The 57037-nt window shown below is 72.3% G+C and carries 49 protein-coding genes and 3 pseudogenes (1 of these 52 cut by a window edge); 22 read left to right on the forward strand and 30 right to left on the reverse strand.

Annotation, left to right across the window (positions count from 1 at the left end; translation table 11 throughout):
• Positions 1-111: pseudogene (locus tag AB0B50_RS26610) on the forward strand (PucR family transcriptional regulator); the annotation flags it as partial.
• A 120-nt stretch (positions 112-231) separates the two neighbouring features.
• Positions 232-414, forward strand: a complete 183-nt coding sequence (locus tag AB0B50_RS26615; protein ID WP_362336890.1) for a hypothetical protein — start codon at positions 232-234, stop codon at positions 412-414.
• Here the strand turns inward: AB0B50_RS26615 and AB0B50_RS26620 are convergent.
• Together AB0B50_RS26620 and AB0B50_RS26625 are read right to left on the reverse strand one after the other, a co-directional pair.
• Positions 411-818 carry a CoA-binding protein gene (locus tag AB0B50_RS26620; RefSeq protein ID WP_362336892.1) on the reverse strand — a complete coding sequence of 136 codons (408 nt, stop codon included), beginning with the start codon at positions 816-818 and terminating at the stop codon, positions 411-413. The two genes, AB0B50_RS26615 and AB0B50_RS26620, sit on opposite strands and share 4 nt — an antisense overlap.
• Before the next feature lie 51 nt (positions 819-869).
• A complete protein-coding gene (locus AB0B50_RS26625) occupies positions 870-1445 on the reverse strand; it encodes a TerD family protein (protein ID WP_362336895.1) in 576 nt (191 codons plus the stop codon).
• A 156-nt stretch (positions 1446-1601) separates the two neighbouring features.
• On the opposite strand from AB0B50_RS26625, the gene AB0B50_RS26630 reads away from it, so the two are divergent.
• Both AB0B50_RS26630 and AB0B50_RS26635 read left to right on the forward strand, forming a co-directional pair.
• Positions 1602-2009, forward strand: a complete 408-nt coding sequence (locus AB0B50_RS26630; RefSeq protein ID WP_362336898.1) for a BlaI/MecI/CopY family transcriptional regulator — start codon at positions 1602-1604, stop codon at positions 2007-2009.
• A 22-nt stretch (positions 2010-2031) separates the two neighbouring features.
• Positions 2032-2964, forward strand: coding sequence for a M56 family metallopeptidase (locus tag AB0B50_RS26635; RefSeq protein ID WP_362336901.1), 933 nt, complete (start codon positions 2032-2034; stop codon positions 2962-2964).
• Positions 2965-3051: 87 nt separating this feature from the next.
• Here AB0B50_RS26635 and AB0B50_RS26640 read toward each other — a convergent pair whose 3' ends face one another.
• Entirely contained in the window at positions 3052-3507 is a 456-nt protein-coding gene (locus tag AB0B50_RS26640) for a TerB family tellurite resistance protein (RefSeq protein WP_362336904.1), read from the reverse strand.
• A gap of 150 nt (positions 3508-3657) precedes the next feature.
• On the opposite strand from AB0B50_RS26640, the gene AB0B50_RS26645 reads away from it, so the two are divergent.
• Positions 3658-4353: a transcriptional regulator gene (locus AB0B50_RS26645; protein ID WP_362336907.1), complete on the forward strand. Its 696-nt coding sequence runs from the start codon at positions 3658-3660 to the stop codon at positions 4351-4353.
• Positions 4354-4449: 96 nt separating this feature from the next.
• On the opposite strand, the gene AB0B50_RS26650 is transcribed toward AB0B50_RS26645, so the two are convergent.
• Positions 4450-5100, reverse strand: a complete 651-nt coding sequence (locus tag AB0B50_RS26650) for a TetR/AcrR family transcriptional regulator C-terminal domain-containing protein (RefSeq protein ID WP_362336910.1) — start codon at positions 5098-5100, stop codon at positions 4450-4452.
• A 125-nt stretch (positions 5101-5225) separates the two neighbouring features.
• On the opposite strand from AB0B50_RS26650, the gene AB0B50_RS26655 reads away from it, so the two are divergent.
• Together AB0B50_RS26655 and AB0B50_RS26660 are read left to right on the forward strand one after the other, a co-directional pair.
• A complete protein-coding gene (locus AB0B50_RS26655; protein ID WP_362336913.1) occupies positions 5226-6692 on the forward strand; it encodes an APC family permease in 1467 nt (488 codons plus the stop codon).
• A 150-nt stretch (positions 6693-6842) separates the two neighbouring features.
• The gene (locus tag AB0B50_RS26660) at positions 6843-8561 is read left to right on the forward strand and encodes an amidohydrolase (RefSeq protein WP_362336916.1); all 1719 of its coding nucleotides are present in this window, start codon (positions 6843-6845) and stop codon (positions 8559-8561) included.
• On the opposite strand, the gene AB0B50_RS26665 is transcribed toward AB0B50_RS26660, so the two are convergent.
• The gene (locus AB0B50_RS26665) at positions 8545-9264 is read right to left on the reverse strand and encodes a 4'-phosphopantetheinyl transferase superfamily protein (RefSeq protein ID WP_362336919.1); all 720 of its coding nucleotides are present in this window, start codon (positions 9262-9264) and stop codon (positions 8545-8547) included. The two genes, AB0B50_RS26660 and AB0B50_RS26665, sit on opposite strands and share 17 nt — an antisense overlap.
• A gap of 110 nt (positions 9265-9374) precedes the next feature.
• Between AB0B50_RS26665 and AB0B50_RS26670 the strand changes: the two genes are divergently transcribed.
• The 4 genes from AB0B50_RS26670 to AB0B50_RS26685 all read left to right on the forward strand — a co-directional run bounded on the left by AB0B50_RS26670 (position 9375) and on the right by AB0B50_RS26685 (position 15330).
• A complete protein-coding gene (locus AB0B50_RS26670; RefSeq protein WP_362336922.1) occupies positions 9375-10001 on the forward strand; it encodes a YigZ family protein in 627 nt (208 codons plus the stop codon).
• A 112-nt stretch (positions 10002-10113) separates the two neighbouring features.
• On the forward strand, positions 10114-11277 hold the full coding sequence (locus AB0B50_RS26675; RefSeq protein ID WP_362336925.1) for an exonuclease SbcCD subunit D: 1164 nt from the start codon (positions 10114-10116) through the stop codon (positions 11275-11277).
• Entirely contained in the window at positions 11274-14414 is a 3141-nt protein-coding gene (locus tag AB0B50_RS26680) for an SMC family ATPase (protein ID WP_362336928.1), read from the forward strand. The genes AB0B50_RS26675 and AB0B50_RS26680 overlap by 4 nt, the downstream gene beginning before the upstream one ends.
• A gap of 115 nt (positions 14415-14529) precedes the next feature.
• On the forward strand, positions 14530-15330 hold the full coding sequence (locus AB0B50_RS26685) for an SAM-dependent methyltransferase (RefSeq protein ID WP_362336931.1): 801 nt from the start codon (positions 14530-14532) through the stop codon (positions 15328-15330).
• A 9-nt stretch (positions 15331-15339) separates the two neighbouring features.
• Here AB0B50_RS26685 and AB0B50_RS26690 read toward each other — a convergent pair whose 3' ends face one another.
• Positions 15340-15786 carry an Lrp/AsnC family transcriptional regulator gene (locus AB0B50_RS26690; protein WP_362336934.1) on the reverse strand — a complete coding sequence of 149 codons (447 nt, stop codon included), beginning with the start codon at positions 15784-15786 and terminating at the stop codon, positions 15340-15342.
• Between the two features lie 166 nt (positions 15787-15952).
• On the reverse strand, positions 15953-16690 hold the full coding sequence (locus AB0B50_RS26695) for a trypsin-like serine protease (protein WP_362336937.1): 738 nt from the start codon (positions 16688-16690) through the stop codon (positions 15953-15955).
• A 537-nt stretch (positions 16691-17227) separates the two neighbouring features.
• Here AB0B50_RS26695 and AB0B50_RS26700 point away from each other — a divergent pair.
• Complete coding sequence (locus tag AB0B50_RS26700; protein ID WP_362337753.1) at positions 17228-17740, forward strand: rhodanese-like domain-containing protein; 513 nt, start codon at positions 17228-17230, stop codon at positions 17738-17740.
• A gap of 199 nt (positions 17741-17939) precedes the next feature.
• Positions 17940-18785, forward strand: coding sequence for an SDR family oxidoreductase (locus AB0B50_RS26705; RefSeq protein WP_362336940.1), 846 nt, complete (start codon positions 17940-17942; stop codon positions 18783-18785).
• Here the strand turns inward: AB0B50_RS26705 and AB0B50_RS26710 are convergent.
• The 4 genes from AB0B50_RS26710 to AB0B50_RS26725 all read right to left on the reverse strand — a co-directional run bounded on the left by AB0B50_RS26710 (position 18754) and on the right by AB0B50_RS26725 (position 24876).
• Positions 18754-19797, reverse strand: coding sequence for an ATP-grasp domain-containing protein (locus tag AB0B50_RS26710; protein WP_362336943.1), 1044 nt, complete (start codon positions 19795-19797; stop codon positions 18754-18756). The two genes, AB0B50_RS26705 and AB0B50_RS26710, sit on opposite strands and share 32 nt — an antisense overlap.
• 32 nt (positions 19798-19829) lie before the next feature.
• Complete coding sequence (locus tag AB0B50_RS26715) at positions 19830-21548, reverse strand: DUF885 domain-containing protein (protein WP_362336946.1); 1719 nt, start codon at positions 21546-21548, stop codon at positions 19830-19832.
• Between the two features lie 42 nt (positions 21549-21590).
• Complete coding sequence (locus AB0B50_RS26720) at positions 21591-23141, reverse strand: GNAT family N-acetyltransferase (RefSeq protein WP_362336949.1); 1551 nt, start codon at positions 23139-23141, stop codon at positions 21591-21593.
• A gap of 154 nt (positions 23142-23295) precedes the next feature.
• Positions 23296-24876 carry an alkaline phosphatase D family protein gene (locus tag AB0B50_RS26725; RefSeq protein ID WP_362336952.1) on the reverse strand — a complete coding sequence of 527 codons (1581 nt, stop codon included), beginning with the start codon at positions 24874-24876 and terminating at the stop codon, positions 23296-23298.
• A 293-nt stretch (positions 24877-25169) separates the two neighbouring features.
• Between AB0B50_RS26725 and AB0B50_RS26730 the strand changes: the two genes are divergently transcribed.
• Together AB0B50_RS26730 and AB0B50_RS26735 are read left to right on the forward strand one after the other, a co-directional pair.
• On the forward strand, positions 25170-25580 hold the full coding sequence (locus tag AB0B50_RS26730; protein WP_362336955.1) for a VOC family protein: 411 nt from the start codon (positions 25170-25172) through the stop codon (positions 25578-25580).
• A gap of 30 nt (positions 25581-25610) precedes the next feature.
• Positions 25611-25856 (forward strand): annotated as a pseudogene (locus AB0B50_RS26735) (VOC family protein); the annotation flags it as partial.
• Here AB0B50_RS26735 and AB0B50_RS26740 read toward each other — a convergent pair.
• Positions 25814-27328, reverse strand: a complete 1515-nt coding sequence (locus tag AB0B50_RS26740) for a PLP-dependent aminotransferase family protein (RefSeq protein ID WP_362337756.1) — start codon at positions 27326-27328, stop codon at positions 25814-25816. The pseudogene AB0B50_RS26735 and the gene AB0B50_RS26740 overlap by 43 nt on opposite strands.
• A 163-nt stretch (positions 27329-27491) precedes the next feature.
• Here AB0B50_RS26740 and AB0B50_RS26745 point away from each other — a divergent pair.
• Positions 27492-28295: pseudogene (locus tag AB0B50_RS26745) on the forward strand (EamA family transporter); the annotation flags it as partial.
• A gap of 87 nt (positions 28296-28382) precedes the next feature.
• Here the strand turns inward: AB0B50_RS26745 and AB0B50_RS26750 are convergent.
• Entirely contained in the window at positions 28383-29213 is an 831-nt protein-coding gene (locus AB0B50_RS26750) for an alpha/beta fold hydrolase (protein ID WP_362336958.1), read from the reverse strand.
• A 203-nt stretch (positions 29214-29416) separates the two neighbouring features.
• Here AB0B50_RS26750 and AB0B50_RS26755 point away from each other — a divergent pair, with 203 nt between their 5' ends.
• Both AB0B50_RS26755 and AB0B50_RS26760 read left to right on the forward strand, forming a co-directional pair.
• Complete coding sequence (locus AB0B50_RS26755; protein ID WP_362336961.1) at positions 29417-30307, forward strand: RNA polymerase sigma-70 factor; 891 nt, start codon at positions 29417-29419, stop codon at positions 30305-30307.
• Between the two features lie 307 nt (positions 30308-30614).
• A complete protein-coding gene (locus tag AB0B50_RS26760) occupies positions 30615-31376 on the forward strand; it encodes a GntR family transcriptional regulator (RefSeq protein ID WP_362336964.1) in 762 nt (253 codons plus the stop codon).
• 177 nt (positions 31377-31553) lie between these two features.
• On the opposite strand, the gene AB0B50_RS26765 is transcribed toward AB0B50_RS26760, so the two are convergent.
• Complete coding sequence (locus AB0B50_RS26765; protein ID WP_362336967.1) at positions 31554-32711, reverse strand: ROK family transcriptional regulator; 1158 nt, start codon at positions 32709-32711, stop codon at positions 31554-31556.
• Positions 32712-32811: 100 nt separating this feature from the next.
• Entirely contained in the window at positions 32812-33999 is a 1188-nt protein-coding gene (locus AB0B50_RS26770; RefSeq protein WP_362336969.1) for a histidine kinase, read from the reverse strand.
• Positions 34000-34081: 82 nt separating this feature from the next.
• Here AB0B50_RS26770 and AB0B50_RS26775 point away from each other — a divergent pair, with 82 nt between their 5' ends.
• A complete protein-coding gene (locus tag AB0B50_RS26775) occupies positions 34082-34564 on the forward strand; it encodes a hypothetical protein (RefSeq protein ID WP_362336972.1) in 483 nt (160 codons plus the stop codon).
• A 37-nt stretch (positions 34565-34601) separates the two neighbouring features.
• Here the strand turns inward: AB0B50_RS26775 and AB0B50_RS26780 are convergent, their stop codons facing one another.
• The 5 genes from AB0B50_RS26780 to AB0B50_RS26800 form a co-directional block, all read right to left on the reverse strand.
• Positions 34602-35657, reverse strand: a complete 1056-nt coding sequence (locus AB0B50_RS26780) for an enoyl-CoA hydratase/isomerase family protein (RefSeq protein WP_362336975.1) — start codon at positions 35655-35657, stop codon at positions 34602-34604.
• Between the two features lie 34 nt (positions 35658-35691).
• Complete coding sequence (meaB, locus tag AB0B50_RS26785; protein ID WP_362337759.1) at positions 35692-36684, reverse strand: methylmalonyl Co-A mutase-associated GTPase MeaB; 993 nt, start codon at positions 36682-36684, stop codon at positions 35692-35694.
• A gap of 19 nt (positions 36685-36703) precedes the next feature.
• Entirely contained in the window at positions 36704-38905 is a 2202-nt protein-coding gene (gene scpA, locus AB0B50_RS26790) for a methylmalonyl-CoA mutase (RefSeq protein ID WP_362336978.1), read from the reverse strand.
• Positions 38905-40752: a methylmalonyl-CoA mutase small subunit gene (gene mutA / locus AB0B50_RS26795; RefSeq protein WP_362336981.1), complete on the reverse strand. Its 1848-nt coding sequence runs from the start codon at positions 40750-40752 to the stop codon at positions 38905-38907. Before mutA ends, scpA begins: the two co-directional genes overlap by 1 nt.
• A gap of 96 nt (positions 40753-40848) precedes the next feature.
• Positions 40849-41691: a GNAT family N-acetyltransferase gene (locus AB0B50_RS26800; protein WP_362336984.1), complete on the reverse strand. Its 843-nt coding sequence runs from the start codon at positions 41689-41691 to the stop codon at positions 40849-40851.
• 443 nt (positions 41692-42134) lie between these two features.
• Between AB0B50_RS26800 and AB0B50_RS26805 the strand changes: the two genes are divergently transcribed.
• Both AB0B50_RS26805 and lysA read left to right on the forward strand, forming a co-directional pair.
• Complete coding sequence (locus tag AB0B50_RS26805) at positions 42135-42554, forward strand: SAV_915 family protein (RefSeq protein WP_362336986.1); 420 nt, start codon at positions 42135-42137, stop codon at positions 42552-42554.
• 25 nt (positions 42555-42579) lie between these two features.
• Positions 42580-44079, forward strand: a complete 1500-nt coding sequence (gene lysA, locus AB0B50_RS26810) for a diaminopimelate decarboxylase (RefSeq protein ID WP_362336989.1) — start codon at positions 42580-42582, stop codon at positions 44077-44079.
• A gap of 126 nt (positions 44080-44205) precedes the next feature.
• On the opposite strand, the gene purB is transcribed toward lysA, so the two are convergent.
• The 4 genes from purB to AB0B50_RS26830 form a co-directional block, all read right to left on the reverse strand.
• Complete coding sequence (gene purB, locus AB0B50_RS26815) at positions 44206-45648, reverse strand: adenylosuccinate lyase (RefSeq protein WP_362336992.1); 1443 nt, start codon at positions 45646-45648, stop codon at positions 44206-44208.
• Positions 45649-45799: 151 nt separating this feature from the next.
• Positions 45800-46864, reverse strand: a complete 1065-nt coding sequence (locus tag AB0B50_RS26820; RefSeq protein ID WP_362336994.1) for a hypothetical protein — start codon at positions 46862-46864, stop codon at positions 45800-45802.
• 300 nt (positions 46865-47164) lie between these two features.
• Positions 47165-47485, reverse strand: a complete 321-nt coding sequence (locus tag AB0B50_RS26825) for a DUF6191 domain-containing protein (protein WP_362336997.1) — start codon at positions 47483-47485, stop codon at positions 47165-47167.
• A gap of 55 nt (positions 47486-47540) precedes the next feature.
• Entirely contained in the window at positions 47541-48452 is a 912-nt protein-coding gene (locus AB0B50_RS26830) for an SGNH/GDSL hydrolase family protein (RefSeq protein WP_362336999.1), read from the reverse strand.
• A 300-nt stretch (positions 48453-48752) separates the two neighbouring features.
• On the opposite strand from AB0B50_RS26830, the gene AB0B50_RS26835 reads away from it, so the two are divergent.
• Entirely contained in the window at positions 48753-49007 is a 255-nt protein-coding gene (locus tag AB0B50_RS26835; protein WP_362337002.1) for a holin, read from the forward strand.
• A 53-nt stretch (positions 49008-49060) separates the two neighbouring features.
• On the opposite strand, the gene abc-f is transcribed toward AB0B50_RS26835, so the two are convergent.
• From abc-f to AB0B50_RS26865, 6 genes are all read right to left on the reverse strand, one after another.
• Positions 49061-50668, reverse strand: coding sequence for a ribosomal protection-like ABC-F family protein (gene abc-f / locus AB0B50_RS26840; RefSeq protein ID WP_362337005.1), 1608 nt, complete (start codon positions 50666-50668; stop codon positions 49061-49063).
• A gap of 112 nt (positions 50669-50780) precedes the next feature.
• Complete coding sequence (locus AB0B50_RS26845) at positions 50781-51794, reverse strand: hemolysin family protein (protein WP_362337008.1); 1014 nt, start codon at positions 51792-51794, stop codon at positions 50781-50783.
• On the reverse strand, positions 51791-53125 hold the full coding sequence (locus tag AB0B50_RS26850; RefSeq protein WP_362337011.1) for a hemolysin family protein: 1335 nt from the start codon (positions 53123-53125) through the stop codon (positions 51791-51793). The genes AB0B50_RS26845 and AB0B50_RS26850 overlap by 4 nt, the downstream gene beginning before the upstream one ends.
• A gap of 328 nt (positions 53126-53453) precedes the next feature.
• Entirely contained in the window at positions 53454-54335 is an 882-nt protein-coding gene (locus AB0B50_RS26855) for an LLM class F420-dependent oxidoreductase (protein WP_362337014.1), read from the reverse strand.
• A 100-nt stretch (positions 54336-54435) separates the two neighbouring features.
• The gene (locus tag AB0B50_RS26860; RefSeq protein WP_362337017.1) at positions 54436-57000 is read right to left on the reverse strand and encodes an FtsX-like permease family protein; all 2565 of its coding nucleotides are present in this window, start codon (positions 56998-57000) and stop codon (positions 54436-54438) included.
• A gap of 14 nt (positions 57001-57014) precedes the next feature.
• Positions 57015-57037, reverse strand: partial view of an ABC transporter ATP-binding protein gene (locus AB0B50_RS26865; RefSeq protein WP_362337019.1) — the 3' portion only. Its footprint extends 841 nt past the window's final position; 23 of the gene's 864 nt are visible here — the last part of the coding sequence; its start codon lies beyond the right edge, outside the window; its stop codon occupies positions 57015-57017.

Consider the following 57037-nt stretch of genomic DNA (forward strand, 5'->3'; position numbering starts at 1 on the left):
CGCATCCACAAGCTCACGGGCGCCAACCCGGCCGATCCCGTGCACCGTTACACGCTCCAGACCGCGGTGATCGGCGCCCGCCTGCTGGACTGGCCCGCCAAGCCTCTCTGAGCACCGGCATCGGGTCTCCGAGCACCGGGATCGGGCGCGGGGTTCACTTCGTGGCGTCGCTCAGCGGGACCCTCCGCGTGAGGGCCGTGCGGTGGCTGATGCGCCACGGTCGCGGACGTCATGGACGAGGTCGCTCACGAACAGCTCGTCGAGACGGTCCCGTTGGCCGTCGTCGAACAAGTGGCCGCGCAGAGCGATGAGTTCGGTGACGGCGACGAGGTCATCGGCGGTGAAGGCCGTGTCGGCGGCCCAAGGCCGCGTCCGCGTGGGACGGGGGTGGGATCCGGACCGGCCGGGACCTAGTCCAGCTGCGGGATCTCGATGGCGGGGCAGCGGTTCATGACCATCTCGATGCCCGCCGCTCGGGTCCTGTCGTACGCCGCCTCGTCGACAACGCCGAGCTGGAACCACACCGCCTGCGCGCCGGCGGCGGCCGCCTCGTCGGCGACCTGGCCCGCCAGCGCGCTGTTGACGAACACGTCCACCACGTCGATCTGGAACGGTACGGCGGACAGGGACGGGTATCCCTGCTCGCCGTGGACCGTCTCGGCCTTGGGGTGGATGGGCACGACCCGCTTGCCGAAGCGCTGCAGGACGGCCGCGACGCCGTACGCCGCACGGTCGCGGTTGTTGGACAGGCCCACGACGGCCCAGGTGTCGCCGAGCTCCGTCAGGATCTTGCGCACCGTCTCCTGGTCGCCGTACATGGCCTGCCTCCTCGAATGTCGCGGCCGGATGCCGTCAGGGCCCGCGTCGGTTCAGACGTTCACGCCGAAGTCCGAAGCGATGCCCCGCAGCCCACTGGCATAACCCTGGCCGACCGCGCGGAATTTCCACTCCGCGCCGTGGCGGTAGAGCTCGCCGAAGACCATGGCGGTCTCCGTCGAGGCGTCCTCCGACAGGTCGTAGCGGGCGATCTCGTTGTTGTCGGCCTGGTTCACCACGCGGATGAAGGCGTTGCGGACCTGGCCGAAGCTCTGGCCGCGGTTCTCGGCGTCGTGGATCGACACCGGGAAGACGATCTTCGAGATCTGGGCGGGCACCTGCGCGAGGTTGACCTTCACGGCCTCGTCGTCGCCCTCGCCCTCACCGGTGAGGTTGTCGCCGGTGTGCTCGACCGAGCCGTCCGGGCTCGTGAGGTTGTTGTAGAAGACGAAGTGCTGGTCGGAGACGACCTTGCCCGAGTCGTCGCAGAGCAGCGCGCTGGCGTCCAGGTCGTAGTCCGTGCCCGTGGTGGTGCGCACATCCCAGCCCAGGCCGACCAGTACGGCGGTGAGGCCCGGGGCCTCCTTGCTGAGGGAGACGTTGCCGCCCTTGGCCAGGGAAACTCCCACGATGTCCTCCTGAGGTCCGAGTTCTGGATGAGTGGTTTCAGTGAAATCTACAGGACTGTAGAAATGGGGCGAGATGAGGGCGTCCCGTTACGATAGGGCGCTCCCCGTCCGCCGTGGGGCACGAAAAGGCCGGAAGCAGCTGGAGGGATGCCGGGCATGACGCGTCATGACGAGGGCGATGGGCGGCAGCCGCGGCTGCGCCGTCGCGCGCAGGGCGAGCTGGAGTCGCAGGTGCTCGCCGCGCTGCACACCGCGCGCGGTCCCGTCAGTGCCGCCTGGGTGCAGGAACGGATCGGCGGAGACCTCGCCTACACGACCGTGATGACGATCCTGACCCGCCTCCTCGCCAAGGACGTGGTGACCCGCGAGCGCGCGGGCCGGTCCTTTACCTGGATGCCCGCGAAGGACGAGGCGGGACTCGCCGCCTTCCGCATGCGCAAGGTGCTCGACGGCGAGAGCGACCGCGAGGCGGTCCTCGCCAGCTTCGTCACCACCCTCACGCCCGACGACGAACAGCTCCTGCGCGAGCTGCTCGGGCAGGCGGGCGCAGAGGGCGACGACTGACGCCCGAGGGGGTTCTTCTCTGATGGGCGTGTTCGTCTTCCTGCCCCTCGTGCTGCCGCTGACCGCGTGGCCGATCGCGCGCCTGGCCGAGCAGCGCCTCCATCCGCGCGTCGCGACGCGGCTGCTCACCGCGGTCGCCGGCGTGATGGCCCTGTGCAGCACCCTCTGCCTGGCGCTCCTCATGGTCGTCGGCACCGCCCAACTGCCGGGAAATCCCCTGCCGGACGGCTGGTCCGACCCCGAGGTGCGCGCGGCCGTGCCCTTCGACGAGGTCGCGGGCAAAGTCGCGATCCCGGCGCTGCTCGCCGTGTGCGTGGCGTGCGCGCGCACGCTCGGGCGGCACGCGCGCGTACGTCGCCGGGGGCGCCGCGCGCTTCAGGGGCTGCCCGGCACCTCCGTCGCCGTCCTGGCCGACGAGGCCTCGTACGCGTACGCGCTCCCGTCGCGCGCGGGCGGCCGTGTCGTGGTCACCACCGGCATGCTCTCGCGCCTCGCGTCCCGGGAGCGGCGTGCGCTGTTCGCCCACGAGAGGGCGCATCTGTCCGCGCGGCACCACCGGCATCTGCTCGTCACGCAGTTGGCGGCCCGGGCCAATCCCTTCCTGCGGCCGCTGCGCACCTCCGTCGCCTACACCACCGAGCGGTGGGCCGACGAGGCGGCCGCGCGCGAGGTGCGGGACCGGCGGGTCGTCGCCCGCGCGATCGGCAAGGCGGCGCTCGTCTCGCGGGGTGTGCCCGCGCCGACCCTCGCGGGCCTCGCCGCGGCGGGGCCCGTGCCGCGCCGCGTCGCCGCGCTGCTCGCCCCGGCACCCTCCGTGCGCGTCCGGCCCTCCGTGTTCACGGGGGTGGGACTCGCCCTGTGGTCCGCGGCGTTCGGCACCGCCGTCTCCGCGATGTCCTCGGCGAACTCCGCGGTCACGATGGTCCTGATCCTGCGGGCGGCCACACCGCTCTGAGCGGGCGCGCAGCCGCGATCGGACCGGCCCGAAGGCCGGTCCGACGGGCGATCCGGTGGGCGATCCGATGGGCGCCGCCAGAAGCTGCTAGAGGTCGAACTCGTGCGGCGGCAGGTCGAGCGCGAAGCACGCCTCGCGCACCACGGCCTGCTCGTCCTTGTCGAAGTCGCCGTCGGCGCCGCCGATGACGATGCCGATCTGGATGACCGCGCGGGCCTCCGCCGGCTTCTTCTTCGCCTTGGCGACCTCCTGGAGGACGCTCACCTTGCCGAATGCGAAGTCCGCCGTGAGCTTGTCCACGTACTCGTCGAAACGGCGGCGCAGGTCGTCCGCGGGGAAGTTCTGCAACACCTCGTTCGTGCCGATGAGCTGGGCCACGCGCTGGCGCTCGGACGGGTCGACGGTGCCGTCGGCGGCCGCCACGAGGGCGCACATCGCCATGCTGGCATCGCGGAACGCGCCGCTCTTGAGATCGTTCTTCTTCGCCATCAGCTGGTTCTGCATCGTCGATGCGGATTCCTTGACGCGGTCCCACAGAGCCATGGGGAACTCCATTAACGTATCGATGTATCAGGGGTGTTGGACGAGGGCCTCGCACGCTGCGGGCAGGTCCGGGGGCCTCGCCAAGTTCTACAACAGAGTAGAAACTAGCAGCCGGAGCGAGAAGTTCCCGCCCGGCGGAGGGTGCGCGTGATGACACCGACGGCACATGAGCTCCTGCGGACCACGGCCGACCGCCTCGCCTGCGACCCGGATGCGAACCCGCTAGTCCCGCGCGTCACGCGGGGCCGGGCGCGGTTGCGTACGATCGCGGTCCTCGCGCTGGAGCAGCGGCACGTCATTCCCGCCGACCGGCGCTCGTTCCTGCACCTGGCCCTGCGGGCGGCCGAGGCCAAGGACCCGGAGTCCGCCGCCTTCTTCGAAGCCCTCGCCGACGGCGAGAACCTCGCCGAGGAACGGCTCGCGCCGCTGCTCCAGGCCTGCGGGGTGAGCGAGGCGGAGGCGGCGGCATACGAACCGCGGGCGGGCTGCCAGGCCTACGCGGCGTACGTCGCCTGGCTCGCCCTGAACGCCGAACCGGTCGACGCCGTCCTCGCGATCACCGCCAACTTCGCGTCCTGGGGCCGCTGTTGCGGGGACATCGCCGAGGCGCTGCGCGAGCGCCACGGCTTCACCGACGAGGCCTGCGGCTTCTTCGACCTGTTCGCCGGGCCCGCGCCGGACCTCGACCGGCAGGCGCTCGCCGCGGTGCAGGCCGGGCTCGACCGGGGGCGTGTCACGGCGGCGCATCTGCGGCACGGGCGGCTGGTGCAGCGGTACGAGGAGATGTTCTGGGAGACGCTCGCCGGGGTCGACGACGCGGAGGGAGCCGCTGAGGGGAGCGGTTGAGGCAAGGCGGGGGCGCTGAAGGGAGGCTGAGGCGAGGAGGGGGGCGCTGAGGGGGGCGGCTGGGGGAAAGCGGGGCCGCTGAGGGGAGTGGCCGACTCACTCCTGGTCCTGTACTGCCGCGAGCTGCGCCACCAGGCCGCGGATCAGCGCGTCGAGGCCCGCCTCGAAGGCCTGGTCCGCACGCGCCGCCTTGTCCCCGGCGTGCGCGGCGCGCAGAGCCGCGGCGAGGATCGGCACATGCGGCGCGTGAGCCGAGGGGTCGATCATCAGCGGGGGCGCGGCGAGGTCGAGCGCGGAGCCGAGCAGGAAGGACTCCACGCTCGTCAGGACCGCCACCAGGCGCTCCCGCGGCCACCCGCCGCGCGCCAGCGCCTCCACCACCGCCTCGTACATGGCGAGCGTCGCCGGGGAACTGATCGTCGTGGTGGCGAGCAGATCGATGGCGTGGGGGTGGCGCGCGAACGCGTCGCGGTACGAACGTGCCCACGCCGCAAGGGCATCGGGCCAGGGCAGCTCGGCGAACGCGGAGACGTCCATCTCCTCGACGACCAGGCGCCGCACGCGCTCGATGACGGCGGCGCGGCCGTCCAAGTGGTTGTACAGGGACGCGGTCCGCACGCCGAGGCGGCGGGCGAGCCGCGGCAGGCTGAACGCGTTCGCGCCCTCGGCGTCGATCATCGCCAGCGCCTCGCGTGCTATCAGGTCCGCGCTCAGCACGGGTCTGCGCGGTCTGCCTCTGCCGGTCATGCCCTGGCCTCGCAACTCCCGTTCCGGAAGGGGGTCTTCCCTGACGCCCCACCCGAAGAGTACGGTCCTGCCAGCTCGGACTAAAGGGTTTAGTTTTCGGCGATGGCGACCTCGGGAGTACGCGCGTGACCGCACCCACCTCCTCCGCACCGTCCCCCGAGGCCGCGTCGCGCGGCCTGAGTGACGGAGCCGTCGGGACCGGGGACCTGGTCTTCTTCGTCGTGGCCGCCGCCGCGCCGCTGACCGTCATGGCGGGCGTGGCGCCGCTGGCCATCGGCATGGCGGGGAAGGCGGCACCGCTCGGCTATCTGATGTCCGGGCTGCTGCTCATCGTCTTCGCCGCGGGGTTCACGGCGATGAGCCGGTTCGTGCGCAACGCGGGAGCCTTCTACGCCTACATCGGCCGGGGCCTGGGACGTCCGACGGGAGCCGGCTCCGCGTACGTCGCGCTGTTCTCGTACAACGCGATCCAGGTCGGCATGCTCGCGGCCTTCGGCTGGTTCGCCGAGACAGGGGTCCAGGATCTCACCGGGGCCCATGTGCCCTGGTACGTCTGGGCGTTGGGCGGGCTCGTCGCGATCGGGGTGCTCGGCTATCTCAAGGTGACGCTCAGCGCCAAGGTCCTCGGTGTCGCCCTCGTCCTCGAGGTCCTGGTCCTGCTCGTCTTCGAGGCGGGCGTCCTCGCGCACGGAGGCGGTCCGCGGGGCCTCGACCTCGGCACGCTCTCGCCCGTGCATCTCGGCGCCTCGGGGGTGGGCGGCATGTTCGTCCTCGCCATCGGCGCCTTCATCGGCTTCGAGGCGACCGCGATCTACGCAGAGGAGGCACGGCGGCCCGAGCGGACCGTGCCGCGCGCCACGTACATCGCCGTGGCGTTCCTCGCGCTCTTCTACACCTTCACCGTTTGGATGATCATCAACGCGTACGGATCCGACCGCGCCCAGGCGGTCGCGAGCGGGGAGGGCGGCGCGGACATGGTGTTCGCCGCGACCGAGCGCCTCACCGGGGCCTGGGTCGCCGACTGCATGCACGTACTGATCATCACCAGCGCCTTCGCCGCCGCCCTCGCCTTCCACAACGGCGCGGCCCGCTACTTCTACGCGCTCGGCAGGGAAGGCCTGCTGCACGCCCGCCTCGGCACGGTCTCCGCGAGGACACGGGCACCTGTCGTCGCGGTCGTCGCGCAGTCCGGCATCGCACTCGCCGTGCTCGTCGTGACGATGATCAGCGGGGCCGATCCTTACACGGTCACGTTCCTGTGGAGCAGCGGCTCCGGCATCCTCGGCGTGATGCTCATGCAGGCCCTGGCCGCGCTCGCGGTGTACGGCTTCTTCCGCCGCGACCGGCGCGGTGTGCCCGCCTGGCGGGTGGTCGCGGCGCCACTGCTGGCCTGCGCGGGCCTCGCGGTCATGATCGTCCTGGTCTGCGCCAACCTCGACCTGCTCACCGGCGCGTCGGCGGGCGTCAACGCGGCCCTGATCGCGCCGCTGCCGCTGCTGTTCCTGGTGGGGGTCGGGGTGGCGCTGCGGATCCGGCGGCGCGATGCGGCGGCGTACGAGCGGCTGACGACGGTGGATGCCGAGCGGGTCTGAGCGGGGTGGTGTCCGACGACATCTCCCAGCGGGGCCACCTCTGCAGCGAGGTGACTTTCCCCAGCGGGGCCACCTCTCCAGCGAGGCGACTTTCCTGGAGAGGTGACTTCCCCACCAGAGCGACTTCCCCAGCAAGGAGGCAGAGACAGCATGACGGCGACCACCCTCGTCTTCCTCGGCGCGGTCCGCACCGGGAGCGATTCCCGCGCTTCCGGCGACACCACGGCGCTCGCCGTGCGCGACGGCCGGATCCTCGCGCTCGGCGACGAGGCCCGCGCCCTCGCCGGAAGCGCCGACGAGGTCGTCGACATCGGCGAGGGACTGCTGATGGCCGCCTTCGGAGACGGCCACGCGCACCCGCTCTTCGGCGGCCTGGAGAGCTTCGGACCGCAGGTCAAGGAGTTGGACTCGATCGACGCGATCGTCGCCGAGGTCGGGCGGTGGGCGAGCGAGCACCCGGAGGCCGAGTGGATCGTCGGCGCGTCCTACGACCCCGCGCTCGCGCCGGAAGGGGAGTTCGACGCGCGCTGGCTGGACGCCGCCGTGCCCGACCGCCCGGTCGTGCTGCGCGCCCACGACTACCACACGGTGTGGTGCAACACCGAGGCGCTGCGCAGGGCCGGGGTGACGAAGACGACTCCGGAGCCGCGCCTCGGCTGGATCGTGCGCCGTGAGGACGGCGCGCCCCTGGGGACGCTCCGTGAGTGGCACGCCTGCGACCTCGTCCTCGACCAGGTGCCCTCGCGCGAGGTGGACGAACTCGTCGAGGCCGTGCGTCGGGCCGGGCACGCGTACGCGCGCGCGGGCATCACCTGGGTCCAGGACGCCTGGGTCGAACCGGAGATGGCAGACGCCTACCTCGCCGCCGCCCGGCGCGATGCCCTGACCGTCCGCGTGGACCTGGCCCAGCGCGCCGACCCGGACCGCTGGCGCGAACAGCTCGGTCCTTTCGCCGCGACACGCGCGCGCGTGGCGGCCGACGGCGGGGAGCTGCTGACCGCGCGGACGGTGAAGTTCTTCAGCGACGGCGTCATCGAGGGCGGCACGGCCGCCATGCTCGCGCCCTACCTGGACGCGCCGCACAGCTGTGGCATGCCGGTGTGGGAGCCGAGCGCGCTCGCCGAGGCCGTGCGCGCCTTCGACGCCGAGGGATTCCGGACGCACATCCACGCCATCGGCGACGCCGGGGTGCGCGCGGCGCTCGACGCCATCGAGGCCGCGGCCGAGGCCAACCCGGCCTGGGACCGGCGCCCGGTGATCACCCACGTCCAGGTGGTGGACCCCGCCGACCTGCCCCGCTTCGCCGCACTCGGCGTGATCGCCAACTTCGAGCCCCTGTGGGCGCAGCCTGACCCGCTCCAGACCGAGCTGTCCATCCCACGGATCGGCCAGGAGCGCGCCGCGCTGCAGTACCCCATGGGTGAACTGGCACGTGACGGAGTGCGCCTGTCCTTCGGCAGCGACTGGCCCGTCAGCTCGCACATCCCGCTGGAGGGCATCCAAGTCGCCGTCACCAGGCGTACGTTCACGGGGGAGCCGGCGGGCGGGTGGCTCCCGCACCAGCGGCTCACCGTCGACCAGGCGCTGACCGCCGCCACGACCGGCGTCGCCCACCAGGCGGGCGCGGACGACCGCCTGGTCCTCGCGCCGGGCGCCCCCGCCGACCTGGTGCTGCTCTCCGCCGATCCGCGCGCGGTGGAGCCGATGGAGATCAGGCGCACGCGCGTGCTGGGAACGTGGCTGGGGGGCAGGCCCACCTACCGGGCGAGGACGAGCCCGACGTCTACGGCTACGTCTGCCCCTGCCCCAGCCCCTGACTCTGCCTCTGCTGGGGGCGCCACTACGCCTGCGCCTACGAAGGGGACGTGATGGGCAGGACGATGGCCGTGGCTGCGATGCCGTTCCGCACGGCCCACTGACCGGAGAACACCTTCAGCTCGACGCCCTCCACCATGGGCCCCTCGACCAGCAGCCGCGCCGTGAACGTCCCGGCAGGGTCGAGCTCCACCCGGGCCTCCTCGAAGCCGAGCCAGCGCCCGGTGAGCGGGAACCACGTCTTGTAGACGGACTCCTTGGCGCTGAACAGCAGCCGGTCCCAAGGAGTGCCCGGGTGGCGGGCGGCGAGGGAGGCCAGGTCGGCGCGCTCCGAGTCGTCGGCCACCAGCTTCAGGACGTCCGGGTCGCGCAGCGCCTCCGCGGGCTCCGCGTCGATGCCGAGCGAGGTCACCTCCCCGGCGCGGGCCACGACCGCCGCGCGGTACCCGGCGCAGTGCGTCATGCTGCCGACGACACCGGCGGGCCAGCCGGGCGCGCCCCGGTGCCCCGGCAGGATGGGCGCGGGCGGCACACCGATCCGGGCCAGCGCCGTGCGCGCGCAGTGGCGCACGGTCGTGAATTCGTTGCGCCGCTTGTCCACCGCGTTCGCGACGACCGCCTCCTCCTCGGGGAAGAGGACGGCGTCCGCCGGGTCTTCGTGGGTCTCGACGACGGTGACGGGCACGTCGGCGAGCAGGGAAGCCAAGGGGCCCGCGGAATCGGGGACTTGGCGCACAGGTATCGAAGGTGACGTCACGAGAGATCACCGTACCCGTGCGGTCGCCGCGCACGCGTGGGCTGTGGCCTACGCCACCTCGTGGACCTCCCGGGTGGGGACGGCCTCCGGCGAGCGCCTACGCTGGCGTGATGCAGGACGAGTACCGCACAGTGGCCCGCGAGGGCGTGCACGAGATCGAGATCAACCGCTCGCGCTTCCTGTGCGCCCTGGCACCCGCGGCCACCGAGCGGGAGGCCCAGGACTTCGTCGCGCGCATCCGCAAGGAGCACCCGACCGCCACGCACAACTGCTTCGCGTACGTCATCGGGGCCGACGCGGGCGTGCAGAAGGCCAGCGACGACGGGGAGCCGGGAGGCACCGCGGGCGTCCCGATGCTGCAGATGCTGATGCGCCGCGACATGCGGTACGTCGCCGCGGTCGTGACCCGCTACTACGGAGGCGTCAAGCTCGGTGCCGGCGGACTCATCCGTGCCTACGGAGGCGCGGTCGGCGAGGCCCTCGACGCTCTCGGCACCGTCACCCGCCGCCGCTTCCGCCTCGCCACCGTCACCGTCGACCACCAGCGCGCGGGCAAGGTCCAGAACGACCTGCGGTCGGCCGGCCGCGAGGTGCGCGACGTCCGCTACGGCGACGCGGTCACCATCGAGATCGGTCTGCCCGACGCCGACGTGGACGCCTTCCGCCGCTGGCTCGCCGACGCCACGGCGGGCAGCGCCGTCCTCGAAATCGGCGGAGAGGCGTACGGGGACGCCTGACGCGCGGGAAGCGGACGACGCACGGGAGCCCGGCAGAGGACGGGAGCCCGGAGGGAACGGTTACGGGAGTAGCCGCCCGTGATGTCCGACCCGCCCGTTAGTCTCGGGGATCATGAGGCTGCTGCACACGTCCGACTGGCACCTGGGGCGATCGTTCCACCGCGTGAACATGCTCGACGCCCAGGCCGCGTTCATCGGTCACCTCGTCGCGACCGCGCGCGAGCGTGAGGTGGACGCCGTCGTGGTCGCCGGGGACGTGTACGACAGGGCGGTGCCACCGCTGGCGGCCGTCGAGCTCTTCGACGACGCCCTGCACCGGCTCGCGGACCTCGGCGTGCCGACGGTCATGATCTCCGGGAACCACGACTCGGCGCGCCGCCTCGGCGTCGGAGCGGGCCTGATCGACCGCGCCGGCATCCACCTGCGCACCGACCCCACCGCCTGCGCGGAGCCCGTGATCCTCGCCGACGCCCACGGGGACGTGGCGTTCTACGGCCTGCCCTACCTCGAACCGGCCCTGGTCAAGGACGAGTTCGGCGTGGACAAGGCCGGGCACGAGGCGGTCGTCGGAGCCGCCATGGACCGGGTGCGCGCCGACCTCGCCACCCGCGCGCGGGGCACCCGCTCCGTCGTCCTCGCCCACGCCTTCGTGACCGGCGGCCGGGCCAGCGACAGCGAGCGGGACATCACGGTCGGCGGGGTCGCTGCCGTGCCGTCCGGTGTCTTCGACGGTGTCGACTATGCGGCGCTCGGTCATCTACACGGCAGCCAGACCATCGCCCCGCGCGTGCGCTACTCCGGCTCGCCCCTGCCGTACTCCTTCTCCGAGGCCGACCACCGCAAGAGCATGTGGCTCGTCGACCTCGGCGCCGACGGCGAGATCGAGGCCGAGCGCGTCGACTGCCCGGTGCCGCGCGCGCTCGCCCGCATCAGGGGCACCCTCGACGACCTGCTCGACGCCCCGGACCTCGCCCGTCACGAGGACGCCTGGGTCGAGGCCACCCTCACCGACGCGGTGCGCCCGGACGACCCGATGGCCCGGCTCTGCGAGCGCTTCCCGCACACGCTCAGCCTCGTCTTCGACCCCGACCGGGCACCCGACGACCCCGACGTCTCGTACGCACGGCGCCTTCAGGGCCGCGGCGACCAGCAGATCGCCGAGGACTTCGTGACGCACGTGCGCGGTGCGGGACCCGACGAACAGGAACAGGAAGTGCTGCGCTCGGCCTTCGACGCGGTCCGTGCCGACGACACTCTGCGCGAGGTCGCCCGATGAGACTCCACCGGCTCCGCATCACCGCCTTCGGGCCCTTCGGCACCACGCAGGACATCGACTTCGACGAGCTCTCCGCCGCCGGACTCTTCCTGCTGCACGGCCCGACGGGCGCGGGCAAGACCTCCGTCCTGGACGCCGTCTGCTTCGCCCTCTACGGTTCGGTTCCTGGCGCCCGGCAGGGCAGCGGACAGGGCATGACGCTGCGCAGCGACCACGCACAGCCGGGCGCGCGCACGGAGGTGTGCCTCGAACTCACCGTCGGCGGACGCCGCTTGGAGATCACCCGCCAGCCCCCGTGGCAGCGCCCCAAGAAGCGCGGCACGGGCACCACCACGGAGAAGGCGCAGAGCTGGCTCCGTGAGTACGAGGCGGGGGCGGGGCCGGGCGCGACGCCGGGCGGCGGCTGGAAGGACCTCAGCCGTTCCCACCAGGAGATCGGCGAGGAGGTCACCCAGCTGCTCGGCATGAGCAAGGAGCAGTTCTGCCAGGTCGTGCTCCTGCCCCAGGGCGACTTCGCCCGCTTCCTGCGCGCCGACGCGGAAGCGCGCGGCAAGCTGCTCGGTCGGCTCTTCGACACGCACCGGTTCGCCGCCGTCGAACAGCGACTCGCCGAGCAGCGGCGCACCACCGAGGCCGAGGTCAAGGAGGGCGACGCGGCGCTCCTCACCGACGTGCACCGCATGCAGCAGGCCGCGACCGACGGAGGCCAGGACACCGAACTGCCCCTGCCGGACGTGGCCCCCGGCGACCCTGGCCTCGCCGACGCCGTCCTGACCTGGGCCGCCGTCGCCCGCACCGGCGCCCGTGAACGCCTCACCGTCGCGCACTGCGCGCTCTCGGCCGCCGAGTCCGCCCAGGTGGCCGCGGAGCGCCGACTGGGTGACGTACGCGAACTCGACCGGCTGCAGCGCCGGTTCGCCGAGGCTCAGGAGCGCGCGGCACGGCTCCACGCGCGCGCGGAGGAACAGCGCGAGCGCGAAGAGCGCCTGGAACGGGCCCGCAAGGCCGAGACGGTCGCGCCCGCGCTCTCCCTGCGTGACACCGCCGACGCGGAGCACCGCGGCGCCGCACAGGCGGAGGCACGCGCGCGTGGCCGCCTGCCCGAGACGTTCGCCGCCGCCGGCGCGTCGGGCCTCGCCGCCGCCGCGCGCAAGGCCGCCGAGGAGCTGGGCGGTCTGGCCTCGGCCCGGCGTGCCGAGCGTCGGCTGGCCGACATCACCGCAGAGCGCGCGGCGCTGGACCGTCAGGAGCGCGCCGACGACGACCTGCTCCAGGACGCTTCGGGCTGGCTCGACGGCTGGGAGGCGACCCGCGCCGCCCTCCAGGAGCGCATCGAGTCCGCCCAGGAAGCCGCCACGCACGCCGAGCGCCTCGCGGGGCGCCTGGAACCGGCCCAGGCCCGCCTGGACGCGGCCCGCCGCCGCGACCGGCTCGCCCAGGAAGCGACAGCGGCACAGGAGCGCGCGCTTGCCGCCCGCGAGAGCGCGACCGCCGCCCACGAGCACTGGCTCGACCTCAAGGAACAGCGCCTGACGGGCATCGCCGCCGAACTGGCCGCGCACTTGAGCGACGGCGAGCCGTGCGCCGTGTGCGGGGCGACGGAACACCCCGCTCCCGCGCGGAAGATCGCGGGACACGTGGACCGCGGAGCCGAGGAGGCCGCGCTCGCCGCCCACCGCCGCGCCGACGAGTCCCGCACGGCCGCCGAGCGCGCACTCGGCGACGTACGGGAACTGCTCGCGGCGGCGACGGCCGCGGCGAGCGACACGCGCGCGGACCTGGGCGCGGGCGACGGGGAGACCCGGTCGGCGACGTCGGACTCCCAGCAGGCGGAGTCGGCCACCCTGTTCGACGTGAGCGCGGTCGAGCCCACGGTCGACGAACTCGCCGCGGCCGTCGAGGAGTTGCGGCAGGCCTGCGCCGAAGCGCGCGACCGTGCCTCCGGCCTGCATGCCGCCCGTGAGGCGCTCGCACAGGCCGAGCGCGAGTACGACCGCAGGCTCGCCGGGCAGCAGGAGGCCGCGCGCCGCGCCGCGTCCCGGGCTGCCATGCGCGACGCATGGGAGCGTGAACAGGCCACTCTGGACGAGGAGTTGTCCCGCGCGCGGGGCGGCACCGGCAGCGTGGCGGACCGCGCCGTCCAGCTGGAGCGGCAGGCCGCGCTGCTCACCGAGGCCGCGGACGCCGCCCGTGCCGCCGACGACACTGCCGAGCACCTCAAGGACGCTGACGCGCGACTCGCCGACGCGGCCTTCCGTGCCGGGTTCGACACGCCGACGGCCGCGGCTGCCGCCCTCCTCGACGACGACCGGTACCGCGAACTCCAGCACCGCATCGACGCCTGGCGGAACGAAGAGGTCGCGGTGCGCTCCGTCCTCGCCGAACCGGACACGGCCGCCGCCGCGCAGCAGCCGCACGCCGATGTCACCGTCGCGCAGTCCGCCGCCGAGGCCGCGTCCACACGCTTGCGGGCCGCGTCCTCCGCGCGCGACGCCGCCGCCCGGCGCTGCGCCGAACTCGACCGGCTCTCCGCCCGGTCGGAGGCAGGCATGCGCAGGCTGGCGCCGCTGCGCGCCGCGTACGACCGCGTGGCGCGGCTCGCCGGACTCGCCGCGGGCACGTCGGCGGACAACGAACGCAGGATGCGCCTGGAGTCGTACGTGCTGGCCGCGCGCCTGGAACAGGTGGCGGCCGCCGCGACCGCCCGACTGAGGCGCATGTCGTCGGGCCGCTACACCCTGGTGCACTCCGACGACCGTACGGGGCGCGGGCGTTCGGGCCTCGGCCTGCACGTCGTCGACGCCTGGACGGGCCGCGAACGCGACACCGCGACGCTGTCGGGCGGCGAGACGTTCTTCGCCTCGCTCGCGCTCGCGCTGGGCCTCGCGGACGTCGTCACGGACGAGGCGGGCGGCGTCCGGCTCGACACACTCTTCATCGACGAGGGCTTCGGCAGCCTCGACGACCAGACCCTCGACGAGGTCCTGGACGTCCTCGACTCCCTGCGCGAGCGGGATCGCAGCGTCGGCATCGTCAGCCACGTCGCGGACCTGCGGCGGCGCGTGCACGCGCAGTTGGAGGTCGTGAAGGGGCGGGACGGGTCGACGGTGCGGCTGCGGGGCACGGACGGTCTCTGAGCTCTCACCGGCCACCGTCCGGCCAACGGTGCTGTGATGGCGTGAAGTTGTTCGATGAGTGGTTCACCGATGTAGCGTCTGGGGCCATATCCAGCAGGGAAGAGCGGAGCGGCCCATGCACGGTGCAGGCGATCGGATCGACACCTCGACTGCGCATTCGGCGCGGGTGTACGACTACATCCTGGGAGGCAAGGACCACTACCCCGTCGATGCCGAGGCGGGCGACAAGATGTGCGAGCACTGGCCGGCGTTGCCCGTGCACATGCTGGAGAACCGGCGGTTCATGCACCGTGCCGGGCACTATCTGGCCAAGGAGCAGGGCGTCCGGCAGTTCCTCGACATCGGCACCGGCCTGCCCACGGCCCCCAATCTGCACGAGGTGGTGCAGCGGGTCGCGCCGGAGTCGCACGTGGTCTATGTCGACAACGACCCCATCGTCCTGGCCCACGCCCGCGCCCTCCTGCAGGGTTCCCCCGAGGGGGAAACCGCTTACGTCGACGCCGACATGCACGATCCTGACGCCATTCTCGACAGTCCTGAGTTCCGTGCGCTGATCGATCTGAAGGAACCGGTCGGCCTGATGGTCATCGGGATACTCCACTTCATCCTGCCGCCGGACGATCGCCGCTTGGTGCAGCGGCTGCTGGAACCGCTGCCGTCGGGCAGCTTCCTGGCGATGACCATCGGCACCGCGGACTTCGCACCCGGCGAGGTGGGCCGGGTGGCCGACGAGTACGCCGCGCAGGGCATGCCCATGGCCCTGCGCGACCTGCCGTCCGCCACGTCGTTCTTCGACGGATTGGACCTGGTGGACCCCGGTGTCACCCAGGTCCACGCATGGCGCCCGGGTCCCGAGCAGAACGGCATCGACGACCGGGCCATCGCGATGTACGGAGCGGTGGCGCGCAAGCCTTGACGGGGCCGGTCAGCGGCCCAGGGGGCGGCGGGGGAGGGGAGAGGAGTAGACGACGCTCGTCGTCACGGAACCCAGTGCGCCGATCTTTCCCGAGACCTCTTCGAGGTGGTGCATCGAGCGCGCGGCGACCTTGATGACGAAGCAGTCGTCGCCCGTGACGTGGTGCGCCTCGAGTATCTCGGGCGTCGCTTCGACCAGGTCGTGGAACGGCTTGTAATTCCCGTTCGGATAGCGCAGGCGCACGAACGCCAGGATGGGCATGCCGAGCCGCTCCGGGTCGACCACGGCCGCGTACCCCTGGATCACGCCAGCCTCCTCCAGGCGCCGCACGCGTTCGGTGACGGCGCTCGCGGACATCGAGACGGCGCGCGCCAGTTCGGCGTAGCTGGCGCGGCCCTCGCGCTGGAGGACGTCGAGGATGCGCCAGTCGGTGGCGTCCGTGGAATAACCGGTCATGTCCGAGAGGTAACAGGGAAATCCCCGGCCGATCAAGAGTGGGCCGGGGATTGGTGCAGGTCGGCTCCCGTGGCGGGAGGTGCGGGTCGCCTCCACGCGGTGGGCGGGTGCGCGGAGGCGACGCGTCTGCCGGGCGCCGGGGGACGGGCCCCGGCCGAGCGGTCTGTCAGACGCCGGCGATGCTCTGGATCCAGGAGCGGTACGCCGTCACGTTCGTGTAGGCCGTGGTGGTCTGGCGGTCACTGGTGGAGGCCACGCCGACCTGCACGCCGCCCGCCATCATCGGGCCGCCCGAGTCGCCGCCCGCGGTGATGCCGTTGCCGCGCCGGGCGCAGATGGCCTGGCCCTGGTAGGCGTCGCGGCAGCCGCCGGTCACGACGACGTTGGCGACCTTGAGGAGCCGGGACTGGCAGTTGATCTCCTGGCCGCACTGGGACGTGGCTCCCCAGCCGTAGACCTGCACGGTCTGCCCCGTCGACACGGAGCCCGGGGTGCCGAGGCGTGAGTAGGTGGCCTGCACGGAGCGGTCCAGCTTGACCAGGGACAGGTCCGACGCCGAGTGGCTGTGGACGCTGATGCCGTTGGCCGTGGTGCCGCCGGTCGTCTGGTCGAGGCTGCCGATGCGGAACGAGAGCCCGCCGCCGCTGACACAGTGCTTCGCGGTGAGGATCCACGTCGGGGCGATGATCGTGGCGCTGCAGGTCTGCCGGCCGTTGGAGAAGAGCCTGGCCGCCCAGGGTGCGTCGCTGGCGTAGCCGCCGCCGATGATCGGCTGGGGCGCGTTGGTGGTCGCCACGGCGGGCGCTTCCGCGCTCTTCGTGGTCTGGGCCGCTGCCGTGGGGGCGAGCCCGAGGACGGCGAGGGCGGTGGCCGCGAGCGCGGGGACGAGTCTGGATATTCGCACGTTCGTCTCCATTGTGTGGGGATGGAACGTCCTTGATGAGGACGCGGCCGCATAGGTATGCGGCCGGAGCGCACGGTCGGAAGGCGGGTATCTTCTGTCGCGTGCATGCCATGTCTGACTGGGGCGAATGTGGCAGAGGAGCTGCCGGGGGCGCAAGAGGTCGGCCGTAACTCCCTTGAGAGGGAGGTTGTTTGGGTGTGTGCGTGTCGCGTCGGCGTGCGAGTGCTTCACCGCGAAAGGGCATGCGGAAGTCGCCCGCGGCGGGGTGTGGTGCCGTGGGTGGGCTTGCGGTGCTCTGCATGATCAAACGAACTCTGGTACGGACCATTCTCGACGGCAGAGTCATGCTCCTGGCAACGCCCTTTCACGACAACCCTGTTGGCCGTCGGCGTGCGGGCTGAGCGGCCTGCCGGTGAATCCCTACGAGGCAGGGTTGATTCGCCGGGGAATCGACGGCACGCACATGGAGATGCCGGGGATCGCCGCTTCAGACTTCAGACCGCCGCCCGTAGATTTTTGGCCATGAACAACACGAACCTGCAGGTCAGTGCCCCCTCTTCCGCTTCGGCTCACGCCACTGCCGTCGTCGACAATCCCGTCCTGCGCGTCCCGCCGGCGTCACCGGCCGCTGCCGCCGCGTACTTCGGCGCGAGCCTCGCCTTCCACGCCGATGTGTCCGACGTGGCCTCGGCGCTCGCCGCCGAGGGCGACCCGGGCTTCGTCGTGATCGACACCCGCTCCACCGCCTCCTGGGATCAGGGCCACGTCCCCGGCGCCCTTCACCTGCCCACCGCGCTCATCCCCGAGCAGGCCGAGGCGCTGCTCGACAAGTCGGTGCCGGTGGTCACCTACTGCTGGGGTCCCGGCTGCAACGGCGCCACCCGCGCGGCCCTCGCCCTCGCCCAACTCGGCTTCCAGGTCAAGGAGATGCTGGGCGGATTCGAGTACTGGGCGCGTGAGGGCTTCGAGTTCGAGACCTGGGAGGGCAGCGAGCGGCGCGACGCGGACCCGTTGACGGCGCCGGTCGACGCCGAGGACTGCGGCTGCTGAAGGCGGGGTGCGGCAGTTGGAGCGTGAGGCGCGTCGCCGCGCCTCGCCTCGGTGGGGCCCGCAGCGCTCCGCGGGGCCCGCAGCATTCCGCGGGCATGCAGTGCTCCGCGGCCCGCAGTGCTCCGCGGCCCGCAGTGCTTAGCGTGCTCCGTAACAATCGCCGTGCGCACCTGCCCCGCGGCGCGCATCATCAACTGCCATGCCTCATCTTCCGCATCCCACAGCCGACCAACTCCGCCGTGAACCGCTTCCGTTGCGCGGCCGTACCGCCCTGGTCACAGGGGCAAGCCGACGAGGCGGCATCGGGTACGCCGTCGCGCGCCGCCTCGCCGCGTACGGCGCCGGGGTCTACCTCCACCACCACGTCCCGCACGACGCCGAGATGCCCTGGGGCGCCGACCGCCCCGAGGACGTCGTCCAGGGAGTGCGCGAGGCGCTCGGCGACCCCGAGGCGCCGGTCCGTGCGGGGCCGGGCGACCTGGCCGAGAGCGGAGCCCCGGAGCGCCTGATCGAAACGGCCGCCGACGCGCTCGGCGGGCGGATCGACATCCTCGTCGCCAACCACGCGCGCAGCGGCCGTGACGGCACGCTCGACGAGATCGACGCCGCCATGCTCGACGAGCACTGGGCGGTGGACACCCGCTCTGTGATCCTGCTCGTGCAGGCGTACGCCCGGCTGCGCGCGAAGCTGCCGGACCGGACTCCCGGCGGACGGATCGTGATGATGACCTCGGGGCAGGACATCGCGGGGGGCATGCCGGGCGAGCTGGCCTATGGTCTGCAGAAGGGCGCCCTGGCCTCGGCCACCCGCTCGCTCGCCACCGCGCTGGCCGACCTCGCCGTCACGGTGAACTGCGTCAACCCCGGCCCCGTGGACACGGATTACCTCACGGGCGAGGCGTACACCCAGGTCGAGGCGCGGTTCCCGGCGGGGCGCTGGGGGATGCCCGACGACCCGGCAAGGCTCATCTCCTGGCTCGCCACCGACGAGGCCGCCTGGATCACCGGCCAGGTCATCGACTCGGAGGGCGGCTTCCGGCGCTGACACTGCCGGCGCCGCTTCCGTCACCGACACCGCCTCCGTCACCGCTGCCGCCGCCGATGTCGCTCTCGCCGCCGGTGTACGTCGTGCCACCGGCGGCCAGCGCGGCGTACAAAGCCATGGCGTCCGCGGCGGAAGCCGTGCCCGCGGTGTCCCGTGGCAGTCCGCTGACCTGGCCGTCGCCCACCTCCACCACCCGCCACCGCCCGTCCTCGTGCAGCGCGAGGTCCGTCGTCACGAACCGGCAGCCCAGCGTCGCCACCGCGGCGCGCACGTCGGCGAGTGCGGGCGCCGGGGTCCGTTCCGGCGTGTCCGGATGCGCGGTGACCAGCAGCGCCTCGCCGTCCAGCCACCACACCCGCGCCTCGCCGCCCGCGACGAACGACTCGTACGCGCGCACCACGAGACCGCCGGCCAACGTCTTCTCCTGCAGGGCGAAGAACCGCTCCACCACCGTGGACAGCCGCGCCCCGTCGGTCAGTTCGGGCACGAAGCACGCCTCGTGCCACTCGTGCTTGCGGGATTTGACGTAGTCCTTGACGATCCCGGAGCCCGGTCCGAGCGGCGCGACGAGCCGCGCGAGCCGCTCGGCCGGGGGCGGCTCGCCGGGCGCCGCCGCACACCAGACGCTGCGCGGCGTCAGTGAGGCCTCCTCCAACGCGGCGTACCAACCCGGCAGTTCGTGGGCGCGCGCGTACGGGGCGGCAGCCGTGAGCAGGACGCAGCCGCGCGCCGCGAGAGCCTGTTCCAGCTGCTCGTAGCGCGCGACCGGCATCATCCAGCCCCGGTACCAGTACGGCCCCGACCCTCGCGGCACGCGCCCGACGGCACGCGCCGCGTCGCCCGCCAGGAGTGCGTCGTGGTCGACGAGGGCGACCGCGGCGCCGGTCCCGCGCGCGGCCGCGACCTCGGGAGCGAACTCCGGGTCGGGCCGCGCCGTGCGCAGGGGATCGGACGGGAAGAGGAAGGCGGCGCTCACGAAGGTGTCCGCAGAGGCGCCCACGAAATTGTCCATGGAGGCGCCCACCGCGGTGTCCGGAGAAGTACTCACAGCTTGGACAGCTCGTCCACCAGGTCGTCGAGGCCCAGCGAACCCTGGGACAGCGCGGCCATGTGCCAGGACTTGGCGTCGAACGCGTCGCCGTGCCGTCGCCGCGCGTTCTCACGGCCGAGCAGCCAGGCACGCTCGCCCAGCTTGTAGCCGATGGCCTGGCCGGGAATGGTCAGGTAGCGGGTCATCTCGCTCGTCACGTAGTCCGTGGGACGGCTGCAGTGCGCGTCGTAGAACTCCTGGGCGAGGTCCGGCGTCCAGCGCTCTCCGGGGTGGAAGGGGGAGTCCGCGGGGATCTCCAGTTCCAGGTGCATGCCGATGTCGACGATGACCCGCAGCGCGCGCATCATCTGGGCGTCCAGATAGCCGAGCCTGCGCTCGGGGTCGGTCAGGAAGCCGAGTTCGTCCATGAGGCGCTCCGCGTACAGCGCCCAGCCCTCGGCGTTGGCGCTGACGATGCCGACCGTCGCCTGGTAGCGGGAGAGGTCCGACGCGACGTGCGCCCACTGGGCCAGCTGGAGGTGATGGCCGGGCACGCCCTCGTGGTACCAGGTGGAGACCAGGTCGTAGACCGGGAAGCGGGTGTCGCCCATCGTCGGCAGCCAGGTGCGGCCGGGGCGCGAGAAGTCCTCGGACGGGCCCGTGTAGTAGGGGGCCGCTGCGCCGCCGGGCGGGGCGATGTGGGACTCCACCTTCCGTACCCGCTCGGCGAGTTCGAAGTGGGTGCCGTCCAGCGCGTCGATGGCCTCGTCCATCAGTTCCTGCAGCCAGACCCGGACCTCCTCGACGCCTTCGATGTGCGTGCCGTGCTCGTCCAGGTGCGCCAGCGCCACCCACGGAGTGGCCGCGCCGGGCAGGATCTTCTCGGCCTCGGCCTTCATCTCGGCGAGCAGCCGGTGGAACTCCGACCAGCCGTACGCGTACGCCTCGTCGAGGTCCAGGTCGGTGCCGTTGCACTCACGGGAGAGCAGGGCGTAGCGCTCGCGGCCCACGGTGTCGGGGGCGCCCTCGATCGCGGGCGCGTACACGTCCCGCATCCAGTCGCGCAGCGCCACGACCGCGGCGGTGGCGGCGCGCGCCGCGGTGTCGAGGTCGCCGCGGAGCGCGTCGGGGCCCGCGGACGCGAAGTCCTCGAACCAGTCGTGCCCGTCCGCGTCACCGTCGGCCTCGCCCGCCCACTCGGTCAGCTGCCCGATGAAGGTGGCGGTGGGGCGCGGCGGGCCGAACAGCTTGCGCTCCAGGCCGAGTTCGAGGGAGGCGCGATAGCCCTCCAGCGCCGTCGGCACGGCACGCAGCCGCTCGGCGATCGCCGCCCAGTCCTCCTCCGTGTCCATCGGAGTGACGGTGAAGATCTCGCGTACCTGATGCGGCATCGTGTGCAGATTGCCGACCGCGCGCAGCCCCTCGTGAGCGTCGTGGACGGCCAGCTGCGCGGTGAGGCGCTCCCGCAGCAGCCTGGCGCAGCGGCGCTCGATCTCGCTGTCCGCGCCGGGCCTGCGCTCCGCCTCCTCCAGCTGGGCGAGGGTCGTGCGCGCCAGCCGTGCGACGGCCTCCTGGCCCTCGGGGGAGGTGTCGGGGAGCTTGCTGTTGCTCTCCTTCACGCCGAGGTAGGTGCCCGTGATGGGGTCGAGAGCGATGAGCTCGTCGACGAAGGCGTCGGCGACGGCGCGGGGCAGGGGACCGGTGTTCGGATGCGGGTTCTTCGTGGCTGACATGCGGACATCCTCGTACGAGTGACGGGTGCGCGTCACCATGATTCACTCGCCGGATCCCGGGCGTCCTTGTGCGGTGGACGCGGCGCACCCCCGCTCGGCTTGAACGGCCGCTGTTCCGCGGTCAGTCAGCGCTCCGCCTGCCGTATGCCGCTCGGCGGGCTCCTCGCGTCCCTGCGGGACGTCGTACGGCAGCCGCGAGCCGACCGGCGTCGCGTCGAGGCGGGCGGTGATCACGAGCGTGCCCTCCTCGATCTGGTAGTCGAGCGGCAGGCCGAGCCCGCGCATCGCGGCGACCATCCCCGTATTGGACGCCTGCGTGACCGCGTACACGCTCTCGCAGCCCGCCTCGACCGCCATCGTCACGAGCCGGCCGAGCAGTTGGCTGCCGATGCCGCGGTGCTGCCAGTCGTCCTCGACGAGCAGCGCGACCTCGGTCTCGTCGCCGTCCCACAGGAGATGGCCGATGCCGACGATCCGGCCGGACGCGGTCTCTACCGCGAGGGTGCGGCCGAACCGCGGGCTGAGCAGGTGGTTGAGATAGCGGCCGGCGTCGCGCACGGGGCCGTGGTAGCGCATGCCGAGCGTGCGCTGGGAGCAGCGTTCGTGCATGGCCTTCGCGGCCTCGACGTCGCTGGTGTCGGCCCGGCGCACGGTGATGGAGTTGCCCTCCGGGAGCGTGAGGACGTCCTGGCTGCGCGGGATGCGCGGCCCGAGCCGCGTGTCGAGCTCCACCAGGGCCCGCGCGCGGGCGAACTCCGTGGGCGTGAAGGGCAGGTACGGCCGCTCGACGGTGATCACTTCACCCTCGGCGCCCTTGAGGCGCAGCACGGTCCCCTCGAGTACGCCGTCCACGGGAGCCCCCTCGGCGGGCGCGGTCTCGCCCTGGCGCACGCCTGCCTGCGGGGCGGCGGGCAGCGAACGGATGGTGCAGCGGCCCAGGAGATGCCGCAGCGCAAGCGGCAGTTCGGCCGCGTCGAGCGCGGTGCGGGTGGCCAGGCCCAGGATGCGGGTGGGGGCGTCGACCAGGTCGTGGGCGTCGGCGCGCTCGATCCAGGTGCCTGTGCCGCCCGCCCCGGCGATCGACCGCGTGATCTCGGCGGCGGTCAGCTCCGCAGGGGCGCGCAGCAGGAACTCGTCGACGGTGCCTTCGGCCAGCGGGTGCGCCTGCAGGCTCAGGATGTCCACCCGGCGCTCGGCGAGCGTCACGCACAGGGCGGCCAGGGAGCCCGGCTCGTCCTGCACCGTGGTGCGCATCCGCCACAGGGTGGTCGTGCCCGGCTCGCGCGCGTCGGGCGTCTCGTCGGTGGTCGTGGGCCCGGCCTGCTCCGCGACGGCGGGCGGCCGGGCGCCGGTATCGTGCGCCGTCGGCGGGGCGTGGTTGTGGCGCCGTGCCCACCAGGTGTGGAAGCCGACCGTGGCGAGGAGCACCACGGCCGAGACCACGAGGAGGACGGGCCCGTCGGGGCCGTGACCCACCATGTTCGCCACGGCGTCGGCCACCGCGACGGCGGTGAACAGGGCCGCCAGTTCCACCACGTCGCGCCGCCAGTGGTGAACGGGGCGACCGTGCTTGGTCCGTGTCACGTCAGACATCTCAGCTCGCATACGGTCACTGTGCTGGACCGGTGTTGCGTGATCACGAACGATTTGTGACCGATGGGTTAAGAGCTCATCTGTCCCTTTGCTGACATTTTGCGCCGGCGAGCCATGGGCCCGCCCCGCCCGGTCGCCGCGCCCCTGCCGCTGCCTATTGCCCCACCCGGCCCGGCTGCAGGACCTGCGTGAACAGTACCCCGCCGCCCTCCTGCCGCAGCCGCACGGTCAGTTCGCCGCTGCCCCCGTCGATGTCGACCTCGCCGAAGTACTGCGGGGTCTCGGCCGGAGAGGTGTTGGCGCGGCTCGGGGCCTTGATGAACTTCTGCTCCGGACCGAACGTCCCGTCGAGCTTCGTCGCGGGGAACCCGCCCGCGGCCAGCGGCCCCGACACGAACTCCCAGAACGGCGCGAAGTCCTTGAACGCCGCGCGGGAGGGGCCGTAGTGCTGCGCCGAGGTGTAGTGCACGTCGGCGGTCAGCCACAGAGTGCCCGTGATCCTGCGGTGCTTGATGTGCCGGAGCAGCTCGGCGATCTGCAGCTCGCGGCCGAGCGGGGCGCCGGGGTCGCCCTGTGCCACGGCCTCGAAGTTCTCCCTGCCGTCGGCCACGACGAGACCGAGCGGCATGTCGGAGGCGATCACCTTCCACACGGCACGCGAGCGTGAGAGCTCCCGCTTCAGCCAGGCCAGCTGCCGGGCGCCGAGGATGCCGGTGACGTCGTCGGGCTGCCGGCCCGGCGAGTTGGCGTTGCGGTACGAGCGCATGTCCAGGACGAACACGTCCAGGAGAGGGCCGTGCCGCAGCACGCGGTAGACACGGCCGTCCTCGTCGCCCGGCGACAGCGTGGAGATCGGGAAGTACTCGCTGAACGCCCGCAGCGAACGCCCCGCGAGGACGTTCACGTCCTTCTCCGTGTACCGCGGGTCGTCCAGGATCTGGCCCGGGTACCAGTTGTTGCGCACCTCGTGGTCGTCCCACTGCACGATGGACGGCACCTGGGCGTTGAACCGCTTGAGGTTCTCGTCGAGCAGGTTGTAGCGGAACGCGCCCCGGAACTCCGCGAGGGACTCGGCGACCTTGGACTTCTCCTCCGTGGTGACGTTCCGCCACACGGAGCCGTCGGGCAGCGTGACGCTGGGCAGGATCGGCCCGTCGGCGTAGATGTTGTCTCCGCTGCACAGGAAGAAGTCCGGGTCCCGCAGGCGCATCTCCTCGAAGATGCGGTATCCGCCGCGGTCCGGGTTGATGCCCCAGCCCTGGCCCGCGATGTCGCCCGACCACAGGAAGCGCACGCCCTCCTTGCGGCCCTTCGGCGTCGTACGGAACGTGCCGAGGACGGGCTCGCCGGTGCGCCGCGGATCGTCGGGGTCCGCGAGCCGTACGCGATAGTGGATCTGCTCGCCCGCCGGCAGGCCGCGCAGCCGCGTCGTCCCGGTGAAGTCCGTGTCGGGGCCGAGCAGGGGGCCGTGCCAACGCCGGGGGTTGCGGAACGACTCGGTGGCCGACGTCTCCACGATCATCCGGGCCGGTCTGTCGGACCGGACCCACACGAGCCCCGAATGCGCCCCCACGTCTCCGGACTGCACGCCCCACCCGGCCTTCGGGCGTCCCGAGAGGGCGAGCGACGGAGCCGCCCCGGCCAGTGCGGGCACGGCGAGAGCCGCCGGCACGGCGAGCGAACCGCGCAGCACACTGCGACGGCGGGGGGACGGGCTCGGTTGACGATGCGACATGAATGCGCCTCCAGTTGACGGGTGCGACCAGTGTGCGGGGGCCCGGCCGTCGGTGCGCCACAGCGCCCACACGAAGCACAAGTGAACAACTCCCCTCGGGCGCGGGGGAACCGCCGCGCGGGGATCGTCCGAAGAGGGCCCGTCCTCGACCTAGGTCGACGGTCCCAGGTCCTTGGGAGGATGCCCCGGGACGCCCGCACGAGGACGGACGGCCGATGTCCCCAAGATCCACGGCTGCCTACGCTGGGGACCTCGGCACACACCCCGGTGTGCCGCACTGAAGGGGGAACCCCGTGCCTGCCAACGGCCAGAGCCACATCCGCATCGCCCGCCCGTCCCGCGACCTGGCGGCGGCCGAACGCTTCTGGGTCGGCGGCCTCGGACTGGACGTGGTGTACCGGACGGAGGGCGCGGACGCCCACGGCGCACACGACCTGCTCATGGTGGGTTGGCCCGACGCGTCCTGGCACCTCGAACTCGTCCACGAGGCGGCCGCTCCCGTCCAGCCGCGGCCCACGGAGGAGGACCTGCTCGTCGTGTACCTGGACGAAGAGGTGCCCGCGGCTCTCGTGGCGCGCCTGGAGGAGCACGGCGGCAAGCGTGTCCTGTCGCCCAACCCGTACTGGAACGAGTGGGGCGTCACCGTCGAGGACCCGGACGGCTACCGCCTGGTGCTCTCCACGCGCGCGTGGTCCAACTCCTGAGGTTCGTCTGTGTCCTGAGGCGGGGCCTTCGCGTCCTGGCACCTCGAACTCGTCCACGAGGCGGCCGCTCCCGTCCAGCCGCGGCCCACGGAGGAGGACCTGCTCGTCGTGTACCTGGACGAAGAGGTGCCCGCGGCTCTCGTGGCGCGCCTGGAGGAGCACGGCGGCAAGCGTGTCCTGTCGCCCAACCCGTACTGGAACGAGTGGGGCGTCACCGTCGAGGACCCGGACGGCTACCGCCTGGTGCTCTCCACGCGCGCGTGGTCCAACTCCTGAGGTTCGTCTGTGTCCTGAGGCGGGGCCTTCGCGTCCTGAACCGCCCCGGCCAGGAGTTGGACGCCCTCGGTGATGCGTGTCGGTGACAGATGCGCGTACCCGAGGACCAGTCGTACGCCGTCGTCGGCCGCAGGCCCCGTGCGGTCCGCGGCCGAGCCGTAGGCGTCCAGCGGCCGGACCGCGATGCCGCCCGCCGACGCCCGCTCCAGGAAGGCGTCCTGAGGGCCCCAGTGGGCCGGTAGCCGGGCGATGACGTGCAGCCCGGCCGCGATCCCGGTGACCCGCACCCCCGGCAGGGAAGCCTGCAGCGCCGCCACCAGGGTGTCCCGGCGCTCGCGGTAGGCGCGCTGGCAGCGGCGCAACTGCCGGTCGTAATCGCCCCGTTCGACGAACTGGGCGAGGAGCGCCTGGTCGATGACCGGGTTGCCCAGGTCGATGACCCGCTTGCGCTCGACGATCTCCTCGGTGAGGGCTTCGGGCACCAGGAGCCAGCCCAGACGCAGCCCCGGAGCGAGCGACTTGCTCACCGAGCCGGTGTACGCGACGTGTTCGGGGTCGAGCCCCTGGAGGGCACCCACCGGGGCACGGTCGTAGCGGAAGTCCCCGTCGTAGTCGTCCTCGACGATCAGACCGTCGACGGACCGCGCCCAGTCCAGGAGTTCGGCCCGGCGCCGGGCCGAGTAGCCGATCCCGGAGGGGAATTGATGGGCGGGCGTGGTGACGACCGCGCGCACGCCCCGGTCCCGCAGTGCTTCGGGCACCACCCCTTCCTCGTCCACGGGGATGCGCACCGGGGTGGTCCCCGCGGCGCTGAGCAGCGTCTCGTGCTCGGGGCTGCCGGGGTCCTCGACACCGATCGTCGTGTGCCCACGCGCGTGGAGCGCCTGCGCGAGCAGCGTCATGGCCTGGGCCACTCCCGAGCAGACGACCACGCGCTCCGGCTCGGCGACCACACCGCGGCGCCGCACCAGCAGATCGGCGAGGACGGTGCGCAGCCGCGGCAGGCCTCGCGGATCGGGATAACCCAGCATGTGGTGCGGCAGTTCGGCGAGCACCTGGCGGTGGGCGGCGGCCCAGGCGGCACGGGGGAACAGCGACAGGTCGGGGAGGCCGGGAAGGAAGTCCACGCGCGCGTGGCCCCCACGTGGCGCGCGATCACGGACCGCGGGTGTCGCGGACCGCACCGCGCCGCTCACCCACGTACCCGAACCGCGGTCGCTGCGCAGATAGCCCTCCGCCGTCAACTGCTCGTACGCCTCCGTGATCAGACCCCGGGAGACGCCCAGGTCGGCGGCGAGTTCACGGCTCGACGGCAGCCGGGTGCCCGCCGTGAGCCGCCCCGACCTGACGGCTTCCCGGAGGGCCGACCGCAGGACGCGGCCCCGGCTGCGGGTGGGCGCGGACGCGGCCGGCAGGAGCAGTTCCCAGGCGGCGCTCCACCGTGCGCGGTCGGCGTCACTGTGTGCTGTCAGGGCCGTGCACCTCCTTCGGAGGACGGGACTTCGGGGGATCGGAACGACAGTCGAGGGCAAGGGAATCACGAGCGAACGTGCCGACGGGCAGGGTCAAGTGGTCCCCGAACCAGCCCCTGGAGTGGCTCTTAAAGGGGACCGCCCGGACTCCTAGCGTCAGGGCATGAACGTCAACTCCGCACGCCGGGCCTCCTCCCGCGGGGCGCTCTTCGCGGCCCTCGCCTGTCTCCTGGTCGGCGGCTCCTTCACCGCCAACAGCCTGCTGGGCGACTATCCGTACACGGGCGGCCAGTTCGTCCGTTACGGCCTGGCCTGTCTGCTCCTGCTGCCGTGGCTCGGCAGGGGCGGGACCGAGCCGCTGCGTCGACTCACCGGCCGCCAGTGGGGGCGCCTCGCGCTCCTCGCGGCCGTGGGGACGGTCGGCTTCAACATGGCGATCCTGGCCGCGGAGCGGTCGGCGGAACCTGCCGTACCGGGTGTCTTCGTAGGGTGCGCCCCGGTTGTCGTGGCCCTTCTTGTGCCGCTTCTGGAAGGGCGCACCCTGCAAAGGGGCGTGCTGTACGGAGCTCTGCTCGTGGCCGCAGGGGCGTTCGTCGTGCAGGGGTGGGGCCGCACGGACGTCCCGGGCCTTCTGTTCTCGGTGGGCGCGCTCGCGGGGGAGGTCGGTTTCGCGGTGCTCGCCGTGCCGGTCGTGCGTCCGCTGGGCCCCCGGCTGCTCGCGGCCACCGTGTGCGCCGTGGCCGCCCTCGAATCGGCGGTCCTGGGGGTCGTGATCTACGGGAGCGCGTTCGTGCGGTGGCCCGATCGCATCGAAGGCGCCGCCCTGTTGTGGCAGGCGGTGATCGTCACCGTGGTCGGGTTCGTCCTCTGGTACACGGGCCTTCAGCAGATCGGGGCCGAGCGGGCCACGCTGTTCTCGGGGCTCATCCCGGTCGCGGCCGCCTGTACCGCGCCCCTGGTCGACACGGGCACGTACGGGGTGCCCCAGGCCATCGGCAGCGCCCTCGTCGGCGCCGGGGTGGCCCTGGGGTCCGGAGTGTTCGGCAGGCGCCCGTCAGCGGCAGGTGTCGAGGATGACCCGGGCGACGAGGGCCGGGTCGTCGTTCATCGGGACGTGCCCGCAGCCGGGGAGCCGGACGAGACGGGCGCCGGGGATGGCGTGCTTGGCGCGGATCCCCTGGCGGCGCAGGAGCAGCCGGTCGCCCGTGCCCCACGCGACGGTGACCGGAAGGCCCGTGACGTCGTCCTGGAAGCGGACGTCACGCCCGGCCGCCAGCGTCGCCTCGAACCCCGTGGCGTCGCGCAGCGCGAGCGTCTCGGCGACGACCGCTTCCGGTGAACGCCGCCAGGGACGGGCGTAGATGGTGCTCGTGAGCGCCGTGCGCCCGGCCGCCGAACGCGAGAGGCGCTCGATCGCCGGCAGCGGCAGCAGGCTCGCGCCCCGCCGCATCGCGAGGAGCGTGGCGAACGCGTACCGGCGCTCCGCCGGCGTCCAGAAGCCGCCGGGGGAGAGCGCCGTGACGGAGCGCACGAGCTTCTCGCGGCCCAGCTCCAGGGCGAGCAGCCCGCCCAGGGAGTTGCCCGCCACGTGCGGGCGCTCGACCTCCAGCGCCTCGCACAGCGCGCCGAGCACGGGGACGACCGTGGAGAGGTCGTGGGCGAGGCCGTCGGGCAGCGCGGGGGAGGCCCCGAAGCCCGGCAGGTCCGCCGCGATCACGTCGTGCTCGGCGGCGAGGATCTCGATCACCGGGTCCCAGGCCTGCCGGTGGTGGCCGATGCCGTGCAGCAGCAGCAACGGCTCGCCCGCGCCCGTCCGTTCGTAGGAGATCGTCACGGTGCGCGGGCCGTCGGGCGACGCGACGCTGAAGGAGACCTCTGCGGCCATGACTGCTCCTGTCCCCGCCGCGGGCGACGGTTCCTCAGTTGCGTTAGACGGGTTGTCAGCAACAATTACCGCTCAGTAGGCCCCAGTTCAAGAGGGTGTCCACCGGACCTTCGGGAAGGCGGTCGCGGCAGGCGGCCCGATGTGCCGTGCGCCGCGCCTGTTTCACCTGGACACAGGCTGTTCCGTCGGATGGGATGGAGGGCGTGGCTACCGACAGCATGACCGATGTCTTCGAAGAGCACCGCCCTGTCCTGATGGGCGTGGCCTACCGCATGCTCGGCCGCGTGGCCGACGCGGAGGACGTGGTCCAGGAGGCCTGGCTGCGCTGGTCGACGGCGGACCACGACCAAGTGCGCGAACCGCGCGCCTACTTGGTGCGCGTCACCACCCGGCTCGCCATCGACCGCCTGCGCCACGTGCAGTCCCGGCGCGAGGCGTACGTGGGGCCGTGGCTCCCCGAGCCCTACGTCACCGACTTCGGCCCGACCGTCCCCGACACCGCGGAGCGGGCCGTGCTCGCCGAGTCGGTGTCCCTGGCGGTCCTCGTCGTCCTGGAGTCCCTCTCGCCCCTGGAGCGGGCCGTGTTCGTGCTCCGCGAGGCCTTCGGGTTCCCCTTCTCCGAGATCGCCCAGACGCTCGACCGCAACGAGGCCGCCGTGCGCCAGCTCGCCGCGCGCGCCCGCAAGCACGTGGACGCGGGCCGGCCGCGCTACGAAGTGGATCCGGCCGAGCGTCGCGATCTGACCGAGCGGTTCCTGGCCGCTGCGGCGGACGGCGACCTGGACGGGCTGATGTCCCTGCTCGCGCCGGACGTCCACCTCGTGGGCGACAGCGGCGGCAAGGCCAGGGCGCCTCTGCGGGTCATCGAAACCGCCGACAAGGTGGGCCGGTTCCTCCAGGGGGCCGCCCGCAAGGGCGTCCCGGACGGCGGGGCGATGGAGTTCCGGTTCGCCGAACTCAACGGCGCGGACTCCCTGCTGGTCCTGATCGACGGGAAGCTGGACAGCATGTTCCAGTTCGATGTCGCCGACGGCCGCATCCAGAAGATCTACATCGTCCGCAATCCGGACAAGCTCGTGTCGCTCGCGCCTTAGAACCGCTCTTTCGTATCGCGCTCAACCACCCATATCCGCAGATCAAAGCCCCCGCCCTGGGTGACGGGGGCTTTCTGCTGCGATCTTTGTGCGCCGTTCGCGCGCGCGTGGCCGATTACGCCCGCTTGGCCCCGCGCGAACTCCGCATGAATGCTCTGTGGCATCACTCCTGTGCAGCCTGTAACGGAACGAGGATTGGTCTTGACCAAGGGTGAGTGCAGGCCTATGGTCGCAGGGATAGTGCAGGAACCTTTAATAAACAAGGGCGCTAAAAAGCCGCCGGCGAACGGCGATTGCGGAGGACAGGGTGGGGACCACGCAGCTCGAAACGGTGCCGGAGCCGAAGTACTGGCACCTGAAGACCGTGCTCAGTGAGGCGCTCGACTCCGAGTTCGCCGTGGGCGAGATCCTGCCGAACGAGCGCGACCTGGCCGCCCGCTTCGGTGTCGCCCGCGCCACCCTCCGGCAGGCCCTTGAGCAGCTCGAACTGGAAGGCAGGCTCCAGCGCCGCCGCGGAGTCGGCACGACCGTCGCTCCGCCGCGGATGGGCGTGGCCGTCGGATCCGCGCAGGGCACGTGGCCGGGCGCGGTCGGCGACGCCTGGCAGCCCGCGGACTGCGCGCCGGCGGCTCCGCCCGCCGAAGTGGCCCGGATGCTGGAGACCCCGGCCGGCGAGCAGGTCCACACCGTTCGGCGCACCCGGGTTTCCCAGGGGCAGCCCGTCGCAGCCGAGCTCCTGTACGTCCCCGTGTCGTCGGTCGCCGAGGTCACCGGCATGGACGCGCCGTCCGGTGCGGCACGCGCGCGCGTGGTGATGCGCGAACTCGCCCGGCTCGGCCTCGAAGGACAGGACCGCGCCGTCGAGCTCGGCTCGGCCCGCGCGGACGACGCGAGGGCTCTGGACCGTCTCCCGGGAGCGCCGGTCCTCGTCGTGACGACCCGCTTCTTCGCCGAGGGGCGCACGGCAGCCGTATCCGTGGCCACCTACCGCGCCGACACCTGCCGCCTCACCTTCGGCGACTCCGGCGGCGTGGAGATCCACCACGACTCGGAGCGCCGGGCTTCCTGACCGCGCGTCGAGCGCCGCGCTTCCCGCACCGCATTCCGGAGCGTACGAGCACCGCCTTCGGGCGGTGCTCACGTGCGTCGGGAGGCGGTGCTCACGTGAGTCGGGAAGGCAGGCGGTGCTCACGTGCGTCGGGGCACGTGGTTCCTCCGGTTCCTCACCGCCGCGTTCCCCGGTTCCTCACCGCCGCGCGGTGACGGTCCCCTCGACGGCGAAGAGCTGCTCCTCGACGTGGTCGAGCGCCAGCCGCAGCGCCCCCATCGACACCGCCGCCTCACCGAGCGACGACAGCGCCACCTTCGGCGGTCGCAAGCAGTAGCGCGCCAGCTCCCGGTGCAGCGGTTCCAGTACGCCGTCCAGACCCGCGGCCCAGCCGCCCACGACGACCAGCTCGGGGTCGAGGGCGAGGACCAGGGCGGCCACGTCGTGCACGAGCCGATGGATGTACCGCTCCACGGCCGCTTTCGCCCGCTCGTCGCCCTCGCGCGCGTGCGCGAAGACCTCGGCGACGGCCTGCTCGTCGAGGGGGTGCAGCGGCTCGTCCGTCGTGGAGAGCAGCGTCTCAGGAAAGACCTCCCGGCCCAGCAGGTGCAGTGCGCCGATCTCTCCGGCGGCGCCGCCGTACCCCCGGTGCAACCGGCCGCCGATCAGCGACCCGGCCCCCGGACTGAGCCCCGCGAGGACGAACACCACGTCGTCGGTGTCGGCCGCGGCGCCCTTCCAGTGCTCGGCCACGGCCGCCGCGTTGGCGTCGTTCTCCACCAGGACCGGGCACTTGAAGGACCGGCGAAGCCGCTCGCCGAGCTGGAGGCCCGTCCACTCGGGCAGGGCCGTGCTCAGCCGCACCGTGCCGTCCGCCTCCAGGATGCCGGGGCTGCCGACGCCGACCGCGCGCAGCGAGCTACGGGCGACGCCCGCGCGGCGCAGCAGGTCCGCGACCACCGTGCGCAGGCGTTCGAGGCGGTCGTCCGCGGAGGCCTCCTCGGAGACGTCCTTCGACGCCGTGCCGAGCACGGTGCCGTCCAGGTCCGAGAGGACGGCCGCCACTCGGTGGGGGCCGATCTCCAGGCCGAGCAGATGACCGGCCTCCGCCCGGAAGCGGTACTTCCGTGCGGGCCGTCCCTGGCGTCGGGCACCGCTGTCCTCGGGTGCGGACTCCACCACGAGCCCGGCCTCTATGAGCCCCTCGACGACCCCCTCGACGGTGGGTCTGGAGAGTCCGGTCACGCGGGTGATCTCCGTGAGCGTCGCCAAGTCCGCGGCGCGCAGCGCGTGCAGCACCACCGCGGAGTTGATCCGCCGCAACAGAGAGGGGTCCCCGCCGGTCAGCCGCCCCAACGTCCGTCCTTCCAGCTCGTGCGCATGATGGCCGGATCGTACTCGTAGCACACGCCGGCGGCGAGTGCCGGGCTCGCCATGTGCGCGCGGTCAGCGTAGATCACCGCAGGGGCAGCTCGACGTGGACCTGCCACGCGCCGTCGTGCGGTCCCGTGGTGGCACGCCCGCCGAGCAGCGCGGCCCGCTCCCGTATGCCACGCAGTCCGCTGCCGCCGCGCCCGGTGGCGCCCGACGGCGAGAGGAGTGCGTTGCGCACGTCCATCACCAGGCGGGCGTCGTCGACCGCGACGCGCAGCTCGACCGGCACCGGGCCCGAGTGGCGCAACACGTTCGTCAGGGCTTCCTGGAGCATGCGGTAGCCCTCGCGAGACACCGGCCCCGGCACCCGCTCCAGGGGTCCCGTCATCTCGGCGTCGACCTGTGCGCCCGAGGCGCGGGCGGAGCCGACGAGACGTTCGGCGTCGAGGAGGGTGGGCCGTGCGCCCGCGGGCCGCTCGTCCTCCCGCAGGATCCGCAGGACGCGCTCCAGGTCCTCCAGGGCCGCGCGGCCGCTTTCCGCCACGGCCTCCAGTGCGCGGTCGGTGAACGCCGGGTCGCCCGCGGCCCTGGCGGCGTCCGCCTGGACGACGGCGACGGTCAGCGCGTGTCCGATGGAGTCGTGCAGCTCGCGCGCGATGCGGTTGCGTTCCAGGAGCTGTTCGGTGCGCTGCTCCAGGGCGGCCAGGCGCTCCGCGGGGGAGGGACCGAGGAGGCGGCGCGCGGCCCTCGCCATCAGGTGGCCGCCGACCACCATCAGGACGAGTACCACGAGGACCGGCAGCAGACTCAGCGGGACGGCCACCGGGTCCGCGGAACCCACCAGCGTCAGAGCGAGCCCGAGAAGCTGTGCCGTCGCCAGGGCCGTGGCGACGCCGACCTCCAGGCGCAGCACGAGCCACACCGCGGTCCTGGCCCGGTCCCGCCACGAGGCGGACGGGGTGACGGAGACGCCCGGATCCTCCGCGACCTCCGCCACGCGCGCGTGGCGGTCGCCGCCGCGCGGGTGAGCGCCGGGGAAGAGCATCAGCCGTGCCTGCAGTCCCTCGGCCCGGCGCACGGCGGGCACCATGGCGGCCGCCACGACCAAGGGGACGGGAACGACCAGGACGGGCAGCCATGCGGCGGGCGTGGGAACGGGGAGGCCGGGATGGATCGCGGCGCAGATCCAGGCGATCACCGAGCCCATGAGGACGTGCAGCCACCGCGTGTAGGTGACCGCGCGGGTCAGGGGTCTCAGAAAGCCGGGCATGCCGTCATCGTGCCAGGCACCACCGGCGGCCGGTCCCGCGGCACATGACGCGTTGTCAGTGGTGCCCGCTTTACTGGACGTCATGAGTACCGCACAGCATCTCGCCGCCATCGACCTGCTGCGTTCCCGGGACTTCCCCGCGGAGCACGGCAGGGCGCGGTGTGGCTCGGAGGGTCCCGGGTACCACATCGCGGAGTTACTGACGAGCGGCACCTTCTGGGAGGACGACGGCACCCGTCGGGACGAGACCGAGGAGCAGTTCGAGGCCGAGCGTGACGGCCTGACCGTGCTGCTGGCCGACCGCTGGGGCCCGCCGCAGAAGTTCAGCCTCAGCAGCCTCTTCGACCGTCTGATGGACGCGGAGGGGAGTGAGGACAGCGAGGACAACGAGGACAGCGAGGAGAGTGACGCGATACCGGAGCCGTGGGCGCAGCTGTGCTCGGCCGTGCCGGATCTCCACCTGTGGCACGTGGACGGGCGTTGGATCGCCCTCGGCGTCGCCCAGTGGGACAAGGAGCTGCCCTTCCAACTCCTCGCCGTGATCACGGAGATCGACCCGCCGTGACGGGGCCTCGCAGACAGAAGAGCAGACAGAAGAACCGCTAGAAGTCCGCCGGCTCGAAGAAGCGGGCCACGTCCGCCGCCGTCACCTGCGCCAGCTCCGCGGGCGACCAGCGCGGGTTGCGGTCCTTGTCGACCACCTGCGCACGGATCCCCTCGGCCAGGTCCGGCGTGGCGAGCGCGGCACAGGAGACGCGGTACTCCTGCTCCAGGACCGCCTCCAGGGACGGCAGTTCCCGTGCCCGGCGCAGCGCGGCGAGTGTGGCCTTCAGGGCGGTCGGGGACTTCGCGAGGATCGTCTCCGCGGCCTCCTTCGCGTGCCGGTCCCCGGAGGCGTGGAGCCGGTCGACGATCTCCTCCACCGAGTCCGCCGCGTAGCAGTGGTCGATCCACTCGCGGTGCTCGGCCAGTTCACCTCCCGGCGCCCCGGTCGCGTATTCCCGCACGGCGTGCGACGCGTCCGTATCGGCGAGCGCCGCGGTGAACTCGCGCAGCCGCTCGGACGGGATGCAGTGGTCGGCGAGGCCGCACAGCAGCGCGTCGCCCGCACCCACCGCCCCGCCCGTCAGCGCGAGATGCGTGCCGAGTTCGCCGGGGGTACGGGTGAGCAGGTAGGTGCCGCCCACGTCCGGCACGAGGCCGATGCCGGTCTCGGGCATCGCGACCCGGGAGCGTTCGGTGACCACCCGCACGCTGCCGTGCGCCGAGACACCCACGCCCCCGCCCATCACGATCCCGTCCATGACGGCGACGTACGGCTTGGGGAAGGCGGCGATACGGGCGTTGAGCCGGTACTCCTCGCGCCAGAACGCCGCCGTCGCCTCCGGGCGCCCCGCGCGCACGTCGTCGTGGATGGAGCGGATGTCGCCGCCCGCGCACAGACCGCGCTCCCCGGCGCCGGTGATCACCACCGTCGCCACCGACGCGTCCCGCTCCCAGTCGTCGAGAGCGTCATGCATGATCCGGACCATGGAGTGGTTCAGGGCGTTGATGGCCCGGGGCCGGTTCAGGACCATGTGTCCCGCTCGTCCTTCGCGGCGGAGCAGGACGGGGGAGTCGGCGGGGGAGTCCCCGGGGGCGTCGTGCGTGGCGTTCATGGTGCGGGTGGCTCCGTTTGCAGGGGGTGCGCGGTCAGGGGCGGTCGCCCTGGAACGCGTCGAGGATCTGTTCGGCGGCGGACGTGGCCGTCAATGTGCCCTCCCGGACGCGCTGTTCGAGGTCAGGGGCGAGCCGCTGCACGTCCGTGTGCGCACGCAGCCGCCCGAGCAGCTCGTCCCGCACCATCGACCAGGTCCAGTCGACCTGCTGGTCGCGGCGCTTGGCGGCGAGGCGGCCCGTCGAGTCGAGCAGGGCGCGGTGCTGCTCGATGCGCTCCCAGAGGGTGTCCAGGCCGCTCGACTCACGGGCACTGCACGTCAGGACAGGTGGGGTCCAGGCGGCGTCCGCGGGGTGCATCAGGCGCAGCGCGCCCGCGAGTTCACGTGCCGCCGAGCGCGCGTCCCGCTCGTGCGGGCCGTCCGCCTTGTTGACCGTGATCACGTCCGCCAGCTCCAGAACGCCCTTCTTGATGCCCTGCAGCTGGTCGCCGGTGCGGGCGAGGGTCAGCAGCAGGAACGTGTCGACCATGTTCGCGACCGCCGTCTCCGACTGGCCGACGCCCACGGTCTCCACGAGCACCACGTCGTACCCCGCCGCCTCCATCACCACGATCGACTCCCGGGTCGCCTTGGCGACCCCGCCGAGCGTCCCGGCGGAGGGAGACGGACGTACGAAGGCGGCCGGATCCAGCGAGAGCCGCTCCATCCTGGTCTTGTCGCCCAGGATCGAGCCGCCCGTGCGCGTGGACGACGGGTCGACCGCGAGCACCGCGACCCGGTGCCCCAGCGAGGTGAGCATCGTGCCGAGCGCGTCGATGAACGTGGACTTGCCGACGCCGGGCACGCCGCTGATGCCGACCCGCCGCGCCTGCCCGCTGTGCGGAAGCAGCTCGGTGAGCAACTGCTGCGCCAGCGCGCGGTGCTGCGGCCGGGTCGACTCGACGAGGGTGATGGCGCGCGCGACGTACGCGCGCTTCCCGTCGAGGACGCCCTTCACATAGGCGTCGATGTCGATCGTCACAGGCATGAGGTCGGCGCTCACCGCCTCACAGTTCGTGGCCGAGATCGGCCGCCAGTCGCTTCACCAGGTCGTACGCCGCGTCGGGGATCACCGTACCGGGCGGGAAGACGGCGGTGGCGCCCGCCTCGTGGAGCGCGTCCACGTCCTGCGGCGGGATGACTCCACCCACGACGATCATGATGTCGTCGCGGCCCTCGGCGGCGAGCTCCTCGCGCAGTGCCGGTACGAGAGTCAGGTGCCCGGCGGCCAGCGAGGAGACGCCCACGATGTGCACGTCCGCCTCGACGGCCTGGCGCGCGACCTCGGCCGGCGTCTGGAACAGCGGGCCGACGTCCACGTCGAAGCCCAGGTCGGCGAAGGCACTTGCGATCACCTTCTGGCCGCGGTCGTGGCCGTCCTGGCCCATCTTGGCGACCAGGATGCGCGGCCTGCGGCCCTCGGCCTCGTCGAAGGAGTCCACGAGCGTGCGGGTGCGCTCGACGGACGGGGACTGACCTGCTTCGGTGCGGTACACACCGGAGATCGTACGGATCTGGCCCGCGTGCCGCCCGTACACGCTCTCCAATGCGTCGGAGATCTCGCCGACCGTGGCCTTCGCGCGGGCCGCGTCGACCGCGAGCGCGAGGAGGTTGCCTTCCAGGCCCTGGCCCATGCCGCGCTGGGCGGCCGCGGTGAGGCGGCGCAGGGCGTCCTGGCAGACCCTTTCGTCGCGCTCCTCGCGCAGCCGCTTCAGCTTGGCGATCTGCTGGGCGCGCACCGAGGAGTTGTCGACCTTGAGGACCTCGATCTCCTCGTCGCTGTCCACCCGGTACTTGTTGACGCCGATGACGGGCTGACGCCCGGAGTCGATGCGGGCCTGCGTGCGGGCCGCGGCCTCCTCGACGCGCAGCTTCGGGATGCCGGCGTCGATGGCCTGTGCCATGCCGCCCGCCGCCTCGACCTCCTCGATGTGCTGCCAGGCACGGCGTGCCAGGTCGTACGTCAGCTTCTCGACGTACGCGCTGCCGCCCCACGGGTCGATCGAGCGTGTCGTGCCCGACTCCTGCTGGATCAGGAGCTGGGTGTTGCGGGCGATGCGCGCGGAGAAGTCGGTGGGCAGGGCGAGCGCCTCGTCCAGGGCGTTCGTGTGCAGCGACTGGGTGTGGCCCTGCGTCGCCGCCATCGCCTCGACGCAGGTGCGCGTGACGTTGTTGAAGACGTCCTGCGCGGTCAGCGACCAGCCCGAGGTCTGCGAATGGGTGCGCAGCGAGAGCGACTTGGCGTTCTTGGGGTCGAACTGCTTGACGAGCTTCGCCCACAGCAGGCGCGCCGCGCGGAGCTTGGCGACCTCCATGAAGAAGTTCATGCCGATCGCCCAGAAGAACGAGAGCCGCGGCGCGAACGCGTCCACGTCCAGGCCGGCTTCGCGCCCCGCGCGCAGGTACTCCACACCGTCCGCGAGCGTGTACGCCAGCTCCAGGTCGGCCGTCGCGCCCGCCTCCTGGATGTGATAGCCGGAGATCGAGATGGAGTTGTAGCGCGGCATCTTCTGCGAGGTGTACGCGAAGATGTCGGAGATGATCCGCATCGAGGGCTTCGGCGGATAGATGTAGGTGTTGCGGACCATGAACTCCTTGAGGATGTCGTTCTGGATGGTCCCGGCCAACTTCTCTGGCGGTACGCCCTGTTCCTCGGCCGCCACGATGTAGAGCGCGAGGACGGGCAGCACCGCGCCGTTCATCGTCATCGACACCGTCATCCTGTCCAGCGGGATGCCGTCGAAGAGCTGACGCATGTCGTAGATCGAGTCGATGGCGACGCCCGCCATGCCGACGTCGCCCGTCACACGTGGGTGGTCACTGTCGTACCCGCGGTGGGTGGGCAGGTCGAAGGCGACCGACAGGCCCTTCTGCCCGGCCGCGAGGTTGCGGCGGTAGAAGGCGTTGGACTCCTCTGCGGTGGAGAATCCCGCGTACTGCCGGATGGTCCAGGGCTGGTTCACGTACATCGTCGGGTAGGGGCCGCGCAGATACGGCGCGACGCCTGGATACGTCCCGAGGAAGTCGAGCCCCTCCAGGTCGGCCCCGGTGTACAGCGGCTTGACCGCGATGCCCTCGGGCGTCTCCCACAGCAGGTCGCTCTCGGACCTGCCGGTGGACTCCTTCACGGCGGTCCGCCACTGTTCGTGCGAACCCTGTGCGCCCCCGGCGGAGCCCAGGTCGATGGAGGAGAAGTCGGGGATCCGCATTACGCCACTCCCATGCGGTCGAGGGTGGAGGAGAGCACGGCGACGGCGTCGCAGCCCGCGTAGACGTACGCGTCGACGTCGGCGTACTCACCGCGCCCGGCGAGGAACACCCGCTCCGCGCCCGCGCCCTTGAGGGCCTGCGCGACGGCCTCGGCCTGCTCGGCGTAGAGCGCGTCGCTGGAACACAGGCACGCCACGGTCGCGCCGCTCGCCTTGAACGCCTCGGCCACGGTCCCGGCGTCGACCGTCACCGGCTCGTGCACGGGCTCGATGCCGCCCGCCTGGAAGAGGTTGGCGGCGAAGGTGGCGCGCGCGGTGTGCGCGGCGGCCGGGCCGAGCGCGGCGAGGAACACCCGCGGGCGCGCGCCGGTGGTGGCGAGATGCGCGTCCGAGCGGGTGCGCAGCGCTTCGTACGCCTCGTCGCGGCGGACCCGCGGCAGGCCGCCGGTCGGCGCGGCAGGGGCGGCCTCGCGCTCCACGGTGCGCTCGGTGAGCTGCGGGAACTCGCTGACGCCGGTGATGGGTTCGCGCCGCTTGGCGAGCTTCTTGCCGCGCTCGGCCCAGGTGGCGGCGAGCCGTTCGCCGATCATGCCCGAGCGCAGCGCGGCCGCCTGGCCGCCCGCCCGCTCGATCTCCTGGAAGAACTCCCAGCCCGCGTGGGCGAGTTCGTCGGTGAGCCGCTCCACGTACCAGGAACCGCCCGCCGGGTCGATGACCCGGGCCAGATGCGACTCGTCGATCAGGATCGTCGAGGTGTTGCGGGCGATACGGCGCGCGAACGCGTCGGGCAGGCCCAGCGAGTGGTCGAACGGCAGGACGGTGACGGCGTCGGCGCCGCCGACGCCCGCGCCCAGGCAGGCCACCGTCGTGCGCAGCATGTTCACCCACGGGTCGCGGCGGGTCATCATCACCGGCGACGTCACCGCGTGCTGGTACTGCGCGCCCGCGGCGGGGGCTCCGCACACCTCGGCGACGCGGGCCCACAGGCGGCGCGCCGCACGCGACTTGGCGATGGTCAGGAACTGGTCGGCGGTGGCCGCGTAGCGGAACTCGAGCTGTGCGCAGGCCTCTTCGACGGAGAGTCCGGCCTCGGTCAGCTGTCGCAGGTAGGCGACGCCGGTGGCGAGTGAGGCGCCGAGCTCCTGCGCGGCCGAGCCGCCTGCCTCGTGGTAGGGCAGCGCGTCGACCGTGAGGGCGCGCAGGCCGGGATACTCGCGGGCACAGAGACGGGCCAGCTCGACGGCCTCGGCCGGGTCCAATTCCTCGCCGGTGCGGGCCTCGTGGCCGAGGACGTCCGCGCCGAGCGCACCGCGCGCCGACTCCTTGGCGACGCCTGCCGCCTCGTACAGACGGAGCAATTCGCGGGCGGCCGGGGCGAATTCGGCGCCCGCGTCGAGCGAGATGGGGGCGAGGTCGAGATAGACGCCGTTCAGTGCCGTGGTCAGATCGGCCACCGGTACGCCGTTCGCGCCGACGCCGAGCCAGAGCGAGGTGACGCCGTTCTCCAGGTCGCCGAGCACTGCCTCGTTCGTGCGGGCGGGGTCCGTGCTCGCGTGCCGCTGCCGGACGTCCCAGCCCGTGGCCGCGTTGCCGCCTGCCGTGCCACCCCGTACGAAGGGGGCGAAACCGGGATGTCCGACATCGGGGGCGGTGTCACGGGAGGTGTACAGAGGGCGGGTGGTGAGCCCGTCCTCGAGGGCGGTGGACAGCGCTTCCTCGGCCGCTGTGCCCGATACGTCCTTACCCGACTTGCGCAGCACGCCTTCCACCAGGCGTTGCCATTGCTCATGGGTCGCATCAGGGAACTCGGCGGCCAGTGAAAGCCCGTCGTCAGGCAGGACCGTCATGCCCCGATGCTAGGGGGGAACCCCTGGCACGCGGTGCCAAAACTGGCTGTGACCTTGCCCTCTTCCGTTCACCCTTGATCTCGAACGGGCAGGCGGCTAGAGGCCCGTGAGAGAGGGTTCCGGTGCCGTCGCGATCGGTTGCGCCGCAGGTGACACGGGTGCCGGAACGCCCGGGAGCAGTCGGGCGATGGGGTTTCCCGTGACGTACTGGACGTACTCGCGCCGCAGGCGGAAACCGGCCGTCCAGGCCAGCAGACGGCTGGGCCGGTTGTCCCGGCCGCAGGACCAGCTGGCGGTGCGGCCGCGCGCGGCGATGTCGGCGCACAGGGCGGTGACGCAGGCGAGGCCGAGGCGTTCGCGGCGGCGCTCGGGCGTGGTGAGCACGGCGACGTCCTCGTATGTCCGGCCGACGAAGTAACCGCAGGCCACGGCGGCGACGCCGCCGTCCCTGTCGAACGCGGCAAAGCCGTGGCCGGAGGCGGCCAGGCCCTCGGGGCCGCCCCAACTGGCATGGATCCACGCCGAGTCGGGGGAGAGGGCGGCGAGCGCGGGCGCGTCGGTCGGCTCCAGACGGCGGATGGTCACGCTCCGCTTCAGCCGCGGCGGCTCCACCGGCTCGCAGTGCACGTACACCATGCGCTCCGTCGGCACGAGGCGGTCGAAGGCGGCGCCGAGCACGGGCAGGAAGCGGGCGGGGGTCTCCACGTGGCTGTGGGCGAAGGGGGCGAGGAGGTCCGGCGCGACGCCGCCGGGATCACCGCTGAGCAGCACATGGCCCGCGCACGCGACCGCCACGGCCCGCGGGTCCCGGTCGCGGTCGGCCCACCAGGCGCCGACGCCGCTCGCCTCGACGTGCTCGGGGAGGGACGCGGGCCCGGGGGACCCGGGGGTGAACCAGTGGGGCGCGGCGGGCCGACGGTGCGGGGACAGCTGGATCATCAGGTGCTCCTCGGGAGTGCGACCTTCGGGTGGAACGGAGTCCGGGTGGAACGGAGTCCGGGTGGAACGGAGTCCGGGTGGAACGGAGAGGGAGTGCGACGTACGGGTGAAGCGGAGACGGGAGTGCGACCTTCGGGTGAAACGAGGTGTGGCGGCCTGCGGGGCCGCGAGCGGCCGGTGACCGCCGCGGCACCGGGTTCCCCGCCGTGCCCGTCATCCAACTGATCCGGGCCCGGCGGCTCAAGAGCGCCCCGACGGCCCTGACGCGCCCCTGATGGGCGGGCCTGCGGAGCGCCAGTATCGCGTCAGGGCGGGACGCGTGTGCGTCAACGTCGCGTCATGGAGGGTCGGTTGGCACGGTGTGCCGGGCATAACGTCACCGTATGCCGCGGCTTGCGGGTCGAGCCCGCGGTGCCCGAATGCGTCTCCTTTGGAGGAACCCCATGGCAGAGCTCTTGTGCGGCGAGGACCCCGAGCCCTGTGAACCCGGCCCGGCCGGACCCCTGTTCGTCCCTGTCCGGCCGGGACCCGCGGGCTGTGTGGCCCGCCTGTTCCGCACCCCCGTCGGCGGGCGCACCGCCGTCGCCTTCACCACCCCGCAGCGCCTGAGCGCCGCCCTGGGCGACCGCCAGGCCTGGATCAGGCTCTCCGAGCCCGCACTGCGGTCCCTCACCGCACCGCTCGGCGTCAGCGAGGTCACCGTCGACCCGAGGCTCGCCGCGCACCCCGTCGGCCCGCCGCCGGCCGGTCCCCGCGCACGGTTCGGCGCCGCCTGGCGCGACTGGGACCCCCAAGCGGTGGGCGCGCTGCGGGTCACCGGCGCGGCCGCTCTGGCGGGCGCCCTCACCCTGTGGATCGGCTGACGTCGAGGCGAAGAGAGAAGCCGTCATGACCACACTGCACGCAGGTCCGGTCCCGCCGCAGAGCCTAGCCGCGACGGACGCCCCGACCCACCCGAACCACCTGAACCACTCGAATCACCCGAACCACCAGGCTCAACAGGCCTATCAGACTCAGCAGACCCACCAGACCCACTCCGCGACGGATGCGTCGAGCGGCCCTTCGGGAGATCGCGCCGCCGCCCCGCCCGACGCCGAACTGTCCGTCTGGCCCTCCTCCACCGCACGGCTCGCCCACGGCGACCTCGCCGTCGGCGGTGTGCCGCTGACCGGGATCGCCGAGCGCTTCGGCACCCCCGCGTACCTGATCGACGAAAGCGATGTACGCGCACGCTGCCGCGCCTATCTGCGCGCCTTCCCGGAGGCCGACGTCCTGTACGCCGCGAAGGCGTTCTTGTGCCGCGCCATGGCGCACTGGGTGGACGAGGAGGGCCTGGGCCTGGACGTGTGCTCGGCCGGTGAGCTGGAACTCGCCGTCACCACGGGCTTCCCCGCGGAGCGCATCGTGCTGCACGGCAACGCCAAGAGCCCGGAGGACCTGCGGGCCGCGCTCCGGCTCGGGGTCGGCCGCATCGTCATCGACAGCGCGTCCGAGATCGCCCGCCTCGCCGCGGCCGTTCCGCAGGGCAGCAGGCAGAAGGTGATGGTCCGGGTGGTGCCCGGCATCGCGGCCGGCGGGCACGCCAAGATCAGGACCGGCACCGACGACCAGAAGTTCGGCCTGTCCCTCACGGACGGCTCGGCTCAGCACGCCGTCGCCCGCGTCCTCGGCCGGCCGACGCTCGAACTGGTGGGCCTGCACTGCCACCTCGGTTCGCAGATCACCACGGAGAAGCCGTTCCTGTGCGCCGTACGGCGCATGGTCGGTCTGATGGCGCGGATCAAGGACCAGCACGGGGTCACCCTCCCCGAACTGGACCTCGGCGGCGGGCACGGCATCGCGTACCGCCCCGGCGAGGAGTCCCTGGACATCGCCGCCCTCGCCCGCAAGGTGCGCGCCGAGCTGATCGAGAGCTGCGCGGCGGCGGGCCTGAGCGTGCCGCGCCTGGTCGTGGAGCCGGGGCGTGCCGTCGCGGGCCCGGCGGGGGTTGCGCTCTACCGGGTCCTCGCGGTCAAGCGGACCGGCGAGCGGACGTTCGTCGCCGTCGACGGCGGGATGAGCGACAACCCCAGGCCCGCGCTCTACGGCGTGAGGTACGTGCCGCGCCTGATCGGCCGGCACTCCACGGCGGAGCCCGCGCCGGTGACGGTGGTCGGACGGCACTGCGAGGCGGGCGACGTCCTCGCCTCGGACGTCCCGCTGCCCGGCGACGTACGGCCCGGGGACCTGCTCGCAGTCCCGGTCGCCGGCGCGTACCACCTGTCGATGGCCTCCGGCTACAACCTGGTCGGCCGCCCGCCCGTGATCGCGGTGGTCGACGGGCACGCGCGGCTCCTCGTGCGTCGCGAATCGCTGGAGGACTACCGGAGCCGGGACGTGGGCCTGTAGCTCTCAGGAGACGCGGTCACAGCACGCGCAAAGGCCCCGGAGCGCACGGCTCCGGGGCCTTCGTACGTCGATGACGCGACCTAGGTACGTCGCTGTCGCTGTCGTTGCCGCTATCGCGTCGTGTCGCTAGAGAATCGCGCCCGGCGTGTAGGCGGCGGCCTCGGGGTGCTCCTTGAGGAGCGCCTCGATCTGCGCGACGACGGTGGCGACCTGGTCGCTCGCGGCACCGGTGAACGACAGCTTGTCGGCCATCAGCTCGTCCAGCTGCGCGCGGTCCAGCGGAATCCGCTCGTCCGCCGCGAGCTTGTCGAGCAGTTCGTTGCGCTCGGCGCCCTGCTCGCGCATGGCGAGCGCGGAGGCGACCGCGTTCTCCTTGATGGCCTCGTGGGCCTCCTCGCGGCCGACGCCCGCGCGCACCGAGGCCATCAGGACCTTGGTGGTGGCCAGGAACGGCAGGTAACGGTCCAGCTCGCGCGCCACGACTGCGGGGAAGGCGCCGAACTCGTCGAGGACGGTCAGGAAGGTCTCCAGGAGACCGTCGAGCGCGAAGAACGCGTCGGGCAGGGCGACCCGGCGGACCACCGAGCAGGAGACGTCGCCCTCGTTCCACTGGTCGCCCGCCAGCTCGCCGGTCATCGAGGCGTAGCCGCGCAGGATGACGGTGAGGCCGTTCACGCGCTCGCAGGAGCGGGTGTTCATCTTGTGCGGCATCGCGGAGGAGCCGACCTGGCCCGGCTTGAAGCCCTCGGTGACGAGCTCGTGCCCGGCCATCAGACGGATCGTCTTGGCGAGCGAGGACGGCGCGGCCGCGACCTGCACCAGGGCGGTGACGACGTCGTAGTCGAGCGAGCGCGGGTAGACCTGGCCGACGGAGGTGAAGGCGCTGTCGAAGCCGAGGTGACCGGCGATCCGGCCCTCCAGCTCGGTCAGCTTGTCGGCGTCGCCGCCGAGCAGGTCGAGCATGTCCTGGGCGGTACCGACCGGGCCCTTGATGCCGCGCAGCGGGTAGCGGCCGATCAGCTCGTCGAGGCGGCGGTAGGCGACGAGGAGCTCGTCGGCGCCGGTCGCGAAGCGCTTGCCCAGGGTCGTCGCCTGCGCGGCGACGTTGTGGGAGCGGCCCGCCATGACCAGCTCGGCGTACTCGCCGGAGAGCTTGCCGAGCCGGGCGAGGACGGCGACGGTACGGGAGCGGATCAGCTCCAGGGAGAGCCGGATCTGCAGCTGCTCCACGTTCTCGGTCAGGTCGCGCGAGGTCATGCCCTTGTGGACGTGCTCGTGCCCGGCGAGGGCGTTGAACTCCTCGATGCGGGCCTTCACGTCGTGGCGCGTGACCTTCTCGCGCTCGGCGATGGAGGCCAGGTCGACCTGGTCGAGGACACGCTCGTAATCGGCGATGGCGGCGTCCGGAACCTCGATCCCGAGGTCCTTCTGCGCACGCAGCACGGCGAGCCAGAGCTGACGCTCCAGCTTCACCTTCTGCTCGGGCGACCAGAGGGTGGCGAGCTCGGCGGAGGCATAACGTCCGGCGAGGACGTTCGGGATACGGGGCTTTGCAGGCGCAGCAGTCACGTGTACGGAGTTTACCTGGCCTCCGACCTGCACTTTGACCGTCCCTACAGTCCAGAACGCCCAGGCCGTTGGAGCATCGTCCAGGCGACGGCCCCGCGCTCGGCGAGCGGGACCGTCGCTTGACGTTTCACCGGGACGGTCACCGGGACGATCAGTAGAAGCGGCGGACGAAGACGTCCGACTTGCCGTTGGTGTCGCCGGGGACGATGTCGTCGGCGGTGGAGTGGAAGACCACGTCGCGCCCTCCGGTGCTGACCGCGTCGGTCTCGGCCGAGGCGGGCTGGGCTGAGACGGTCTCGTCGGTGCCCGTCCGCAGGTCGCGCAGCGTGAGCGTCGACGGTCCTGTCGCGTCGTGGGGGGTGTGCAGCAGATAGCGGCCGGTGGGATCGATGGCCACGCCCCGTACGTTCGGGACCAGTTGGGCGGTTCCCGAGCTCACGTCGTGGACGTAGGTGTCGGAGCCCGAGAGGTAGACGACCTTGCCGCCGTCGTCGCTGAGCTGGACGAGCTTCGCCTCCGCGGTCGGGCCCTCGATCGGACCGGAGGTGGTGCCGCCGGTGCGGTCCCACAGGAAGACGTCCTTCGTCTTGCCGTTCTGGTAGGCGACGTAGCGGCCGTCGTCGCTGATGGACGGCTCGGACGGGACGGTGTGGTCGAAGGTGGCGACGGTCGCGATGGTGGCGGTCTTCCAGTCCTCGACCTGGACGCGCTGGCCGTAACTCTGTTGCCTGTAGGAGAGGCTGATGTGGGCGGTGTAGCGGCCGTCCGAGCTCAGCGACGGCTGGTTGCACGTGAAGAGCGAGCAGCCGGCGGTGATCGTCCTTCCCGTGCTCACCTCGTACTGGCGAATCCGGTCGCCGTTCATCCACTGCACCGGATAGGCGACGTACTCTCCGTTGTCGCTGATCACCGGGGGCTGGAGCGGGGGCAGGTGCCCCATCCGCCTGGTCTGGCTCGTCCGCTGGTCACGGACGAACACCTTGTCGCCTTCCGTCGGGGTGTCGGGCGTGAGGTTCTTCGCCGACGACGAGAAGACGATGCTGCGGCCGTCGGCCGTGATCGAGGCGCCGGAGGAATTGTCGTCGGCCTGGGTGCCGTCGGCCGCGACGCTGATCCGCACGACATCGGCCGCGCTCGCGCCCACGGCCGAGGGCGCGGCCGAGGCGGCTCCGGGTAACACCGCCGTGACCGTGCAGGCGGCGACCGCCGCGCTCACGGCGGCCGGTACACGTCTGGCGCGTCCGGTGGTGCTCCGATTCGTGTTTCCCCTCATAATCCCCCCACTTGAGACACGGTCTCTCCTCCGGCTCTCCACCGGAGGACCACAGACATGCAACCGCGATCGCATGGTGGGGTCAATGCGTCACATGACGTATCAAGAGGCGTAGTTCCGGTCATGTGAGAGGCGGTTCGGGCTGGGGCGATGCCGGAATGCGGTGCTCGTGGAGACCGGGCCTCCGGAGGGCGCGTCGATGACGTGGGCGAGGTCCGTGCGAGCGGGCTCCCGGCCGATCCCCTACCGTCCCGAGCGCGGCATCCGTACGACCGCTTTCCGCGCCGTCAGGTCCACCGTCGTCCCGTTGGGCGGAGCCCCGTCGTCCTCGTTGTCCGGCATGATCAGTGCCGACTGCCTTTCCTTGAGCTCCGTCTGCTTGCCCGGTGAAAAGCTCGCATGCAACTGCTCGAACCCGGTCGCTGATATCTGCCCCTGACGTGCGCTGTTCCGCCACGGCAGCACTCCGGCCCGGCCCGCGCGCAGCAGCAGCTGGTCGACGAAGGCCAGCAGGGTCAGCACGACGACCAGGCCGGGCAGGGTCACGAAGAAGGCGAATTGCATGCCGCCAGTATCCGGCGCGCGGCCCGCGGGCGGAGCTGTTCCGGTCGGGCGCCCCTCAGGGGGTCTCGTCGGCGCAGAGCACGCAGTGATCGCCGGGTTCGACCGCCCGGTGTGCGTGGGGGAACGCGACAGGTGCCCTGTCGGTCCAGCGCTGCCGCCAGGATCCGTAGCACTGGATCTTCGCGCAGTGCGTCTCGCACACCGCCTTGTCCCAGTACGGGACCGGCATGGGGAAGATGTTGTCCCCCGAGGAGCGCCCGGTCAGGCGGCGGCCGATCCAGGGGGCGAGATGCTGCTTGGCGAAGCGGGCGTCCGCGATGCGGCGTGCGACCCAGCGCGGGGGTACCGCCGTCGGCAGCGGGCTCTGCCAGTCGTCCTCGGGGGCGTGGCCGAGCGCCTGCCACACGCCCTCGGCGACCCTGCGGTGCCCCTCGGCCGTGAGGTGCAGCCGGTCCACGTCCCACAGGCGCTGATCGCCGAGGACGGCCGTGCCGTACAGATCCACGACCACCGCGCCGTGCCGCGCCGCGAGGCTGTCGATGTGCGCGAAGAGCTCCTCCATGCGCGGGCGGAACCGCTCCATCACCGGGCCGTTGCGGCCGGGGCTGCGCATCAGGACGAGCTGCTTGCAGGAGGGCGCCAGGCGTTCGACGGCCTCGTCGAGCAGGTCGCGCAGCCGGTTCATGTCGCACTTGGGCCGCAGCGTGTCGTTGAGCCCGCCCACCAGAGTGACCACATCGGCCTGCAGCGCGGCGGCGGCGTCCACCTGCTCGGCGACGATCTGCCCGATGAGCTTGCCGCGCACCGCGAGGTTCGCGTAGCGGAAGCCGGGGTTCTGCGCCGCCATCCGTTCGGCGAGGAGGTCGGCCCAGCCGCGGTAACTGCCGTCGGGCAGCAGGTCCGACATGCCCTCGGTGAAGGAGTCGCCGACCGCGACGAGACTGGTGTAGTTGGCATTCATCTGCATGGCGGGAGCGATCGTATCCCGCCGGGAGGGGGAGTGGCAGGGCGTCACGTGGCCCGGTCGCCGGTGAGGTGCGCCACCACCGTGTCGCCCACATCGGCGAACGCTTCGATCTGCTCGGGGGTCAGCAGGTCGATGAAGTGCCTGCGCACGGACTCCACGTGCGGCGGTGCCGCCGCCTCCTGGCCACGGCGGGGCCCGCCGCCGCGTCAGCGGTCCGAGGGGTCGCGGCGGAGCTGGGCAGTACGGCGTGACGGCGGTATGCCATAGGGCAAGCCGTCGTCACGAGAGAGCGAGCCCGCCATGTGGACCGCAGCCTTCTGGAAGGCCACCGCGGAACGTGCGATCCGCACCTTCGCGCAGGCCCTCGCCGCCGTCCTGGTGGCGGGCGCGACGAACCTCGTGGACGCCCCGTGGGGCGCGGCCTTCGCCACGGCGGGCCTGGCGGCGCTCCTCGCGGTCCTGACGGCGATCGGCGCCTCGGAGGTCGGCGGGAAGGGCCCCGGCATCACGGAGAGCCCGAGGGCGGCGGTGGGCAGGGGGCAGCGGCGGGCGTGAGGTCGGGGCCTCCTGCGGCTCCCCGCAGTACCGCCCCCTCACCGCATCCGCGGCTACCTCCGCAACACCCGTCCCCCGTCCACCCCCACCTCGTCCCCACGAAACCGCTCCCGCAGTCGGCGGTCGTGGGAGACGATCACCAGGGTTCCCGCGTAGTCGGCGAGGGCCTCGTCGAGTTCTTCGACCAGGGCGGGGGAGAGGTGGTTCGTCGGCTCGTCCAGGAGGAGGAGGTCGGCGGGGCGGGTGACCAGGCGGGCCAGGGTGAGGCGGCGGCGCTGGCCCACGGAGAGGCCCTTCACCGGGACCGCCAGGTCCTCCTCGCGGAACAGGCCGAGGGACAGCAGCGCCTCGGCGTGGTCCTCCGCCGGCCCGTCGAGCCCGGCGGCGAAGGCCTCCAGGAGGGGCAGTGCCGTGTCGTCGTGCTCGATCTCCTGGGGCAGATGGCCGATCCGGGAGGGAATGCGGACCGTGCCGCCGTCGGGCGTGAGCTCGCCCGCGAGGACACGCAGCAGCGTCGACTTGCCCGCGCCGTTCGGCCCTGTCACCAGCGTCCGCGAGCCGGGCTCCAGAGTCAGGCCATCGACGGCGAGACGGTCGCCGACCACCACGTCCGCGAGCTCCACGGGACGTACGAAGGGATGGCCGCCGCCCTCCACCGCCGCCGCGAACCGCAGCGGGTCCGGCGGACGCGGCACCGGCTCGGCGCGCAGTCGCCGCAGCCGCTCGCGCGCATTGCGCACGATGCCGGACAACTGCCCCTCCACCGACCGCTGATGACCGGCGAACCGGGGACTGTCGCTCATCCGCCACCCCGTCGAGAGCCGGTCCGAGCCGCCCTGCGCGAGGCGCTCCTGGCGCTCCACCTCGTCCGCCCACGCGCGGTGGCGCTCCTCCCAGCGGCGCCGGGCCGTGGTGCGCTGCTCCAGATAGCCGTGCCAGCCGCCGCCGTAGCGCGCCACGGCCCTGCGGTCCCCGTCGACCTCGACGATCGCCTCGGCCACGCGGTCGAGGAAGACCCGGTCGTGGGTGACGGCGACGACCGTGCCGCGGTGGGCCCGCAGCCGCTCCTCCAGCCAGCCCAGCGCCTGGTCGTCCAGGTGGTTCGTCGGCTCGTCGAGCAGCAGCAGCTCCGGCTGCGGCGCGAGCACGCACGCGAGTGCGAGCCGTGCGGCCTCACCGCCGGACAGCGAACCGAGCGTCCGCGACCGCCCCAGATGCGGTACGCCGAGACCGTGCAGAGCAGCGTCCACGCGCGCGTCGGCACGGTAGCCGTCCCGCGCCTCGAAGGCGGCGACGAGATCTCCGTAGGCGGCCAGTTCCGCGTCGGAGGCGGAGCCGAGGGCCTCCTCCGCCTCCCGGATGCGCCGCTCCAGATCGCGCAGCTCGGCGAGCGCGTCGTCCACCGCGTCCCGCACGGTGGCGTGCGGCGGCAGCCGCGGCACCTGGGCGAGGTGGCCGGTGCCGCCGTCGGACACGACGGACACCTCGCCCTCGGCGGGCACGTACTCGCCCGCGATCAGACGCAGCAGCGTCGACTTGCCCGAGCCGTTCTCGCCGATGACCCCGGCCCGCTCGCCGGGGCGCACCGAGAGCGAGACCCGCTCGAGGACGGGCCGGTCCGGATATCCGTACGACACGTCACGCAGGACGAGTTGGCTCACGGCGCATCCCCCTCGGGCATCGGCGGTCGGGTCGCACCAGCTGGCCGACCCGGTCCGGTCACACGAACCGGTCACACGGACCGGCCGCACCAGCTGGTGCGACACGGTCCGGTCACACAGGCTGGCCGAACAGCTCCCGCAGCACATCCTCCATCGTGACCATTCCGGCCAGCCGGCCGTCCGAGCCGAGCACCGCGGCCACATGCGTACGGCTGCCCCGCATGGCGGTCAGCACGTCGTCCAGCGGCGTGGCCTCGCGGACCTGGGCGATCTTCCGCATGTCCGGCACCCGGAACGGCAGATCGCGCGGTGCCCGGTCCAGCGCGTCCTTGACGTGCAGATAGCCGACGATGCGGCGGCCGTCGTCGACCACGGGGAAGCGGGAGAACCCGGACTCGGCCGAGAGCTGCTCCAGCTGCTCCGGGGTGACGCCCACGCGCGCGTAGACCACGTCCTCCAGGGGCAGGACCACGTCCCTGACCGGGCGGCGGCCCAGTTCGAGCGCGTCGTGCAGCCGCTCCTGCGCGCGGTCGTCGATCAGGCCCGCGTCCGAGGAGTCCTTGACCATGCGGGCGAGCTCGTCGTCGGAGAAGCTGGCCGACACCTCGTCCCTCACCTCGACGCGCAACAGCTTCAGCAGGCCGTTGGCGAACGCGTTGATCGCGAAGATCACCGGACGCAGCGCCCGCGCGAGCGCCACCAGCGGCGGCCCGAGCAGCAGCGCCGAGCGCACCGGCTCGGCGAGCGCGATGTTCTTCGGGATCATCTCGCCGAGCAGCATGTGCAGGTAGGTGGCCACGGTCAGCGCGATGACGAACGAGATCGGGTGGACCAGGCCGTGCGGCACCCCGACCGCGTCGAACGCCGGTTCCAGCAGATGTGCGATGGCGGGCTCGGCGACGATGCCGAGGACGAGGGTGCACAGCGTGATGCCGAGCTGCGCGGCGGCGAGCAACGCGGACACGTGCTGCAGACCCCAGAGCACGCTCTTGGCGCGCTTGTCGCCCTCCTCCGCGTACGGCTCGATCTGGCTGCGGCGTACGGAGATGAGCGCGAACTCGGCACCGACGAAGAAGGCGTTCACGACGAGCGTCGCGAGGCCGATCAGCAACTGGACGGCGATCATCGGGCGTCCTCCTCGTGGGCGTCGGTGGCCGACGGGGCGTGCAGCATGACGCGGGCCGCGCGACGTCCCGCGGCGTCGACGACGTCGAGCCGCCAACCGCCCACCTCGACGCTGTCGCCGACGGCCGGGATGCGGCCGAGCTCCGTGGCGACGAGTCCGGCGAGCGTCTCGTAGGGGCCGTCGGGCGCCCGCAGGCCGACCCGCGCGAGCTGGTCGGTGCGGGCGGCGCCGTCGGCGGAGTAGAGGGTGCGGCCGTCGTCGTCGGTGCCTGCGTGGGCGATGTCGGGCGTCTCGTGCGGGTCGTGCTCGTCCCGCACCTCGCCGACGACCTCCTCGACGATGTCCTCCAGGGTGGCGACCCCGGCGGTGCCGCCGTACTCGTCGATGACCACGGCCATCGTGCGCTTGCCGGACAGCCGGTCCAGGAGCCGGTCGACGGTCAGCGTCTCCGGCACGAGCAGGGGTTCCCGCATCAGTTCGGCGACGGACACGCGTGGCCTGCGCTCGGCGGGCACGGTGAGGACGTCCTTGATGTGGGCGACGCCGACGACCGTGTCGAGGTTGCCGCGGTAGACGGGGAAGCGGGAGAGCCCGGTCACGCGCGTGGCGTTCGCGACGTCCTCGCAGGTGGCGTGCACGTCCAGGGCCATGACCTGGACGCGCGGCGTCATCACGTTCTCCGCGGTGAGGTCGGCGAGGTTCAGCGTGCGTACGAACAGCTCGGCGGTGTCGGCCTCCAGCGCGCCCTCCTTGGCGGAGTGCCGGGCGAGGGCCACCAGCTCCTTGGGGCCGCGCGCGGAGGCCAGCTCCTCGGCGGGCTCCATGCCGAAGCGGCGTACGGAACGATTCGCGGTGTTGTTGAGATGCGCGATGAACGGGCGGAAGGCGGCGCTGAAGATGCGCTGCGGCGTGGCCACCCGCTTGGCGATGGCGAGCGGCGACGAGATGGCCCAGTTCTTGGGGACCAGCTCACCGATGACCATGAGGAAGACCGTCGACAGGGCGGTACCTATGACCAGAGCCACCGAGGAGGCCGCCGAGCTCGGGACCCCCAGGCCGCGCAGCGGCCCTGCGATCAGCTTGGCGATGGACGGCTCGGAGAGCATGCCGACCACCAGGTTGGTGACGGTGATGCCGAGCTGGGCGCCGGAGAGCTGGAAGGTCAGGTTCTTGACGGCCTTGAGGGCGCCCGCGGCGCCGCGCTCACCGCGTTCGACCGCCCGCTCGAGTTCGCTGCGCTCGACCGTCGTGAGGGAGAACTCCGCCGCGACGAAGACACCACACGCCAGGCAGAGCAGGAGCGCCACGAGGAGCAGGAGCACTTCGGTCATCGGGTCACCTCCGTCCCATGATCGGGCAGGGGCGGGATGAATGCGCGATGTCGGGTACTGGGAGGCTCGCCCATGGGCGGACGCTCACACCTTTCAGTCGGTACGAATGGTGTGTCCATGGTAAAGGATCAGCAAAACGCTTCGAACGTATGCGGGGGCGGGGCCGCCTCGGCCCGCGAGCCGCTTCACCCGACGCCGCCAGTGGTCTTCCTGGTGGTACCCGGGAGCACCGCGAGGATCAGGGCGTCGGGATCGCGTGCGATGAGCCGTGCGGCTACCGGCTCTCGCTCTGCGGGACGGGCGAGGGCGGCGGCGACCGGCATGCGGCTCAGCTGCCGCTCAGTTCCTCGATGACCGGGCCGAACGCCTCCATGCTCCGCTCCAGCACGGTGATGTTCGAGAAGCCGTACCGCTCGCGCTGGACGCGCAGTTGCTCGGCCATCTCCCGCACCGTGCCGAGCAGCAGGATCGGCAGATCCAGAACCTGGTCCTCGGTGAGGTGGGGCGTGAGGTGGAGGGAGGGGCGGACGGTGGCCCTGCGGTCCCGGGTCACCTCGACCACCTGGATCAGCAGGTTCATCTCGGCAGGCTCGGCGCGGTTCTCGGCGAAGCGGCGGTACGTGGCGACGCGCTCTTCGACGTCTTCGGCGGGCAGTACGGACAGCGTGCCGTCCGTGCCCGCCTGCGCCCCGGTGAACGCCGCGATGTCGGCGTGCTCGGCGGTCAGTTCCAGCATGCGGTCGCCGTTGCCGCCGATCAGCAGCGGCGGGCGCGGTTTCTGCACGGGCCGGGGCGCGTGGTCCTCGGAGCCGAGGAGCTTGTTCAACTCCTCGATCGTGCGCCGGAGATGGGCCACGCGCTCGCCCGGCGAGTCGAAGGGCAGGCCCGCGCGGTCGTGCTCGGCCTTGACGTATCCGGTGCCGAGCCCCAGTTCGAGACGGCCGCCCGTGAGCGCGTCCGTCGTGGCCACCTCGCGCGCGAGCAGGGTGGGGTTCCAGAAGCCGACGTTGAGGACGCAGGTGCCGACCCGGGGGCGTTCGGTGGCCTCGGCCGCGGCGACGACCGAGGGGAACGGCGCGGGCATGCCGAGGTGGTCGGCGACCAGGATGATGTCGTAGCCGAGCTCCTCGGCCCTGCGGCATTTCCCGCGCCACTCGTCGCCTGTCGAAGGGGCCATCATGTTGACGCCGAAGCGGAACGGGCGAGACATGAACTCTCCTCGTCTGTCGCAGACTTGGCGGCCCCGTGCACAACGACGGTCGTGCGGGCAGGGGTGTCTCGCACACAGGGGCGTCCCTGCGGTCAGTCCATCACTCGTGCGCGATCGCCGCCAGTACGTTCATGCGTGATGCACGCAACGCGGGCAGCAGCGCCGCCGCGAGGCCCACCACCACCGAGCCGATCACCACCGCGACGATGGTCGTCCAGGGGAACGCCAGCTCCTTCATGCCCTGCAGCGCGAGGACCTGCTGCACGGCCACGCCCCAGACAAGGCCGAGCGCGAGGCCGAGCAGCGCCCCGAACACGGCGATCACCACCGACTCCAGCCGGATCATGCGGCGCAGCTGACGCCGACCGAGCCCGATCGCGCGCAGCAGCCCGATCTCCCGGGTGCGCTCCACGACCGACAGGGCAAGGGTGTTGACGACGCCGAGCACCGCGATGACGATCGCGAGGCCGAGCAGCGCGTAGACGAGATAGAGCATCACGGCGATCTGCTGCCGGATCAGCTCCTTGTAGTCGGCCTGGTCGCGCACCTGCACCTGCGGATACGGATCGAGCGTCTTCTCCAGGCTCGCGCGCAGCGCCCCCGCGTCCGTGCCGGAGGCCGCGTTGACGTACAGCGCGGAGTCCTGGCCGCCGGGCACGTACTTCTCGACCGTGGCGAAGCCCATGAAGAGCCCGCCCTCGACGCCGAAGCCCTCGGGGGACTCCTGGTCGGTGAGGGCGCCGACCGTCAGCTTCGTCGTACGCCCGCCGGGGAACCGCACGGGCAGCGCGTCCCCGAGCCGCACCTCGTGCTTCTCGGCGAAGTCCTGGTCCATGCCGATGCGCCCGGGGGCCAGTGCGGCGCGCGAACTCCCTTGGGCGTACGAGACGTTGGCGACGTCGTCGAGCCCCGCGTCGTAGCCCGCGGCGGTCGACTCGACGTTCTTGCCGTCGGGCAGCGTCAGTTCGACCGGCGTGAAGCGCTGGCGTACGACCAGGCCCGCGCCCTCGGTGTCCTTGACCTTGTCGACGATCTCCGAGGAGAACGGCATGAAGTTGCTGTTCTGCACGACGAAGTCGGCACCGAGCGTCTTGTCGATCTGCCGGTCGAACGACTTCGTCATCGACGCGCTCGCCACCGAGAGCCCGCCGACCAGGGCGAGTCCCACCATCAGCGCGGCGGCCGTGGCCCCCGTGCGGCGCGGGTTGCGCAGCGCGTTGCGCTGGCTCATCCGGCCGATCGAGCCGAAGACCGCGGGGAACGCGCCGCCGAGGACCCGGATCACCGGACGCACCAGGAGCGGTCCCGCGATCACGGTGGCGACGAGGGTGAGGACGACACCGAGACCGAGCAGGGAGGCAGCGGACGCGGTCTTCTGCGCGGTCGCGCAACCCACGAGCGCGGCGGCACCGGCCACCCCGACGACGGAGCCCACCACGGCCCGCACCTTCAGCGGCCGCCCCACACCGGCGATCTCCGCGTCGGCGAGTGCGGCCATCGGCGAGACCTGTGCCGCCCGCCGCGCCGGGAGGTACGCGGCGACGAACGTGACGCCGACCCCGACGACGTACGCGACCACGGGTGTCGCCCAGCCGATGACCATCTCCGTCGACTTCAGGTTCATGCCGAGCAGGCCCATCAGCTCGATCAGGCCGAGGGCCAGACCGATCCCGGCGGCGAGGCCCAGCGTCGAGCCGACCAGGCCGAGCAGCAGTGCCTCGGTCAGGACGGAGCGGCGCACCTGCCTGCGGTCGGCGCCGAGCGCCCGCAGCAGGCCCAGTTCGCGGGTGCGCTGGGCGATCAGCATCGAGAAGGTGTTGACGATCAGGAAGACGCCCACGAGCACGGCGATGCCGGCGAAGCCGAGCATCACGTACTTGATGACGTCCAGGAAGCCGCCGAGCTGTTCCGCCGCGGACTCGGCCTGCTCGTCGGCGGTCTCGAAGTCGTAGCCCGAGCCCAGTTCGGCGGCGATCCTGCGCTTGAGCGTCGTGTCGCTGACGCCGTCGGCCGCGGTCACGGAGATGCTCGTGGCCGCCCTCGTCGAGCCGAGGAGCTCGCGCTGGGCGGTCGCGGTGTCCAGGAAGACGAGGGCGGCGCCGGGGTTGGTGGTGGTGAACGTGGCGATGCCGACGATCTCGACCTCGAACGAACCGGGCCGGGCCTGGACGGTGAGGGTGTCGCCGATCTCCACGTTCTTCTTGTCGGCCGTGTCCGCGTCGAGCACGGCCTGGCCCGCGCGGCGCGGGGCGTGGCCGGAGGTGAGCTCCACGGGGCTGCGGTCCGTGCGGTACCAGTTGGTGGCGATGGTGGGCGCGCCGGTGGTGGGCCCCACCGATTCGTTCTCGCTGTCGACGACGACGATGTTGTTCACCGACGCGTCGACGTGCGCGTCGGCGACCCCGTCGACCTTCGCCACCCGCTCCTTGAGGCTCGCGGGCACGGTCGGTGTCCGCCCGGAGGGCACCGCCTCGTCGAGGTCGTCCTTCGGCGCGACCGTCACGTCGGCCGATGTGGAGGCGAAGAGCCGGTCGAAGGTGCGGTTCACCGTGTCGGAGAAGATCAGGCTGCCCGCGACGAACGCGACCGAGAGGAGGACGGCGAGTGCGGAGAGCACGAGCCGGCCCTTGTGCGCGAGGAAACTCCTGAGCGTCGCCTTCAGCACGACGGCCCCCCGGCTCAGCTCTGCTCGGTGGCGCTGT

This window comes from Streptomyces sp. NPDC041068 (assembly GCF_040647455.1).
GTDB lineage: Bacteria > Actinomycetota > Actinomycetes > Streptomycetales > Streptomycetaceae > Streptomyces.

Bases quoted from the DNA above. Each gene is read 5' to 3' on its own strand.
- AB0B50_RS26645 (WP_362336907.1), top strand. From the start codon at position 3,658: ATGACACCGACGGCACATGAGCTCCTGCGGACCACGGCCGACCGCCTC.
- meaB (WP_362337759.1), bottom strand. From the start codon at position 36,684: ATGCCTGTGACGATCGACATCGACGCCTATGTGAAGGGCGTCCTCGAC.
- AB0B50_RS26775 (WP_362336972.1), top strand. From the start codon at position 34,082: ATGAGTACCGCACAGCATCTCGCCGCCATCGACCTGCTGCGTTCCCGG.
- AB0B50_RS26855 (WP_362337014.1), bottom strand. From the start codon at position 54,335: ATGTCTCGCCCGTTCCGCTTCGGCGTCAACATGATGGCCCCTTCGACA.
- AB0B50_RS26710 (WP_362336943.1), bottom strand. From the start codon at position 19,797: ATGGACAATTTCGTGGGCGCCTCTGCGGACACCTTCGTGAGCGCCGCC.
- AB0B50_RS26770 (WP_362336969.1), bottom strand. From the start codon at position 33,999: ATGCCCGGCTTTCTGAGACCCCTGACCCGCGCGGTCACCTACACGCGG.
- AB0B50_RS26650 (WP_362336910.1), bottom strand. From the start codon at position 5,100: ATGACCGGCAGAGGCAGACCGCGCAGACCCGTGCTGAGCGCGGACCTG.
- mutA (WP_362336981.1), bottom strand. From the start codon at position 40,752: ATGACGGTCCTGCCTGACGACGGGCTTTCACTGGCCGCCGAGTTCCCT.
- AB0B50_RS26670 (WP_362336922.1), top strand. From the start codon at position 9,375: ATGCAGGACGAGTACCGCACAGTGGCCCGCGAGGGCGTGCACGAGATC.
- AB0B50_RS26720 (WP_362336949.1), bottom strand. From the start codon at position 23,141: ATGTCTGACGTGACACGGACCAAGCACGGTCGCCCCGTTCACCACTGG.
- AB0B50_RS26675 (WP_362336925.1), top strand. From the start codon at position 10,114: ATGAGGCTGCTGCACACGTCCGACTGGCACCTGGGGCGATCGTTCCAC.
- AB0B50_RS26715 (WP_362336946.1), bottom strand. From the start codon at position 21,548: ATGTCAGCCACGAAGAACCCGCATCCGAACACCGGTCCCCTGCCCCGC.
- AB0B50_RS26630 (WP_362336898.1), top strand. From the start codon at position 1,602: ATGACGCGTCATGACGAGGGCGATGGGCGGCAGCCGCGGCTGCGCCGT.
- AB0B50_RS26725 (WP_362336952.1), bottom strand. From the start codon at position 24,876: ATGTCGCATCGTCAACCGAGCCCGTCCCCCCGCCGTCGCAGTGTGCTG.
- AB0B50_RS26835 (WP_362337002.1), top strand. From the start codon at position 48,753: ATGTGGACCGCAGCCTTCTGGAAGGCCACCGCGGAACGTGCGATCCGC.
- AB0B50_RS26800 (WP_362336984.1), bottom strand. From the start codon at position 41,691: ATGATCCAGCTGTCCCCGCACCGTCGGCCCGCCGCGCCCCACTGGTTC.
- AB0B50_RS26750 (WP_362336958.1), bottom strand. From the start codon at position 29,213: ATGGCCGCAGAGGTCTCCTTCAGCGTCGCGTCGCCCGACGGCCCGCGC.
- AB0B50_RS26850 (WP_362337011.1), bottom strand. From the start codon at position 53,125: ATGACCGAAGTGCTCCTGCTCCTCGTGGCGCTCCTGCTCTGCCTGGCG.
- AB0B50_RS26705 (WP_362336940.1), top strand. From the start codon at position 17,940: ATGCCTCATCTTCCGCATCCCACAGCCGACCAACTCCGCCGTGAACCG.
- AB0B50_RS26615 (WP_362336890.1), top strand. From the start codon at position 232: ATGGACGAGGTCGCTCACGAACAGCTCGTCGAGACGGTCCCGTTGGCC.
- AB0B50_RS26845 (WP_362337008.1), bottom strand. From the start codon at position 51,794: ATGATCGCCGTCCAGTTGCTGATCGGCCTCGCGACGCTCGTCGTGAAC.
- AB0B50_RS26680 (WP_362336928.1), top strand. From the start codon at position 11,274: ATGAGACTCCACCGGCTCCGCATCACCGCCTTCGGGCCCTTCGGCACC.
- AB0B50_RS26690 (WP_362336934.1), bottom strand. From the start codon at position 15,786: ATGACCGGTTATTCCACGGACGCCACCGACTGGCGCATCCTCGACGTC.
- AB0B50_RS26780 (WP_362336975.1), bottom strand. From the start codon at position 35,657: ATGAACGCCACGCACGACGCCCCCGGGGACTCCCCCGCCGACTCCCCC.
- AB0B50_RS26635 (WP_362336901.1), top strand. From the start codon at position 2,032: ATGGGCGTGTTCGTCTTCCTGCCCCTCGTGCTGCCGCTGACCGCGTGG.
- AB0B50_RS26640 (WP_362336904.1), bottom strand. From the start codon at position 3,507: ATGGCTCTGTGGGACCGCGTCAAGGAATCCGCATCGACGATGCAGAAC.
- AB0B50_RS26825 (WP_362336997.1), bottom strand. From the start codon at position 47,485: ATGCAATTCGCCTTCTTCGTGACCCTGCCCGGCCTGGTCGTCGTGCTG.
- lysA (WP_362336989.1), top strand. From the start codon at position 42,580: ATGACCACACTGCACGCAGGTCCGGTCCCGCCGCAGAGCCTAGCCGCG.
- scpA (WP_362336978.1), bottom strand. From the start codon at position 38,905: ATGCGGATCCCCGACTTCTCCTCCATCGACCTGGGCTCCGCCGGGGGC.
- AB0B50_RS26660 (WP_362336916.1), top strand. From the start codon at position 6,843: ATGACGGCGACCACCCTCGTCTTCCTCGGCGCGGTCCGCACCGGGAGC.
- AB0B50_RS26805 (WP_362336986.1), top strand. From the start codon at position 42,135: ATGGCAGAGCTCTTGTGCGGCGAGGACCCCGAGCCCTGTGAACCCGGC.
- AB0B50_RS26830 (WP_362336999.1), bottom strand. From the start codon at position 48,452: ATGCAGATGAATGCCAACTACACCAGTCTCGTCGCGGTCGGCGACTCC.
- AB0B50_RS26620 (WP_362336892.1), bottom strand. From the start codon at position 818: ATGTACGGCGACCAGGAGACGGTGCGCAAGATCCTGACGGAGCTCGGC.
- AB0B50_RS26685 (WP_362336931.1), top strand. From the start codon at position 14,530: ATGCACGGTGCAGGCGATCGGATCGACACCTCGACTGCGCATTCGGCG.